Source organism: Bowmanella pacifica (assembly GCF_014645355.1).
Taxonomy (GTDB): Bacteria; Pseudomonadota; Gammaproteobacteria; order Enterobacterales; family Alteromonadaceae; genus Bowmanella; species Bowmanella pacifica.
The window spans coordinates 286,948-336,337 of the sequence record NZ_BMLS01000004.1; the positions used below are offsets into that span (position 1 = coordinate 286,948).

General features: G+C 49.9%; 49 protein-coding genes (1 of these 49 cut by a window edge). 19 read left to right on the forward strand and 30 right to left on the reverse strand.

Features of this window, described 5'->3' with window-relative positions; all coding sequences use genetic code 11:
* Positions 1–395 carry the start of a M14 metallopeptidase family protein gene (locus IEX02_RS14155; RefSeq protein WP_188696477.1) on the reverse strand. It extends 2,158 nt beyond the left edge of the window, so 395 of the gene's 2,553 nt are visible here — the first part of the coding sequence; its start codon is at positions 393–395; its stop codon lies off the left edge, out of view.
* Between the two features lie 206 nt (positions 396–601).
* On the opposite strand from IEX02_RS14155, the gene nfuA reads away from it, so the two are divergent.
* Positions 602–1,177, forward strand: coding sequence for a Fe-S biogenesis protein NfuA (gene nfuA / locus IEX02_RS14160; protein ID WP_188696480.1), 576 nt, complete (start codon positions 602–604; stop codon positions 1,175–1,177).
* A 54-nt stretch (positions 1,178–1,231) separates the two neighbouring features.
* Here nfuA and IEX02_RS14165 read toward each other — a convergent pair whose 3' ends face one another.
* Positions 1,232–2,566, reverse strand: a complete 1,335-nt coding sequence (locus IEX02_RS14165) for an MATE family efflux transporter (RefSeq protein WP_229702229.1) — start codon at positions 2,564–2,566, stop codon at positions 1,232–1,234.
* 42 nt (positions 2,567–2,608) lie between these two features.
* Here IEX02_RS14165 and IEX02_RS14170 point away from each other — a divergent pair, with 42 nt between their 5' ends.
* On the forward strand, positions 2,609–3,670 hold the full coding sequence (locus IEX02_RS14170) for a polysaccharide deacetylase family protein (protein ID WP_229702230.1): 1,062 nt from the start codon (positions 2,609–2,611) through the stop codon (positions 3,668–3,670).
* 73 nt (positions 3,671–3,743) lie between these two features.
* On the opposite strand, the gene IEX02_RS14175 is transcribed toward IEX02_RS14170, so the two are convergent.
* From IEX02_RS14175 to IEX02_RS14195, 5 genes are read right to left on the reverse strand one after another with little or no spacing between them, the layout of a single operon-like run.
* Positions 3,744–4,376, reverse strand: a complete 633-nt coding sequence (locus tag IEX02_RS14175; RefSeq protein WP_188696484.1) for an SCO family protein — start codon at positions 4,374–4,376, stop codon at positions 3,744–3,746.
* Positions 4,373–5,284 (reverse strand): heme o synthase, encoded by a 912-nt coding sequence (gene cyoE / locus IEX02_RS14180; RefSeq protein ID WP_188696487.1) that lies wholly within the window; start codon positions 5,282–5,284, stop codon positions 4,373–4,375. The genes IEX02_RS14175 and cyoE overlap by 4 nt, the downstream gene beginning before the upstream one ends.
* 9 nt (positions 5,285–5,293) lie before the next feature.
* Positions 5,294–6,271, reverse strand: coding sequence for a COX15/CtaA family protein (locus IEX02_RS14185; protein WP_188696490.1), 978 nt, complete (start codon positions 6,269–6,271; stop codon positions 5,294–5,296).
* Positions 6,272–6,283: 12 nt separating this feature from the next.
* The gene (locus IEX02_RS14190; RefSeq protein WP_188696493.1) at positions 6,284–6,835 is read right to left on the reverse strand and encodes a redox-active disulfide-containing membrane protein; all 552 of its coding nucleotides are present in this window, start codon (positions 6,833–6,835) and stop codon (positions 6,284–6,286) included.
* Entirely contained in the window at positions 6,813–7,538 is a 726-nt protein-coding gene (locus IEX02_RS14195) for an SURF1 family protein (RefSeq protein WP_188696496.1), read from the reverse strand. The genes IEX02_RS14190 and IEX02_RS14195 overlap by 23 nt, the downstream gene beginning before the upstream one ends.
* A gap of 12 nt (positions 7,539–7,550) precedes the next feature.
* On the opposite strand from IEX02_RS14195, the gene IEX02_RS14200 reads away from it, so the two are divergent.
* Entirely contained in the window at positions 7,551–7,760 is a 210-nt protein-coding gene (locus IEX02_RS14200; protein WP_188696499.1) for a DUF2909 domain-containing protein, read from the forward strand.
* 35 nt (positions 7,761–7,795) lie between these two features.
* Here IEX02_RS14200 and IEX02_RS14205 read toward each other — a convergent pair whose 3' ends face one another.
* The 5 genes from IEX02_RS14205 to lexA all read right to left on the reverse strand — a co-directional run bounded on the left by IEX02_RS14205 (position 7,796) and on the right by lexA (position 13,389).
* Entirely contained in the window at positions 7,796–8,677 is an 882-nt protein-coding gene (locus IEX02_RS14205) for a cytochrome c oxidase subunit 3 (RefSeq protein ID WP_188696502.1), read from the reverse strand.
* A gap of 12 nt (positions 8,678–8,689) precedes the next feature.
* Positions 8,690–9,247, reverse strand: coding sequence for a cytochrome c oxidase assembly protein (locus tag IEX02_RS14210; RefSeq protein ID WP_188696505.1), 558 nt, complete (start codon positions 9,245–9,247; stop codon positions 8,690–8,692).
* A 3-nt stretch (positions 9,248–9,250) separates the two neighbouring features.
* Complete coding sequence (gene ctaD, locus IEX02_RS14215; protein ID WP_188696624.1) at positions 9,251–10,840, reverse strand: cytochrome c oxidase subunit I; 1,590 nt, start codon at positions 10,838–10,840, stop codon at positions 9,251–9,253.
* Between the two features lie 10 nt (positions 10,841–10,850).
* Positions 10,851–11,957: a cytochrome c oxidase subunit II gene (coxB, locus tag IEX02_RS14220; RefSeq protein WP_188696508.1), complete on the reverse strand. Its 1,107-nt coding sequence runs from the start codon at positions 11,955–11,957 to the stop codon at positions 10,851–10,853.
* 805 nt (positions 11,958–12,762) lie between these two features.
* Positions 12,763–13,389, reverse strand: a complete 627-nt coding sequence (lexA, locus tag IEX02_RS14225; protein ID WP_188696511.1) for a transcriptional repressor LexA — start codon at positions 13,387–13,389, stop codon at positions 12,763–12,765.
* Between the two features lie 175 nt (positions 13,390–13,564).
* On the opposite strand from lexA, the gene plsB reads away from it, so the two are divergent.
* Entirely contained in the window at positions 13,565–16,015 is a 2,451-nt protein-coding gene (plsB, locus tag IEX02_RS14230) for a glycerol-3-phosphate 1-O-acyltransferase PlsB (protein ID WP_188696514.1), read from the forward strand.
* On the opposite strand, the gene ubiA is transcribed toward plsB, so the two are convergent.
* Complete coding sequence (gene ubiA / locus IEX02_RS14235) at positions 16,004–16,819, reverse strand: 4-hydroxybenzoate octaprenyltransferase (protein ID WP_229702235.1); 816 nt, start codon at positions 16,817–16,819, stop codon at positions 16,004–16,006. The two genes, plsB and ubiA, sit on opposite strands and share 12 nt — an antisense overlap.
* Positions 16,820–16,856: 37 nt before the next feature.
* Entirely contained in the window at positions 16,857–17,498 is a 642-nt protein-coding gene (locus tag IEX02_RS14240) for a chorismate--pyruvate lyase family protein (protein ID WP_229702231.1), read from the reverse strand.
* A gap of 83 nt (positions 17,499–17,581) precedes the next feature.
* Between IEX02_RS14240 and IEX02_RS14245 the strand changes: the two genes are divergently transcribed.
* Entirely contained in the window at positions 17,582–17,977 is a 396-nt protein-coding gene (locus IEX02_RS14245; RefSeq protein WP_188696519.1) for a flagellar basal body-associated protein FliL, read from the forward strand.
* A gap of 27 nt (positions 17,978–18,004) precedes the next feature.
* On the opposite strand, the gene glpG is transcribed toward IEX02_RS14245, so the two are convergent.
* From glpG to IEX02_RS14280, 7 genes are all read right to left on the reverse strand, one after another.
* Positions 18,005–18,838, reverse strand: coding sequence for a rhomboid family intramembrane serine protease GlpG (gene glpG / locus IEX02_RS14250; RefSeq protein WP_188696520.1), 834 nt, complete (start codon positions 18,836–18,838; stop codon positions 18,005–18,007).
* A 4-nt stretch (positions 18,839–18,842) separates the two neighbouring features.
* On the reverse strand, positions 18,843–19,163 hold the full coding sequence (gene glpE, locus IEX02_RS14255; RefSeq protein ID WP_188696522.1) for a thiosulfate sulfurtransferase GlpE: 321 nt from the start codon (positions 19,161–19,163) through the stop codon (positions 18,843–18,845).
* Positions 19,164–19,167: 4 nt separating this feature from the next.
* Positions 19,168–20,190, reverse strand: a complete 1,023-nt coding sequence (gene tdh / locus IEX02_RS14260) for an L-threonine 3-dehydrogenase (RefSeq protein ID WP_188696524.1) — start codon at positions 20,188–20,190, stop codon at positions 19,168–19,170.
* Entirely contained in the window at positions 20,187–21,383 is a 1,197-nt protein-coding gene (locus tag IEX02_RS14265) for a glycine C-acetyltransferase (RefSeq protein ID WP_188696526.1), read from the reverse strand. Before IEX02_RS14265 ends, tdh begins: the two co-directional genes overlap by 4 nt.
* Before the next feature lie 115 nt (positions 21,384–21,498).
* Complete coding sequence (locus IEX02_RS14270; RefSeq protein ID WP_188696528.1) at positions 21,499–23,937, reverse strand: putative bifunctional diguanylate cyclase/phosphodiesterase; 2,439 nt, start codon at positions 23,935–23,937, stop codon at positions 21,499–21,501.
* 1 nt (position 23,938) lies between these two features.
* On the reverse strand, positions 23,939–25,129 hold the full coding sequence (locus IEX02_RS14275; protein ID WP_188696530.1) for a TonB-dependent receptor: 1,191 nt from the start codon (positions 25,127–25,129) through the stop codon (positions 23,939–23,941).
* On the reverse strand, positions 25,122–25,562 hold the full coding sequence (locus IEX02_RS14280) for a type 2 periplasmic-binding domain-containing protein (protein ID WP_188696532.1): 441 nt from the start codon (positions 25,560–25,562) through the stop codon (positions 25,122–25,124). Before IEX02_RS14280 ends, IEX02_RS14275 begins: the two co-directional genes overlap by 8 nt.
* Positions 25,563–25,937: 375 nt before the next feature.
* On the opposite strand from IEX02_RS14280, the gene waaA reads away from it, so the two are divergent.
* Complete coding sequence (gene waaA, locus IEX02_RS14285) at positions 25,938–27,209, forward strand: lipid IV(A) 3-deoxy-D-manno-octulosonic acid transferase (RefSeq protein ID WP_308422503.1); 1,272 nt, start codon at positions 25,938–25,940, stop codon at positions 27,207–27,209.
* On the opposite strand, the gene IEX02_RS14290 is transcribed toward waaA, so the two are convergent.
* Entirely contained in the window at positions 27,206–28,177 is a 972-nt protein-coding gene (locus IEX02_RS14290; RefSeq protein WP_188696630.1) for a glycosyltransferase family 9 protein, read from the reverse strand. The genes waaA and IEX02_RS14290 overlap by 4 nt on opposite strands.
* Before the next feature lie 117 nt (positions 28,178–28,294).
* Here IEX02_RS14290 and IEX02_RS14295 point away from each other — a divergent pair, with 117 nt between their 5' ends.
* The 3 genes from IEX02_RS14295 to IEX02_RS14305 are packed head-to-tail and all read left to right on the forward strand — an operon-like array spanning position 28,295 to position 31,185.
* A complete protein-coding gene (locus IEX02_RS14295) occupies positions 28,295–29,044 on the forward strand; it encodes a 3-deoxy-D-manno-octulosonic acid kinase (RefSeq protein ID WP_188696538.1) in 750 nt (249 codons plus the stop codon).
* Positions 29,025–30,101 (forward strand): hypothetical protein, encoded by a 1,077-nt coding sequence (locus tag IEX02_RS14300; RefSeq protein ID WP_188696541.1) that lies wholly within the window; start codon positions 29,025–29,027, stop codon positions 30,099–30,101. The genes IEX02_RS14295 and IEX02_RS14300 overlap by 20 nt, the downstream gene beginning before the upstream one ends.
* The gene (locus tag IEX02_RS14305; protein ID WP_188696544.1) at positions 30,094–31,185 is read left to right on the forward strand and encodes a glycosyltransferase; all 1,092 of its coding nucleotides are present in this window, start codon (positions 30,094–30,096) and stop codon (positions 31,183–31,185) included. Before IEX02_RS14300 ends, IEX02_RS14305 begins: the two co-directional genes overlap by 8 nt.
* On the opposite strand, the gene IEX02_RS14310 is transcribed toward IEX02_RS14305, so the two are convergent.
* Complete coding sequence (locus tag IEX02_RS14310) at positions 31,186–32,643, reverse strand: capsule assembly Wzi family protein (RefSeq protein ID WP_229702232.1); 1,458 nt, start codon at positions 32,641–32,643, stop codon at positions 31,186–31,188.
* Between the two features lie 142 nt (positions 32,644–32,785).
* Here IEX02_RS14310 and coaD point away from each other — a divergent pair, with 142 nt between their 5' ends.
* Entirely contained in the window at positions 32,786–33,271 is a 486-nt protein-coding gene (coaD, locus tag IEX02_RS14315) for a pantetheine-phosphate adenylyltransferase (protein WP_188696547.1), read from the forward strand.
* A gap of 9 nt (positions 33,272–33,280) precedes the next feature.
* On the opposite strand, the gene mutM is transcribed toward coaD, so the two are convergent.
* From mutM to radC, 5 genes are all read right to left on the reverse strand, one after another.
* Positions 33,281–34,093, reverse strand: a complete 813-nt coding sequence (mutM, locus tag IEX02_RS14320; RefSeq protein WP_188696549.1) for a bifunctional DNA-formamidopyrimidine glycosylase/DNA-(apurinic or apyrimidinic site) lyase — start codon at positions 34,091–34,093, stop codon at positions 33,281–33,283.
* Complete coding sequence (locus IEX02_RS14325; RefSeq protein WP_188696550.1) at positions 34,093–34,551, reverse strand: hypothetical protein; 459 nt, start codon at positions 34,549–34,551, stop codon at positions 34,093–34,095. The genes mutM and IEX02_RS14325 overlap by 1 nt, the downstream gene beginning before the upstream one ends.
* Positions 34,552–35,226: 675 nt before the next feature.
* Entirely contained in the window at positions 35,227–35,382 is a 156-nt protein-coding gene (rpmG, locus tag IEX02_RS14330; protein WP_102798540.1) for a 50S ribosomal protein L33, read from the reverse strand.
* Between the two features lie 10 nt (positions 35,383–35,392).
* Positions 35,393–35,629: a 50S ribosomal protein L28 gene (gene rpmB, locus IEX02_RS14335; protein WP_188696552.1), complete on the reverse strand. Its 237-nt coding sequence runs from the start codon at positions 35,627–35,629 to the stop codon at positions 35,393–35,395.
* A 145-nt stretch (positions 35,630–35,774) separates the two neighbouring features.
* Positions 35,775–36,449 carry a RadC family protein gene (radC, locus tag IEX02_RS14340; protein WP_188696554.1) on the reverse strand — a complete coding sequence of 225 codons (675 nt, stop codon included), beginning with the start codon at positions 36,447–36,449 and terminating at the stop codon, positions 35,775–35,777.
* 96 nt (positions 36,450–36,545) lie between these two features.
* On the opposite strand from radC, the gene coaBC reads away from it, so the two are divergent.
* Genes coaBC through slmA form a run of 3 tightly spaced genes read left to right on the forward strand, consistent with a single transcriptional unit; the run spans position 36,546 to position 38,805 of the window.
* Positions 36,546–37,790 carry a bifunctional phosphopantothenoylcysteine decarboxylase/phosphopantothenate--cysteine ligase CoaBC gene (gene coaBC, locus IEX02_RS14345; protein WP_188696556.1) on the forward strand — a complete coding sequence of 415 codons (1,245 nt, stop codon included), beginning with the start codon at positions 36,546–36,548 and terminating at the stop codon, positions 37,788–37,790.
* The gene (gene dut / locus IEX02_RS14350) at positions 37,747–38,202 is read left to right on the forward strand and encodes a dUTP diphosphatase (RefSeq protein WP_188696558.1); all 456 of its coding nucleotides are present in this window, start codon (positions 37,747–37,749) and stop codon (positions 38,200–38,202) included. The genes coaBC and dut overlap by 44 nt, the downstream gene beginning before the upstream one ends.
* Before the next feature lie 12 nt (positions 38,203–38,214).
* Complete coding sequence (gene slmA / locus IEX02_RS14355; RefSeq protein ID WP_188696560.1) at positions 38,215–38,805, forward strand: nucleoid occlusion factor SlmA; 591 nt, start codon at positions 38,215–38,217, stop codon at positions 38,803–38,805.
* A gap of 40 nt (positions 38,806–38,845) precedes the next feature.
* Here the strand turns inward: slmA and IEX02_RS14360 are convergent, their stop codons facing one another.
* The gene (locus IEX02_RS14360) at positions 38,846–40,471 is read right to left on the reverse strand and encodes a M28 family metallopeptidase (RefSeq protein WP_188696563.1); all 1,626 of its coding nucleotides are present in this window, start codon (positions 40,469–40,471) and stop codon (positions 38,846–38,848) included.
* 168 nt (positions 40,472–40,639) lie between these two features.
* On the opposite strand from IEX02_RS14360, the gene IEX02_RS14365 reads away from it, so the two are divergent.
* From IEX02_RS14365 to IEX02_RS14375, 3 genes are all read left to right on the forward strand, one after another.
* Entirely contained in the window at positions 40,640–41,209 is a 570-nt protein-coding gene (locus tag IEX02_RS14365; protein ID WP_188696566.1) for a TetR/AcrR family transcriptional regulator, read from the forward strand.
* Positions 41,210–41,283: 74 nt separating this feature from the next.
* On the forward strand, positions 41,284–41,607 hold the full coding sequence (locus IEX02_RS14370; RefSeq protein ID WP_188696569.1) for a DUF1820 family protein: 324 nt from the start codon (positions 41,284–41,286) through the stop codon (positions 41,605–41,607).
* A 183-nt stretch (positions 41,608–41,790) separates the two neighbouring features.
* Positions 41,791–43,473 (forward strand): DUF885 domain-containing protein, encoded by a 1,683-nt coding sequence (locus IEX02_RS14375; RefSeq protein ID WP_188696633.1) that lies wholly within the window; start codon positions 41,791–41,793, stop codon positions 43,471–43,473.
* A 49-nt stretch (positions 43,474–43,522) separates the two neighbouring features.
* Here the strand turns inward: IEX02_RS14375 and IEX02_RS14380 are convergent, their stop codons facing one another.
* A complete protein-coding gene (locus tag IEX02_RS14380) occupies positions 43,523–43,984 on the reverse strand; it encodes an EVE domain-containing protein (protein WP_188696572.1) in 462 nt (153 codons plus the stop codon).
* A gap of 94 nt (positions 43,985–44,078) precedes the next feature.
* Between IEX02_RS14380 and imuA the strand changes: the two genes are divergently transcribed.
* From imuA to IEX02_RS14395, 3 genes are read left to right on the forward strand one after another with little or no spacing between them, the layout of a single operon-like run.
* A complete protein-coding gene (gene imuA, locus IEX02_RS14385) occupies positions 44,079–44,762 on the forward strand; it encodes a translesion DNA synthesis-associated protein ImuA (protein WP_188696575.1) in 684 nt (227 codons plus the stop codon).
* A gap of 8 nt (positions 44,763–44,770) precedes the next feature.
* Positions 44,771–46,177, forward strand: coding sequence for a Y-family DNA polymerase (locus IEX02_RS14390; RefSeq protein WP_229702233.1), 1,407 nt, complete (start codon positions 44,771–44,773; stop codon positions 46,175–46,177).
* On the forward strand, positions 46,177–49,254 hold the full coding sequence (locus IEX02_RS14395; RefSeq protein ID WP_188696639.1) for an error-prone DNA polymerase: 3,078 nt from the start codon (positions 46,177–46,179) through the stop codon (positions 49,252–49,254). Before IEX02_RS14390 ends, IEX02_RS14395 begins: the two co-directional genes overlap by 1 nt.
* Positions 49,255–49,390 lie beyond the last annotated feature (136 nt).

The following is a 49,390-nucleotide window of genomic DNA, read 5'->3' on the forward strand; positions in this document are numbered from 1 at the left end:
CTATACCCCATCCAGAGCACCAAGGGTGAAGTAGCGTTTTTGTCACCGCCTAAAGATGCCAAATGCGTTTTACGCAGTGTCGACAAATCTTGCTGGTTCGCCGCCGAGCTAAAGGCCAAAAGCAAGATGGGGCGCTGCTCATGAGAGCGACCAATTTCTTCAATAGACACTCTGGGGGAGCTTTCGGCTAACTGATACAGGTAGTGAACAATCTGATCATGTCGAACGTGCCAAGTGCCAACCGGATAACCAAGTACAGACTCAGGAGTAGGTACATTAGCATCATATTGAATATCGTTTGGGAGATAGTCCAAATCGCTGGCTACCTGCGCCATAGATACAGGCGAAACCAGCAACCACAGTGCCCACAGGCTTATTCTTTTCAACACATTCATGTTTAGCCCCTTGATTTAGCTAACCTTTTCACACCAAGCTAACAGCTAAACAAGTGCGTTACCAGTTTCGTTAAAGCAAATACTAGGCGATTGGCCTCAGGCTGATTTTTTGCATTACACAGACGACAAAGAATTTCATTACCCGAGTGTTTTACTCAAGTAATTTTTGCTATCATAGCCCCCATATTGGCAGTCGAGAGAACCCGATGATTCACATTTCCGAATCCGCACAGGCCCATTTTCGTAAACTCCTGGATAAACAGGAACCTGATACCAATATCAGAGTGTTTGTGGTCAACCCCGGCACGCCCACAGCCGAATGCGGGGTGTCTTATTGTCCACCGGATGCCGTGGAAAACTCAGATATTTGCCTGGAGTTTGACGGTTTTGATGCGGTAGTAGATAAAGACAGCGCGCCTTTTCTCGAAGAAGCCGAAATTGATTTCGTTACCGATCAAATGGGCTCGCAACTCACGCTTAAAGCTCCCAATGCCAAGGTTCGTCGTGTGGCCGATGATGCACCTCTGATTGAACGTGTAAACTACATGATTGATTCAGAAATCAACCCACAGTTAGCCAACCATGGCGGCAAAGTCGTACTGATCGAGATTACGCCCGCCGGTAAGGCCGTACTTCAGTTTGGTGGCGGTTGTAACGGTTGCTCTATGGTTGATGTAACGCTTAAGGAAGGGATTGAAAAGCAGATGCTGGCGCAATTTCCAGAATTGACAGGGGTTATGGATGCCACCGAACACCAGGCCGGCGAACACTCTTACTACTAATAGTGTTGAGCCAAGCAAATATAGATTAAGCCCGTCACCTGACGGGCTTTTTGATCACGCCAACAAGGTCTGCGCTCGCCACAAACGCCAGTACGCCCAGCCTAGCGTAATACCTCGCCCGGCCAAGAATGCCAGAAACGCTATCCAGAGGGCATGATTGCCAGCATCATACATCAGCCACCAAACGGGCAGAAACACGGCCAATGCACACAACAACATGCTGTTTCGCATCTCCCGCCCACGAGTTAATCCAATAAATACCCCATCAAGTAAGAAGCACCAATGCCCCACTATGGGAAGTAACCAGATGTACAACAGATAGCCTTCGGCCAGCGCAATCAGTGACGGCAGGTCGGTCAACAACCTTAAGATGGCGTGATCAAATAGCACAAATCCGAGACAATACAGCAACGCCAATAACATGGACCATGCGAGACCCCGGCAAACTTGCAGATGCAACAGGTCTTGGCGCTGTTTACCTTTCGCTTCCCCCACCAGCGCCTCCACCGCATAAGCAATGCCGTCGAGACCCAAAGCCGTTATCACAAAGAACTGCATTAACAGCGCATTTAACGCGACACTTTGGGCATCCAGCCGCGCTGCCTGGAAAACCATAAATGCCATGGTTAGTTGCAAGGCTAAATTTCGTAGCAGGATATCAAAATTCAATGCCAATACATGTCGGTATCCCTGCGCAGTAAACCACCCTACTATTGGCCGCACGCCTTTTATTCGCGACAACACAACAAGTAAGCCACTAATAAAAATACCGTATTCGGCAATCACGGTCGCGGTCGCCACACCGGATACGCCCATGTCCAGGCCCATAGCTAAGGCATAACTGAGTAAGGCATTGAATAAATTGGCCAGGATCTGAATAGTCATCACGGTTCGGGTCGCTTGCTGTCCTATCAGCCACCCCATGAGCAGCAAATTTGCCAGGGCTGCAGGCGCTCCCCACACCCGCACTTGCAGGTAATGATGGATGACTTCCGTGGTGGGCGTATCGGCATCGGCAAATAGCACCGCCGCCCACGTCAATGCATCCGTGCAAAGGATTAGTAACATACCAAACAGTACTGCCGGCAGTAACAATTGGTAAAAGACCCTGGCCGCCTCTGCGGTATTGGCCGCGCCCAGAGCCTGGGCACTTAGTCCCGTCGCCGACATACGTAAAAAGCCACATAGCCAGTAGATCTGTGTGATAACCATGCCAGCGACGGCGGTACCCGCCAGGTAATGTGTGGCGCCTAAATGACCGACAATGGCAGTGTCTACCATTCCTAGCAGTGGATTGGTTACATTACTCAGGATCATTGGCAGGGATAAAACGACGATCCGACGGTTTTCAGCGGGGTTCAGCAATTGCTGAAAAAGTCCTGCAGACAAGTTAAGCTCAGCGCATTTAAGAAAGATGGAGCTTATGGTCTTATGCCGCGTATAAAATTGCCAGCTTTGCTATCCCTGATATTGATGAGCCAAATCCTGCCAGCCTCCGAACTTACCCTGCAACATCACGGGGTGATTCTGCAGTATCACCATGTCAGTACAGACACTCCGGCTTCCACCTCGGTCAGTCCCGAACAGTTCACCGAACATATGCAGTATCTGGCTGAGCACCATAATGTCATCTCCCTTCAGGATATGCTGTATAAGTTAAGCCGCCATCAGGCACTTCCCGACAACGCCGTAGCTATTACCTTTGACGACGGCTTTACCAACATACTGGAAAACGCTCATCCCATTTTGCAGCGCCACGGTTTCAACTATACGGTATTTATTAATCCGGCCCTTATCGGTAACGAAAGTCAGCAACTAAGCTGGCAACAAGTGAAGCAAATGCAAAAAGATGGGGTATGGTTTGCCAATCACACCAACCACCATCAGCATCTGCTAAGTCGCGGTAATATGAGCAAGGCGCAGTGGTTAGCCAACTTGAAGCAAGAAATCCTCAGCGCGGAGGAAAAGTTGCAAAAAGAATTGGGCTACAGCCTGCGCTACCTGGCCTACCCCTATGGCGAATACAACAGTGATCTGCAGGCGTTAGTAAAAGAGCTGGGCTTTATCGGCCTTGGTCAGCAATCCGGTGCCGTGGCCCCATATAGTGATATGACCGCCCTACCTCGCTTCCCTGCGGCCGGTGTCTACGCCAACCTTAAGACACTGAAAGTTAAACTCAGCAGCTTGGCTATGCCCAGTCTTTATGATCCGTTAAATCCGGAGTTGGCACTGGATAATCTGCAACCAACCTGGACCACAAAGATTGATACCAGTGACATCCGTCCTACGCAGCTGGCTTGCTATTTTCAGGGTAAGAAGTTGGAGCCGGTTTGGGAAATGCAGGACGTATTTAGTCTAACAGTCCCGACCCCTTTGTCAGCTGGGCGTGCCAGAGTAAACTGCACAGCCCCCAGCAAGCAGGATCCGTCACGCTACTACTGGCATTCTCAGCCGTTTTTTGTCCCGACCAATGATGGTCGCTGGTTAGATTAGTACGAAGTCTGACGAGAGGATGAGGCTATATGAATTGTGCAGATAGCCTCATTTGCTGAATCTCTGCCGTTGGCTAGTGACCACCTGCTAAGATCAACGGCATATCCTGCAGAATATGCTCGGGGTTCACCACCGCCATGGCGCCTGGTGCCAGAACCGGCTTAAAACGCCCTATCACCTGCGCCTTGGTATTAATCAAGGTAATAGACGCACTATGATCCACCAAATAGTCGGGAGTGTCTGTACTGCCAGCGATGGCGTACATCATACCCAGACTGCGTACGAAGGGAAAAAGCTCGGCATGTTCGGCGGTAGCAGCAATAAACTCCGGCTCAAAAAAATTCACATACTCGTTCAATCGTTCGGGGGTATCGCGGTTGGGATCCACAGATAAAAATAACACCTGAATATCCGGTGAGATTGCCTTTAATTGCGGATAAATGCGTTTAAGCTCTGCCAGTGTGGTTGGGCAAATATCGGGACAAAAGGTATAACCGGTAAAGGCCAATGTCCAATGCCCCATCAGTCTTTCCTTACCGAAACGCTGACCTTGTTGATCCAGTAATGAAAAATCTGGTACTTCCCGGGCCTGAGGATAAAGGCTGGCATGCTCTGGCATACCGGCAGGTTTAAGAGAAAGTGATAAATAAATGCCGCCAATCAGGGCCAGCAACAGCCCGAGTGCAATAATAACTTTCTGTTTCATAGGACAAATTTAAAGTAGTGATCCAACAACAACAGTAAGAATAACAGCATCAGATGCACAATAGAGAACTTAAATGTCTGCATGGCGGTGTTTTCCTGAGGGGCATACTTAAGCTTGAGCGCGTAATACAGGAAAACCGCATTAAGCACACTGGACCCCGCCAGATAGATTACCCCGGTCATGCCCACTAAATAGGGCAGCAAGCAGACGATACCCAGCAACACCGTATAAAGCAGCACCGACAGTTTGGTGTATTCAACCCCATGAGTCACCGGCAGCATAGGGATCTTCGCACGGGCATAATCCTTTTCCCGGTGAATGGCCAATGCCCAGAAGTGCGGTGGGGTCCAGGTATAGATGATCAACACCAATAGCAGCGCATGAGGGTGAACTTCGCCCGTCATGGCGGTCCATCCAAGTAAGGGTGGCGCAGCACCAGCCAGCCCCCCTATAACAATATTCTGTGGGGTGGCCCGTTTAAGATAAAGCGTATAAATAGCCGCATAGCCCACTAAACTCGCCAACGTTAGCAACGCTGTCAGGCGGTTCACCCATATCTCTAAAACAAGATAACCCACAAAGGCCAACGCAAAGGCAAAAATTAACGCTTGTTTGGGGCTGACTTTGCCTTTGGGAACCGGGCGGTTAAAGGTTCTGGCCATTTGCGCATCTATATGCCGGTCCATTACGTGATTGATTACCGCCGCAGACGCGGACAATGCACCTATGCCGAATAGCCCTGCCAACAGAGGCTGCCAGGCCAACCAGCCCGGTTGCGATAAACACATACCAACCAAAGCGGTCAGTAATAGCAGCAGTACCACATTAGGCTTGGTCATTTCATAGTAATCCCGCCACCCAGCCTTGGTGTGAATATCACGTTGGCTTACACCGACAGTCTTATCCATAGAGACCTCCTAAGTCTTTCGCAGCAAGGTATAGTTAATCATGACCAGGGTCAGCAGCAAACACGCCCCAACCGCATTGTGTGCGACCGCGATAGCGATAGGTAAGCTGAAAACAACGTTACCTACACCCAGTGCCACTTGTAGTCCCAACACTAACACCAATACCACCGCAAGTTTGCGGAACAGGCTGGATGAAGCCGCTTTATACAAGCGGCTGGCGAACCAGCACAAATAAACAAAGGTCAGCAAAGCACCAAACCTATGCATAATATGCATGGTCATGCGCTCATCATAATCATGGGTACCAAATTCATAATTATCTGCCGCCACTACAGAGTAGGCGCCCGGCAGATCCAATCGCTGTAGCCAGTTAGTCTCACAAACAGGTAACTCAGTGCAGGCCAGCGCCGCGTAGTTGGCAGACACCCAACCGCCTAAAGCAATTTGCCCAATCACAATCAATAAACCCAACAAGGCAAATCCGGCCAGGCGCCGCAAACCAGGATCACCGCCAGGGATACGGTAAGGTGTCAATCTCAGCAGCAGCAGAAACAAACAACTTAATACGGTAAAACCACCGAGCAGATGCCCCATCACCACCAGCGGCATCAGATTCATGGTGACGGTCCACATCCCAAGCATTGCCTGGAAGGTGACCAAGCCGACCAATAAAAATGGCAACTTAAGGGGGCGGTGATGTGCCCTTTTGATCAGACTGATAAGGAAAATGGCCAGAATAACCAGTCCCAACGCCCCAGCAAAATAGCGATGGATCATTTCGTTCCAGGCTTTATGTGCTTCGACAGGACGCTCAGGAAAGGCAGCTTCTGCGAGTTCGACATGCTCATCATGCATGGGGACATGCAGAAAACCGTAACACCCAGGCCAATCTGGACAGCCTAACCCGGCATCGGTAAGACGGGTATAAGCTCCCAATATAACGACGACGAAGGCCAGCAGTAAGGCTGCCAGCACTAACTTTCTCATTAGCGCATTCCCTTATCCGATTCTGGAAAGCTTCAGTAGTTTTCGCAGATCGGCCAGTATATCCCGGCTATGCAGCACGGCTTGTTGTTGTTCTATTTGCGGTGGATAACGCAAAACCACATTATCCAGCGTGTCGACTAAAAAAATACCATCAGTTGGCACATCTTTAAACACTTCATTAACATCCTGTTGGCTTGCCTGCATCATTCTGATGCCGGGAAATTCACTGAGATGCTGACGTGGCTTGGCGTCGCTATCAGCCATTACGATAACCAAAGGCTCGGCCCGATCTTGCTCACGACCCAGCGCAACCCATACCTGATTAATTGCCACCAGGGCATTTTCACACGCGGCATCACAGCGTGATGGCAACACATACAGCAAACGCCACTTATGCTGACTATCCAAATTTGCCAGGTTTGGAATCGGCTCAAGCAAGACCCCTTTATTGGTCGAAGCGCGACTAAACCAATCCATTTCTAATGCCAGTTTGGCCAGCGCCACTGGTAAAATGAAAACGGCAGCAACCAACAACATGGTTTTACGGTGAGATGGATTTGCCATGCTTTTTCCTTTGTTTTGTTATAGCTACTAAGGTAACAATCAAACAAGCCAGTGCCAGCCCAAACCACTGCACTGCATAGGCCAGATGCTTTTCTGCGGGCATCACCACTGGACGCCAGTTATTCTGAAAGCCAAATTGCGTGGTGTTACTTACCTGCACAACATAAGGCAATATATCGAGCTGCAAGATGTCCGCGACATAGCTCAGGTCTGGCTGCTGAATTCGCTTCGGCCAGCCACTTTCGAGCACCTCACGGCTGATAGGATTGTGGCCAGGAACCACTATCATGCCATCCAACGTAAGCCTGTGGGTAGGTAGCGCAATGGCAGGTAACTGCTCACGTAGCGCAGGCGCTTTGAGCCACCCCAGATTGATCAACACCTCGCCGTAATTGGTGGCCATCGGCACCAATACTTCGTAGCCAACCTGTCCCTTCACCACCCTGTTGTCCCACAACAAAATGCGGTTTGTATTAAAGGTTCCGGAAACCTGTACAGGAAAATCCGCGACATCCCCAACCTGTCTGTTAATATCTTGTAAAGACAAGGGTTGCAATGCCAGTCGTTGCTCCAGTTGTTGCTCACGAACTTGTTTTTGTTCAGCGCGCGCCAACTGCCAAAAGCCCAGTCTCAACATAATGATAATGGCCACTAACGCCAGTAACGCGGCGAGCAGTGGCAGAGCGCGCAGCCTCAAAAGCATAGGAGAAGCACTTTGCTATTGAAGATTCTGATAATTTGCCTGCTGATCTTTATGGTTTTCAACCTCTTTCGTGCCATGAAAATCATGTTGAAGGGGGAAAATGAGAGCGAGTCCATGACCAAGTTCATCGGCCGGCGGGTATTAACCTCTGTCATCATCATACTGCTGTTGATTATTGCTGTAGCAATGGGCTGGATAACGCCCAACCCTCGTCCTTACTAACGCAGCGACAACAGGTGTCGCTGCGAGCCTTAAGATTAAAGAATATAAACAAAGATAAATAACAGCACCCATACCACATCGACAAAGTGCCAATACCAATTCGCGGCCTGGAACGCAAACTGGTTGTCTTTACTGAAATGCCCTTTAAGTACCCGAAAAAACATAATAATCAGCAGTATGGTTCCGAGCGTCACATGCAGACCATGGAATCCCGTTAACATAAAGAAGGTGTTGCCATATACACCGGAGGTCAGCATTAACCCCATTTCTCGATAGGCATATACGTACTCCTCCACCTGCAATACCAGAAATCCCAGCCCTAGCAGAATAGTGATACCGAGAAACAAGGTGAGCTGCTTACGCTTCCCTTCTTCCAGCGCCACATGGGCAAAGTGGGCCGTCACCGATGATATTAGTAAGACGATAGTGTTGGCTAACGGCAGTCCAAACCACCCCATAGCTTCGGTAGTAGTGCCTCCTGGCGTTTGCACCAGCGGCCACATGGCTTCAAACCCAGGCCACAGCACTTCATTGGTCATGGCATTATTGGAAGCGCCGCCCAGCCAAGGCACAGCAATCATCCTGGCATAAAACAAGGCACCGAAAAACGCAGCAAAGAACATAATCTCAGAGAAAATAAACCAGCTCATGCCCTGTCGGTAGGAGCGTCCCAACTGGTTGGAATGCATGCCGCTCATGGATTCTTCAATCTGGTCACGAAACCATCCCACCAGCATAAACAGCAGCACCGCCATTCCTGCCAGCAAGATCCAGCCACCATAACCTTCCTTACCCTTAGTGGTCTCGATAACAAAGTTACCGGCCCCAACAGCAATTAAAAACAATGCTACAGCACCTACAAAGGGCCAAGGGCTCTGTGCCGGTACATAGTATTTTTCATAATGTTGCTCTGACATCTCGCTCTCCATTTAGCCGCGGTTCATTGCCACAGTCGATGAGGTTTCTGTCACATCGTAAAAAGTGTAAGACAGCGTAAATATTTCAATATCAGCAGGTAACTGAGGGTCAACATAGAACTGCATTGGCATAACCGCCGACTCACCCGCCAGCAGAGGTTGCTGATTGAAACAGAAACATTCCGTCTTATTCAGATACAGGGCCGCCGTACCTGGCGATACCGATGGTATGGCTTGCCCAACAATATTCTTAGCGGTGGGATTGTGCACTGTAAATTCCACCGTTTTTAGCTCCCCAGGATGCACTTGCACCTGACGGGTGCGGGCTGCAAACTCCCAGGGCATACCAGTATTAGTACGGGTAATAAACTCCACCGTGATGGTACGGCTGGTATCTATATCCTGCACTTCATAGGTAGCCGCAAAGGGATTGGTCTTGCCATTGATGCCGGTAACGTCGCAAAACACGTCGTACAGGGGTACCAGGGCAAAACCAAATCCAAACATGCCCAGCACAACAGCGACCAGCTTGATAACTAACCTACCGTTGTTTGGCGGATTTTGTGCCATAAGTTATTTCACCACGGGTGGTGTCTCGAAGGTGTGGTATGGCGCCGGTGAGGGAATTTCCCACTCCAGGCCTTCCGCCCCTTCCCATACTCTGTCAGTGGCCGCTTCGCCTTGTTTACGACAGGCTTTGATCAACAGCGCCAGAAAAATCAGCTGTGACAGACCAAAAGCGAAGCCACCAATGCTGATCCACTTATTAAAATCGGCAAACTGCAAGGCATAGTCAGGAATACGCCTTGGCATACCCGCCAGACCAACAAAATGCATAGGGAAGAACAGCACATTGACTGAGATAAGCGAACACCAGAAGTGCCACTTGGCAAGGCCCAGGTCATACATCTTGCCGCACCATTTGGGTAACCAATAATAGACCGCCGCCATGATGGAGAAGACTGCGCCGGTCACCAGTACGTAATGGAAGTGAGCCACCACAAAATAGGTATCATGATATTGGAAATCCACCGGCGTGATGGCCAGCATCAGTCCAGAAAAACCACCTATGGTAAACAGCACAATAAAAGCCAAAGAGAACAACATGGGGATCTCAAAGGTGATGGCTCCACGCCACATGGTGGCTACCCAGTTAAACACCTTTACCCCGGTCGGCACTGAGATCAGCATGGTGGCAAACATAAAGAACAGTTCAGCCGCAACTGGCATACCGGTGGTAAACATATGGTGAGCCCATACGATAAATGACAACAGGGCAATGGACGCCGTGGCGTAAACCATGGAGGCATAGCCAAACAGGGGCTTGCGCGAAAAAGTTGGCACAATCTGCGAGATAATCCCAAAGGCCGGCAGGATCATGATGTAAACCTCGGGATGGCCGAAGAACCAGAAAATATGTTGAAACAACACAGGGTCGCCGCCACCCGCCGCATCAAAGAAACTGGTGCCAAAGAATTTGTCCGTCAACACCATGGTCACGGCACCGGCCAACACCGGCATAACCGCAATCAGCAAAAACGCTGTAATCAACCAGGTCCATACAAACAACGGCATCTTCATCCAGGTCATACCTGGTGCACGCATGTTGAAGATAGTCACGATGACGTTGATAGCCCCCATGATGGAAGAGATCCCCATAATATGTACGGAGAAAACAAACAAAGCAGTGCTGTCATTACTGTATGTGGTAGAGAGTGGCGCATAAAAGGTCCAACCAAAGTTCGGGCCACCACCTTCTAAAAACAACGAAGACAATAGGATCAGAAAGGCAAAAGGCAGGATCCAGAAGCTCCAGTTATTCATGCGGGGCAGCGCCATATCCGGCGCGCCGATCATCAATGGCACCATCCAGTTTGCCAAACCGGTAAAGGCTGGCATTACCGCACCGAAAACCATGATCAAGCCATGCACTGTGGTCATCTGATTGAAGAAGTTAGGATCCACCAACTGTAAGCCTGGTTGGAACAACTCCGCGCGGATCACCATGGCCATGGCACCGCCAATCAAAAACATGATAAAGGCAAACCACAAGTACAAGGTGCCGATATCTTTATGGTTAGTGGTATACAGCCAACGTTTAATACCGGATGGCTTGTGGTCATGATGTTCGTCGTGGTGCAGGTGTTCTGCTGCAGTGCTCATCATAATTCTCCTATTTGCCGGTCAGGACAGCGTTGACGTCTTTGGCCTGCACGGTATCCCCCGTGTTATTACCCCAGGCATTACGCTCATAAGTGATAACAGCAGCCAATTCCTTAAGACTTAATTGTTTGCCAAAAGACTGCATAGCGGTGCCTGAAACCCCATGCACCACCACATCAATGTGTTTCGTCATGTCACCTATGGCAATTGCACTGCCTTTCAGGCCAGGAAACACACCGGGCAATCCTTCACCATTGGGCATATGGCAGGCTGCGCAGCTGCTTTGATATACTTTGCTGCCCAGCTCCATCAACTCCGTCATATCCATGTTCATGGCCAGAAGTTTTTGCTCTTCTTCCTTGGCCTTACGCTGAATAGTTTCCTGCTCAGCAATCCAGGCGTCATATTCGGCGGGTGCTTTGGCCACAACCACAACCGGCATAAAGCCGTGATCCTTACCGCACAATTCAGCGCATTGGCCACGGTAGATGCCAGGTTCATTCACCCGGGTCCAGGCCTCATTAATAAATCCAGGGTTGGCGTCTTTTTTCACCGCAAAGTCGGGTACCCACCAGGAGTGGATGACATCATCAGATGTCACCAAAAAACGTACTTTTTTATCGGTGGGGATAACCAGGGGTTTGTCCACCTCTAGCAGATAATTCTCCCCTTTATTGAATTTGTTACGAATTTGCTCGGGCTGTGTCGCCAACACAGAGTAAAACTCAACATCGTTCTCCATGTACTTGTAGTGCCACTTCCATTGCGAGCCCGTTACCAGAACCGTAACATCGGCTTTAGAGGTGTCTTCCATAGCGATTAGGGTATTGGCAGCCGGAATAGCGATAGCGATAAGGATCAGAAAGGGCACCACTGTCCACGCCACTTCCACTTTGACACTTTCATGGAAATTGGCGGGCTTCACCCCTCTGGACTTGCGATGAAAAATCAAGGCAATAAACATGGCACCAAACACCAGGATGCCGATCACAACGCAGATATAGAAAATGGTCATGTGCAGGTCATAAACCTGCGAGCTGATATCGGTAACCCCTTTGCGCAGATTTAGCTGGGAGGGCTGCGCCATAGCGCCGGCACTCAGCAAGGTTGCAAGCATTGCGGTCAACACACCTCTGGCCACGTGACGTCTCCTCTGTCAAAACTTAAAAATTCCGGCGCTAAAAGACCGGAACAAAAAGGTGTCACTGAGTAAATAAAGCGACACCTGTTGTTATATTTTTGTTAAGCACGGTACAAGAATTACCCAACTGATTACTTCTCGTCCAGCTATTTCTGACTAAATAACAACCGAGCGCTCATTTTTTAAGCAACCAGAGGGGTGGGCTAACTCGTTAATTTCCGGAAAATTTTATCCACAACCGCAGCAGCATGCTGATTTCAGCCATCCTGAAAAGGTATATAGGAAATACAAGGAGGATCTGAGTTCAGGCCATCACCTGAACCGTGGCAGAGGGTAAAATGTGTTCAACCGGCATAGACCAGTTTGCTATACGAAGAGCAGGAGCAACTTTTCCACCGATCACCATGGACGGCGACTCCACGATTGGAGGAGCACCATAGCGTAGGGAGCGCTATGGAACAGCTTTAGCAAGCCTGCTAGCAAGTAAGCGACAAGGAGATAGCTTAAATTTTTTGCCCATCCCTGGATGCCGCCGCTCCTTGGCATCCAAGCCACCGCTGCATACGACCATCAGGGAGGGGGGAAGTGCAGATTACGCACGACTCCATGGATGGAGGAGGTAGAGCGAATCAGGAGACCGAGCCGAGGAGCAGTTATCTGCCCGCCCATCCTTGGATATCGCCGCTCCATGGCATCCAAGCCACCGCTGCATACCATCCATCCTTGGATATAAAAAACCCGGCGATAGCCGGGTTGCGATAAAACCGTCTGGTTTTGTCCCTTACATCCAATCGCTATTGCGGATCACGCCAACAGCAATCCCCTCAATAGAAAAGGGCTGGGTAGCTAAATCCACTTTAATAGGAGCAAATTCTTCATTTTCTGCATGTAGCAGTATTTCACTGCGTCCACGCCGTTCTATGCGCTTAACTGTGACCTCTTCATCCACTCTGGCCACTACAACCTGACCATTGTGCACGTCTAGGGTGCGATGCACAGCGAGCAGGTCCCCATCGATAATACCGATATCTTTCATACTCATACCGTTAACCCTAAGCAGAAAATCGGCCTTAGGCTTAAATAAATCAGGGTCAACTTTGTAATGCGTTTCAATATGTTGCTGGGCAAGAATAGGCTCTCCTGCTGCCACACGCCCGATCAAGGGTAAACCTTCGTCCTCGTCCTGCTCATCCAACGGGATGTTGAGTTTAATGCCACGGGATGTACCGGGCAGGATATCAATGACACCTTTACGGGATAAGGCTTTTAAATGCTCTTCTGCTGCATTAGCGGAGCGAAAACCCAGCTGCTTGGCTATCTCCGCACGAGTCGGCGGCATACCGGTATGAGCCATGGTATCTTTGATCAGTTGCAGAACTTCTTCCTGCCTGGGGGTAAGTGGACGCATAAGCCTGTTTTTCCATACAGTTTTACTGTCAGTATATCCAGTTACGCGGGGATAGCAACTCCTGTGGTCTTTTTACCAACCTCTACGCTAACTTAACCCTGACACAGCGCGCTAAAAGGACAATCCAGTGCAAAAATGCTATGCTTCGCGCACTTTTAGCTTAGGATCCTGCACGATGTCCTGGTTGCACAAGTTGCTGCTGAGTCTGTTCAAATACCCGACCCGATTACTGGTTAAAACCAAAAGCATTCCGGCCGATATCCATCAAGAGTTGGGTATTAACAGCGACAAACCTATTATCTATCTGTTACATACGCACTCGGCCACTGACCTAATTGCGTTGCAAAAGGCAACAGAACAAGCCGGGCTACCCGATCCTCTGCAACCCATACTGCTGGATGGCAAACCCTACAGGGCCCATCTTTGCCTGGAAGAGCCGCAGGGCCTTATCAGCCGAAAAATACAAAGCACCAAGATTGCCGAGCACTTTGTCGACATACTGAAAATGCAACGACACAACCCCGCTCAAGATGTACAAATAGTGCCTGCGTCGGTTTTCTGGGGGCGGGCTCCGGAGAAGTCCAGACAAGGTTGGGCCGACTTGTTAGCCGATCGGGCATCCCCAAGCTGGTTGCGAAAATTTTTTATTGTGCTGTTTCTTGGCCGCGACAACTTTGTGTATTTTAGCCGCGCCGTATCCTCACAGCGTATGGCTCAGGAAAAAGGCACTGATGACATCGTCGCGCATAAGCTGATTCGTGTGGCACGCACCCACTTCTATCGTCGCATTCAGTCTATGACGGGCCCTCGCAGCATTGATCGCCAGCAGCTTAGCTACGCAATTTTAGGTGCCAGCGCCGTTAAAGAAGCCATTGCCGAAGAACAACAAGGCAAGAAAATCAGCGCCGAGCAGGCCAAGCTGCAAGCCGAGAAATATTTAAAGGAAATCGCCGCTGACTACCGTGAAGGCACCATACGTCTGGGCGATCGCCTGCTTACTAGAGTGTGGAACAAAATTTATAACGGGATTGAAGTGCACAATGCGGCGCGCATCCGAGAATTGGCGCAAAATGGCCATGAAATTATCTATGTGCCTTGCCATCGCAGTCATATGGACTATCTACTACTCACCTACGTTATCTACCACGAAGGCCTTGCCACTCCGCATATTGCAGCGGGCATCAATCTCAATTTCTGGCCAGTTGGAGGTATCTTCCGCCGCGCCGGCGCTTTTTTCCTACGCCGCAGCTTTGCCGGCAACAAGCTCTACACCGCGGTATTTCGCGAATACCTGGAGTTTTTGTTTAACCGAGGGTTTCCGGTCAAGTATTACCCGGAAGGTGGTCGCAGCCGCACCGGTCGCTTACTGACACCCAAAACTGGTATGCTGGCTATGACCCTGCAAGCTCTGCTTAAAGGTGTCAAACGACCGGTTAGCCTGGTTCCCGTCTATCTTGGTTATGAAAACGTCATGGAGCTGGGTAGTTATCTGAGTGAACTAAAAGGCAGTAGTAAACAAAAAGAATCCTTCGGTCAGGTATTTACCGCCATTAAGAAACTGAAAAACTATGGTCATGGCTTTCTCAGTTTTGGCGAACCTATCCAACTGAACAGCTACCTGGATAGCCAGGTTCCCGACTGGCGCCAGGATGCCCAGCTGGATCCTGAGCGAAAGCCCAACTGGCTTACCCCAACAGTAAACCAACTGGCCAACCAGGTAATGTGCCGTATCAACCAGGCGGCAGCACTAAATGGTATGGCACTCTGTTCTATGGCCTTACTGGCCGCTGACAACCACGCCATGGCAGAGCATGATCTGGCAGACAGCCTGGAGTTGTTGCTAGAAATGCTGAGAAAGGCGCCCTACAGCGAGCTGAGTAATATTCCCGATATGAGCGGCAACCAATTGCTGCAGCAAACCCTGGCACTGAAAAAATTCACCGTGCAGGAAGATGCCTTTGGTAAGGTGATCTCTCTGGACAGCTACCGCGCTATCACTCAAACCTATTATCGTAACAACATACTGCACTTATTTGCCCTGCCCGGCCTGATTGCCGCCGTCATACTGGCCGAGCATCATACTAATCAACAGCGTCTGGACCACTGTATTAAGGCCATTTATCCGCTGCTTAAGCGTGAGTTATTTATGTATATGTCCCTGACGGACGCCATAACTTATTCGCACCAATTATTGAATCAGATGCTATCGGTAGGTTTAGTGGTGGAACAGGACGGCAGCTACGTGCCCCCGACCAGAACTAGTGCCGCTTATGTGACCCTAAGCATCCTTAATCAAACCCTTCAGCAAACGCTGCAACGCTATGCTATTGTGCTAACGCTACTTGAAAAAGAGCAGTCCATAGCGCGGGCCGCTCTGGAAAAACAGAGTCGGGATTTGGCCGAGCACCTGAGCGCGGTTAACGGCATTCATGCTCCGGAATTTCACGATAAGAGCGTATTTGCCAGTTTTGTGAACGCTCTGAAAGATAATAATCTGGTGGAAGCAAGCGAAGAAGGCGGCCTGCAACACTCAGCCCAAAGCGCAGCGCTCAAGACGCTGGTGTTGTCGTTAGTCAGTTCGGGCATAGTGCAGACTCTGCACCAATTGCACCATTCAGAAACTTAAATCCAGAATCAGGCCAATAGTGACCGCCATGCCCAGATAGTGATTATTCAAAAAGGCGCGAAAGCATGGATCGCGCTCTCGTCCGGCTATCAGCCACTGTTGGTAGCCGGACAAAAATACCGCCACAACCCATCCAGCAAAGTACCACATACCCAGGGACAGATAGACACCCAGCCAAACCAGGATCGCCAGGGTGATTGCCTGCAATAACCCGATAATCAACTTATCATGACGGCCAAACAGAATCGCTGTGGATTTGACTCCGATACGCAGGTCATCATCCCTGTCCACCATGGCGTACATGGTATCGTACGCCACAGTCCATAACAGGTTCGCCACAAACAGCCACCAGCTCCACCAGGGTAAGGTTTCCAAACTGGCCATAAACGCCATGGGAATGGCCCAACTAAATGCTGCGCCCAGTACAAACTGCGGCAGGTTAGTAAAACGCTTCATAAACGGATAACAGGCCGCCAGCGCCAACGCCCCGAAAGACAATAAGATAGTTTGCCAGTTCAGCAGCAAAACTAATAAGAAAGACAACAAAACCAATAAGGCAAAAAAGCCCAGTGCTTCTTTTTCACTAAGCTGGCCACTGACCAGAGGGCGCTGTGCGGTGCGTTTTACTTCCCCGTCAACATGGCGGTCGGCGTAATCATTGATGACACAGCCAGCCGAACGCATAAAAAAAACGCCCAGGCTGAAAATAATCAATAATGACCAGTCTGGCGTGCCTTGCACCGACATCCATAGCGCCCACCACGTCGGCCATAACAACAGATAAGTGCCGATGGGCTTGTCCATGCGGGCCAACCTTGCATAGGCAGTAAGCTTATTGCGACTAAGCACCAGCTCCCCCAAATTGCTTATAGGCAGGACTACCAGGCAAGAAAATCTCAGCCACCATCATATGCCAATGGCGATAACTAAAACGCGAGCGCCTTCCCCATACATCATGGGTACTATCAATGCCAAGGGTTTGTAACAAGGCGTGGTCAGCCGGGATCCGGGTAATCTCAAAGGGCTCCCGTACACAATCGCTTCTGTTGAACAGCACCTTCCCCAGCGACTGCTCACCAAGCTGCGCTAATTCCTGCATACCTTGATGAATTAAGGTAACCGGCAGTAATGAACGAGCAAAGACCCAAGGCTGCGCTTCACCGCAGAGCAAAACTTCCCTGACTTCACAGGGCATATCAGTCATCTGGCACTGTTCATCTTCCGACAAAGGCGCCACGGCCTGCCCTAACAATTGCACCCTGAACTGTCGACAATGGCTTTGCAGTCGCTCAGTCAGCGAACCGGTATCCAGTAACCAATTTTTCAGGTGAAAGTCTGGTATCGACAGATCGTCGGGTTGCACCCAACGGGTATCGAGCATCAATGGGAAATGGATGGATAAATTCAAGATGCGTTGCAGATAAGACGATAAAGAAGTCATGATACCTTTGTGGTTAGACACCGGCAAATCTGCTGGTCTCATAAAATACCTATATCATGCTGTCGATTCACAAGGTTTTGCTGATAAAATACAATCCATTAGAGACTCGCGGGAAGCAACTACTTATGTTCAAGAGATGTTATGCATTGCTGGTCCTTGTGCCGCTTTTGATATTGGCACCGAGATCTCATGCCGCTTACGCCTATTTCGGCCTGGAACCTGACATCGTCACCAATTACGTCAGTAACAGCAGCCGTAATCTTGGCTATGTCAGGGTTACCGTTGAGTTAATGTTGGAAGATGCGTCTTTTCTCGAAGCCGCTGAGCACCATGCACCACTACTCAGGGCCACGGCTATTGATATATTTGGTCGTCAGCCAGAAGAAAAAGTGAAATCCTTGACCGGCAGGGAAGAAATTCGTCGGGATTGCCTACAGAAGCTGCGTCAGCTAATGAAGCAGGAAACCGGCTCAGAAATGATCAAGGATGTGATTTTCACTAAGTACCTTTATCAGGGCTAAATGGATAGATAGGCTTGCCTTGCAAGCCTATCGTCTGATTCTTGAATAGCCCAATGCCAGCAAACAGCCGCTAACCAACCCCACCGTATGGGCAGTATTCGCCACGCTTACCCACAGCAAATCTGCATAGCCCAACACCAACCAGAATAAAATAAATCCAACCAGCGGCTTAGACAGACTTAAGCCCCATTGCGGGCGCAGCCAACCGCACCACCAGACAAATCCCATTACGCCATAAACAACCCCAGATAAGCCACCGAAATTCGGCCCGGTATGCAGGTATTGCGCATAATTGGAAAACAACGCCGTCAGCACAAAAATCAGTAACAAATTCACACTACCGAATTTGTCCTCGATCTGACTGCCCAACATGGCCCACCAAAGCAGGTTAAAGACGATATGCAGCGCCGAGAAATGCAAAAAGGCCGGGCCAAGCAACCGCCACCATTGATGATTTTCACTGAGTAACGAGGGCGATTGGAATGACAACCAATATTGCAGCTGCGTAAACCACCCCATCAGGCTGCCTATATAAACCAGCCCACATGCCACCAGCACCAGCAAGGTTACCGGGCTTCGCAACAACATCTGCAATTGTGGCGATACCTGCCGTGCCACGGGTTGCAATTGCACCGCCTCCCCTTGTTGCCAGGCGGCCTGTTGGTACTTGGCCTGTCGTGGGTTGCGGATAAAATCCTGAGTGATCAGCCGGGCGGCTTCCCACTTGTCTTCATCAAGCAGTATAAGGCAATGGGGGTGCTCCCCATCCGAATGGTTGTAGCGCACCGCAATACCCTGTTGATTCAGGTAATTGGCCAGCAACTGGGCTGGCGCTTCCTGACTGAATGCAATTAACTGCAAAGCGTTATCCCTGACTCACGTAAGGAAAAGCACGGCGCCAGCCTTCAAAGCCCCCATCCAGGCTGTACACCTGTTCATAGCCTTGCTGCACCAAAAACTGGGCCGCCTGCTGGCTACTGATACCGTGGTAACAACAAACAATAATAGGGCGTGCTTTGTCCGTCGCCGCCATAAACTGGCTGAGCGACTCATTCGACAAGTGAGTGGCCCCTTCAATATGTGCAGCCTCAAAAGAGTTGGCGTCGCGGATATCTGCCAGCGTTGCCAGGTTATCTTTTAACATTTGCTGGGCCGCATCGGCCTGAATATGGGAGAAACTTTGCATTTTATTACCAACTCAATACGACTTTCCCAGACTGACCCGACGCCATGGCATCAAAGCCCTGCTGGAAATCATCAATGCCAAATCTATGCGTGATGATTGGACTCAAATCCAGCCCGCTTTGGATCAAACTGGCCATTTTGTACCAGGTTTCAAACATCTCACGACCATAAATACCTTTGATAATCAGCCCTTTGAATATGACCTGATTCCAGTCAATAGCGGTTTCACCGGAGGGAATCCCCAGCATCGCAATCTTGCCACCGTGATTCATTTTGGCCAACATATCTCTGAATGCAGCCGGGACACCAGACATTTCCAGCCCCACATCGAAGCCCTCTGTCATCCCCAGCTCTTTCATCACATCGGCCAGATTTTCTTTGCCGACATTGACCGCCCTGGTGGCACCCATTTTACGCGCCAGTTCCAGACGATAATCATTCAGATCGGTAATCACCACATGACGCGCCCCCACATGGCGGGCCACCGCTGCCGCCATAATACCAATAGGGCCTGCACCGGTAATCAGCACATCCTCGCCAACTAAATCGAAGGACAACGCGGTGTGCACAGCATTACCAAAGGGGTCGAAAATAGATGCCAGGTCGTCAGAAATGTTGTCTGGGATCTTAAAGGCGTTGAAAGCCGGGATCACCAAATACTCGGCAAAGGCTCCTGGGCGGTTAACCCCAACACCTGTGGTGTTGCGGCACAAATGGCGGCGACCGGCGCGGCAGTTACGGCAATATCCACAGGTGATATGCCCCTCGCCAGACACCCTATCGCCCACTTTAAAACCAGCGACTTCCTGGCCCATATCCACCACTTCGCCCACATATTCATGACCAACCACCATAGGTACAGGAATGGTCTTCTGCGACCATTCGTCCCAATGGTAAATATGCATGTCGGTGCCACAAATGGCGGTCTTGCGGATCTTAATCAGCAAGTCGTTGTGGCCCATCTCGGGCTTCTCTGTGTCGGTTAGCCAAATACCCGGCTTGGCATGGAGCTTTGATAAGGATTTCATGCAATCACTCCCAATTCCTTGCCAACCGCAATAAATGCATCGATGGCATGGTCAAGTTGTTCACGACTATGTGCCGCTGACATCTGGGTACGAATTCTGGCCTGGCCTTGCGGTACCACGGGGAAAGAGAAGCCCACCACATACACGCCTCGTGCCAGCATTTTTTCAGCCATTTGGGCGGCCAGCTTGGCATCGCCTAACATCACCGGAATAATGGCGTGATCGGCACCTGCCAGAGTAAAACCAGCCTCGCTCATACGCTGACGGAAGTACTGACTGTTCTCGCGTAAACGGTCACGCAATACACCACCTTCAGCCAGCATGTCTAACACTTTAATGGAAGCAGACACAATGGCAGGCGCCAACGAATTGGAGAACAAATAGGGGCGAGAGCGCTGGCGCAACCAATCAACAACCTCTTTTTTAGCCGCAGTATAACCACCTGACGCTCCACCTAAGGCCTTGCCCAGAGTCCCAGTGATAATGTCCACACGGCCCATGACATCACAATATTCATGGCTGCCACGGCCCTGTTCGCCAACAAATCCTACCGCATGAGAGTCATCCACCATTACCAGCGCACCGTATTTATCCGCCAGATCACAGACAGCCTTGAGGTTGGCAATCACGCCATCCATCGAAAACACACCATCGGTGGCAATAAGTTTGAATCTTGCGCCGTCCGCCTGCGCCTGCTGCAATTGCTTCTCAAGCTCTGCCATATCATTATTGGCATAGCGATAACGTTTAGCCTTGCACAAGCGCACACCGTCAATGATGCTGGCATGATTTAATGCATCCGAAATAATCGCATCTTCTGCGCTCAAAAGCGTTTCGAATAAACCAGCATTAGCGTCAAAACAAGAAGAGTACAGTATGGTATCTTCCATCCCCAGAAACTCACTGATGCGCTTTTCAAGCTGCTTGTGAATATCCTGAGTACCACAGATAAAGCGAACCGATGCCATACCAAAACCATGACTGTCCAGGCCGTGTTTGGCGGCGTCAATTAAGTCTGGGTGATTGGCCAGTCCGAGATAGTTGTTGGCACAGAAATTAAGCACCTGCTCACCGCTATTGATACGGATATCAGCCTGTTGTTGGGATGTGATAACGCGTTCGCCTTTGTATAGGCCTTGCTCGCGCACGTCATCCAGTTGCTGTTGCAAGTGTGCAATAAAACCACTATTCATTTTTTGTGCTCCATCAGAACATATTGTGCCAAAGTCTTATTGTAAAAGACTCCGGCATGGCAGGTACATAGGTGTGAGAGAATTGTCCGGTCAGACCATTAAGGCAACATCTGGGTTATAGGTGCCCAAGCCCCTTCCAGATGCCATCCTGTACTTTGCTGGACAACATCTGAAATAAATCGGATTCCATAATAGGACGAGAGATGTGGTAGCCCTGACCGATTTCGCAGTCCAGTTCATTCAGGCATCTCAGTTGCTCTTTGTTTTCCACGCCTTCCGCCACAACCTGCATACCCAGGTTATGTACCATCGCGATGGTGGAGGAAACAATTTGATAATCAGCATGATTATCCAGCATACCGGCCACAAAACTGCGATCAATCTTAATCACCTCAACGGGCATTTTTTTCAGATAACTCAAAGATGAATAACCGGTACCAAAATCATCAATGGAAAAGCTGAAACCCAATTTACGCAAACTGTGCATAACACGAAGGCAATGGTCGATATCCATGACCAAGGTACGCTCGGTGAGTTCGAATTCGATCCATTGTGCGTAAGGGCCGAATTCTTCCAGCAATTCTTGCAAATAGGGGGCAAGACGAGAATCCAGCATTTGCTCGGCAGACAGGTTAACGGCAATTTTACAGTCCACCAGGCCGTTCTCACGCAGTCGCTGCAAGATCAAAAAAGCCCGGCGCAGTCCCCAGTAACCAATACGCAACATGCTTTCGGTGTGTTCCAGCAAGGGAATAAATTCATCAGGGGGGACAAAGCCCTTTTTCGGATGGATCCAACGCAATAAGGCCTCAAAACCCACCAGCCGGCCGCTGAGAATTTCAATCTGAGGTTGTAAAGCAAAACTAAACTCGTCGTAGTTCAGTGCATCCCGCACTTCTTCTTCCAGTTGTGTGCGACGCGTCAGGGCCCGGTACATTTGCTCGTTGTACAAGCAAGGGCGATTCCCCCCCTGATCCTTCGCATGGTACATAGCCATATCGGCCTGACGTATTAACTCCTCAGGCACGGCATCCGGTTCGTGTGCCACGGAGATACCAATGCTGACAGACACATGAAAACTCAGGTTTCTTACTCGCACCGGGTGACAAAAACGCCGTTGTATTGCCTCTGCCACTTTCAGTATTTGTCGCTCATCTTTTCTTGGTGCCAACACCAAAATAAACTCGTCGCCACCAAAACGACATAAAAAATCCCCTTGCTCCAAACACAGCGACAACTCCTGCGCAACACAGACCAGGAAATCATCTCCCAGTGAATGACCATGGCTGTCGTTGATCTTGCGGAAATTATCAAAGTCGAGGAACAACACTGACAATATGCCGTGCTGCCCGGCCAGCTTGGGCACGGCCTCGGCGAGATAAAATGCGAGTTTATTGCGATTTGGCAAGCCAGTCAGCTTGTCATACATCGCAATGTTCTCTAATTCCTTGGTGTAAGACTCAACTTGCTTGTCGAGGCGCTCCAATTCGGCTCCGAGCGACAATGCAGATTCCTGCAATACTTCTAACTCATCAGATACCATTCTTGGCTGACGGCTCTGTGCAGCATGAAAATCACCATAACGCTTTTGTGCCAACAACGGCAGACTGCCCGCCAAGGACACCAAACGCCGCCGGAAGCTGCGGGTCAGGGCAAAGGACAAACCAAGCAACAATACAAAGACTAAGGCTGCAATCCACAACGCCCGCTTCTGATAGGTCTTGTGGGCCCGGCTGAACTCGGTAATGTCATGCATTAGCAATAAATAGGCATCTTGCTGCTCTTGTTGCAAAGGCAACAAGTTAAGCAACAACATACTGTCCTCAAGTGTCAGTCTGGCACCATCAGTTAGCATGTCATCCAACGGCAAGGTTTCTGGCACCTGGCTTAAAATATACGCTAACTTACTTCTTTTGCTGGACGCCAATGGCTCTTGTAAACGCAAATTCCGAAACACCCGTTCAGCACTGCCACTATCCTTTAGGAGGGCCAAATCGGCCCCGGTTGCCTGATTCAAATACGCCAGGGTTTCCAACAATGAGCCGCTGGATGACAACACCGCCCAGGATTGTTGTTCTAGTAAAATAGGGACACTGACGTACAACTCACACAACTGATCACAGCGGATGCTGGCAACCGACATTTGTGTATCCACCACTTTCTGCCTGTCACGAAGAATATGGCCAGGAACTTTGGGGGTGGTGCTATAGAGTAATTGCCCGGATTGCCTGAACAGCCAAAGATCGCCCACCTGCCAGTTCATCTGCAAATGCTCAATCTCTTCCTCAACTAATTTGGCAACCTCTTGCTTACTTTGCCCGTCAAGACTGCGAAAACGCACCAACGATTCCAAACGGGTTTCCATTCGGTTCAGTAACATGTCGGTAATGAGTTGATATTGCTGCCCGTCCTTGTTGAGCAGGTATTCCTGTTGCTTAGCAAAATCCTCATCCAGCTTTTCCAACCAACTGTATGTCAGCAGCGTGCTACCAAAGACCAACCCAATAGCCAGTAAGCCGAGTATCTTCCAGGGCAGGCTAATAAACACCCGCATTTTAGAACCAGTACATCAATTGCACGGCCCACATATTCCAGTATTCACTGTCATTGATCTCGGTATCGGGTAGCACGGCCGGCGACAACCGCCCAGTTCCTTTAATACGGTGCACTTCTGCCTGCAACGACCAGTTGTCGGCCAAACGGTAGGTAGTGCCGAGGGTTAGAGTATCTGAATAGCCAAAGTAATGCGGTATCTGACCGTTACTTTGCAGCTCCAGCCACTCACCACCCCGGCCATTTTTATTCATATCAAATAAATCAAGTCTGGCCAGTAAGGTAAGATTACTAGTGGCAAACCAGCGGCCCTGGAAATACACCCCCTGTGAGTACAGTTCCTGCTGGTAGCCAGGAAAGAGCATGTTCTGGTAATTCACATTTTCATGAATAGCTTCGGTGGAAAAGTCCCAAAATTCAGCACTGTACTTGTAATTTACAATAATGCGACGGGTATTGGCCCGGCCATCAACAAATGCATCTTGCTCACTCTTGAGGTATTCAAAATCAGAATTGACGAAGGCCACACCGAACTGGCTGAACGAGTCGCGAGGTTGAAAATAGAAACTCAGTTGATGGTCAAAAATCTGCTCCAGCCGCCCTCCGGCCGCATCACCGAGTAGCGTCTTGGTCAACGCACGCTCAATAGGGGTGTCGCCATAGCTCCAATTCAACTCCCAGCTACCCAACGTGCCGTCACCTTGCACCAACAGGGCAGCACCATCATTGCCCTTCGCAAAATCTCTGAAGGCATCGTAATAAAGTGACTGAGGTAAAATAATCGAAGGACGGGTATGAGGTATATCGCGGGTTGATGAGTATAACCAGTGGTAGTTCTTAAACCGTCCTACATTCAAATTGACCTGCCAGTTCTCTGCACTGTATAGATTCCAGTCCAGAAACAGATAATCCAGTCTCACTCCTTCTGGATAGCGATTTCCACCATTCAGGTAAACAGCTTGCGACGCCAAACGCAAAGTCGGAGAGATTTGATAAGAAAGATTGAGCCCTACCTCTGTGAGCTTGAAGGACACATCACCGGAGTCATTCACAAAGTTGCTCTTGCTAGCTTGCATCACGCCCTGAGACACAAAGCCATGCCAGGCAACATCGCTTTCAGCGCTGACCGATGACGACATCACGAAACCCAGCCACAGACCTGCCACTATCCTTATGCCTTTACGCTTACTCATCATCGCCTTCCTCACTAATGGCTAGTTTGATCACCCCAACTCCAGAGGTATTTTCTGCTACAGAGATATAACCAATTGCACCGGGCGTTTGTGCCACCACCTGCAACATCTGCTGTTCGTCATAGACTTCGATAGGGCGCTCGCTGAGCCCGGAATACACCAGCTTGTTCCAAAGGCGTTCCAACTGGTACGGAAACATATTTAGTTGTGATTTACTGAAGTGCTGGTGAAGGGCATTCTGGTTGGGTAAAACGAAGACTTTGATCAGTAAGCCGTTTGGCCACTGCCGTTGACGCATAGTAAAGATTCGCCGCAACTGGGCTTGAGACAAGCTTTCAATCTGAGTATCGGCATTGACAATGATTTGCGCATCACTGGCCATGGCTTGGGCAGGCCATAGCAATATCAGCAGAAGTCCAACAATTAATCTCACGAAATGAATATTCCTCACGTCCCTGCCCTATGTCAGTACTTCTGCAACGTCAGTTACCACACAAGCATAGCCCAACTCTCCCAATTCAAAAGTATTTATTATCGAAAATCAAACTCTTACTCGATTTTTTTACACTCATATAGGTTACTGCTTAAGCAAACAATCACACTCAATCGGTTATGTGGATATCACCCTATCATCATGGCGATATGTACACGGACCCTTGCCACAGGTATGGACAAAGGAGGAGCCTATACCCTGCATCAGGCGGTTGATTCAGTTTATGGCGATTTCTGGTAAAGTGCGCGTATCAAAAGGCCAATTAAAAAGATGCCAAGTATTACCTCTCACACTCAACCAACACTATTGCAAGAAATGATACGCTGGGGTTATACACTGCTGCTGGCGGTATTATCTCCCGTGGTATTTATCAGCCAAACAATCCAGTCAATACGGGGTGGCTCAACATATCCTCGACGCGGTTTGCAGGGTTTAGGGCGAGTGCCGACACCTCCCAAGACCGGGGGACTGCTGATCCACTGTGTTTCTGTGGGTGAAGTGGTCGCGGCAAGTGGACTGATTCGCCGTATTCAAACCTTAGATCCCACCCTGCAGATTTGTATCAGCACAACAACCCCAACCGGGGCTGAGCGCGTGCAACAAAGCTTCGGAACAACTGTTCATCACTGCTATCTGCCATTTGATCTGCCCTTTGCGATGCAAAGCATGCTCAACCGGATCGCCCCCAGCCGGGTAGTGATAATGGAAGTGGAACTATGGCCAAACCTTATTCATGCCTGCTGGAGAAAAGGCATACCGGTTAGCGTGATTAATGCCAGAATGACTGACCGATCGCGTAACAGCTATTGGAAATTGCGGGGCCTGTTTACCCCCATGCTACATAAGCTACAGCAGGTGTGCTGCCAAGGGCAGCGTGACTATGACAACTACCTCAAGCTTGGTATTGAACAGCAAAAGCTCTGCCTGACCAACAATATTAAGTTTGACCTGGATATCCCGGATAAGGCGGACTTATCGGCTAAGAATATCGCCAAGTACGGTCTGCAAGGACGACAAATATTGCTGGCTGGCAGCACCCATGAGCCCGAAGAGGAAGTCCTGCTGGATGCCTATTCACAACTGAAAAAACAGCATAGGGGCTTGTTGTTGGTACTCGTGCCACGCCATCCACAACGCTTCGACAAAGTTGCCGAACTATGCGAGAAACGCGGGCTGCAAACCAGTCGTACAAGCAAAGGACACCACTGTCATCAGGCAACCGACGTATTGCTGGCAGATGAAATGGGTCTGTTAACCGGCTTGTATGCTATTGCAGACATCGCCTTTGTCGGAGGTAGCCTCGCCTCACGAGGAGGACACAACGCACTCGAACCGGCAGCCATGGCGGTCCCTATTTTGATGGGTCCATCACAGCATAATAATCCGCAGATTTGTCAGGTTCTTCATGATGCGGGCGCCCTGAGGCAAGTTGAAAACGGCCAGCAAATCGCTCACTACACAAACTATTGGCTAACTCACCCAGCAGACAGGATGGCATCTGGCACAGCAGGGTTAGAGGTGGTAAAGGCTAACAGAGGAGCTGTGGATGCAACCCTTGCCCAGCTTTTCAAGACCTCTGACCGTTAAGGCTTTTCTGCCAGCCAGGCATCCACCTTATTTTTTACCGCTTGCACTGAAATTCTGGCCATAAGCTGCGAGCCTTTCACCCGCGTTCCCCAAGGCAGTTCCTGCCAGCTTTTGCCTTTTTGTTCCAACACCAGCTCGTCGTAAACGGATACCACCAGATGCTGATCCAAATAAGGACCAGTGCGACGAGGATTACTATGCGCATACAAACCTATCACCGGTGTGCCAACCGTGGTTGCCATATGGGCAGGCCCTGTATCAGGTGCGATCACCAGCTTTGCGCCAGCGATTAATGCCAACATCTGCTTTAGACTGGTTTTACCCACAAAATCAGCGCAAATCGTTTTGGTATGGGCAAGAATGGCATCGGCCAGTTTTCTGTCCAGCCCCCCAGGACCGCCGCACAACACCACGTTTTTCCCCTGTTGGTGCAAGTACTCAGCAATCTGAGCATATCGTTCAGGCAGCCAATTACGCTCAGCCTTGCTCGCCGCCGGACTAATGATCACATAGTCACCCAAGGGTTGAGTTTGCTCTGCAGCCCACTGTCGGTCTTGCTCACTCAGGGGCATATCCCAATGGACTGTGTTTTCGGCCGGCACACCTAAGGCATCGGCAAAAGCCATAAACCCATCCAGCACATGTGCATGACGCTGCGGGGCAATACGCTTACCGGTAAACAACCAGTGGAACTCCTTGCTACGCTGCCAGTCAAAACCAAGCTTTTGTTTTGCCTTAATTTGCATCGCCGCGAAGTTAGCCCGCAATGCCACTTGCATCACCAGCAAGGCATCAAAGACCTGTCCGGCTAACTGTTGCTTCAGATGTGAATAGGCCTGACGCCCCTGACGTTTATCAAAGATAACAAAATCAACATCAGGTAAATCACCAATGAGTTGGTGTTCAACCTTACCTATTACCCAGGTAAGGCGCGCATCTGGCCATTGGCGCCGGATTCGCTGCACCATAGCAACAGCATGACAAACATCGCCGATGGCGGATAAACGCAGGATACACAGGTTTTTCACTCAAGTTTCCATAACGGATCGTGTAAAATGGCGAATTTACCACAAAGCGGGAACAAGATGTCGTCTGTTAAGCAGGGCCATCAAGGGGCGCATAGCTGGCTGGTTGATGCTGAAGTGATACCGGATCTTGCCCCCCAGCATTTCGACATCAGGTTTTGGCAGTCGGCCAACTTGATCACTGGACACTCTACCGGCCGCGGCACAACCTATTTTGTTCACCACAACCATACCCCGCTGGTGCTTCGTCATTACCGCCGCGGCGGATTGATTGGAAAACTGCTGTCAGACCAATACCTTTTTACCGGCCTTAGCCGCTGCCGGTCATTTCAGGAGTTCCATTTGCTAAACTGGATGCATGCACAAGGTTTACCAGTGCCTCGCCCAGTTGCTGCCCATGTGCATCGCTCAGGCCCTATTTATCGGGCCGACCTGATATTGCAACAAATCAACAAGGCCAACGATCTGCACCATATTTTGTGCGCGTCACCACTAGAGGCCTCACAATGGCAAAATGTGGGAAAAACCATTGCCAGAATGCATCAGGCACAGATCTATCATCATGATTTGAATATCCACAATCTGATGCAGGATGAGGAAGGAAAAATCTGGTTAATTGACTTTGACCGCTGTTACAAGCGCCATGGTACGGACTGGCAGCCTCAAAACCTTGCCCGCTTGAAACGCTCTTTGGAAAAAGAGTCTGCGCGCACATCCCCTTACTATTATCAGCCAGACGACTTCACCTGTTTACTACAGGGATATCACCAACAGCTTAACGGGAATCCGCATGACAAAGCCGCAAATTAAAGTGCTGTTTATTCCGGTATCCTCGCCTGAGGGGATCGGGGAATATATGCGCAGCGTTATTCTCGCCGACGCCATTCGTGATACGTGGCCGCAAGCAGAAATTGGATTCATATTGAATCGTCATGCTCCCTATGCATCCGCTTGCCCCTACCCAGCCTTGCTTTTAGACGCCTCACCAACAAAATGCGAAGCCCAGGTCAACGCCCATATGCGGGAGTTTTGTCCTGGCTTAGTCATTTTTGATGCTTCTGGACGTCAATCACAATTGGCCCAAGCCAAAGCATTGGGCGCCAAAGTGATCTTTATCAGCCAACACAAAAGTAAGCGTCGGCGGGGGATGAAAATTGGCCGCGCCAGATTGACCGATAAACATTGGGTAGTACAACCAGAATTTGTTATCGGCAAGCCCTCCTGGCTATCTCAACATAAGCTCAAATGGCTGGGACTCACCAAACCGCAGTGCATCGGCCCTGTCTTTACCAATCCGCAGCCAGAAATCCAAGCAAGCCTGCTGGCGATGCACTCGCTTGAGCGGCACGAGTTTGTCTTACTTAATGCCGGCTCTGGCGGTCATAAAATCGACAATGAGTTGGCCGCAGACCGTTTCGCTGAAGTGGCAAAAGCCACCGCAGCCACGGGGCGCCGGGCTGTATTAGTACTTGGCCCTAACTATCCAAAGGCACAACCTCAAATACCCGGCGTATTGTGCTTAAGCCAAGTGGACAACCGAGACTTCATCACCCTGCTAGATGCTTGCAGGTATGCGGTTATTAGTGGCGGAGACACGCTCCTTCAAGCTATCGCCCTGTCGGTCCCGACGCTGGCTGTGCCCGTATCCAAAGATCAGCCTAAACGTATCGCTACATGTGCAAAACTACACTTGATTCAGGATTGCCCATGTGAGGTCAACAACATGGTAGCAGCCTGCAAGGTACTAGATAACCAAGCAGAATTAACCAAACTCAAGCAAAACATGGCAACCCTCCCCCAACTCAATGGCTTGAATACAGCCATGGCGGATATTCACCAACTCCTGGAAGCAGCAAAGAATGACTAAACAAATTGCCATTGTAATAGATAGCCTGGCAGGCGGAGGCGCAGAAAAGGTCATGTTGACCCTGGCGCAGACTATGCTTCAACGTGGACATAATGTGCATCTATTGGTCTTACAAAACTTTGGCTTATATGACGTACCGGATAACTTGCCAGTGCATTACTGGAAAGCCAGTAAGACAGAACGCTGCGATGCACTTTGGGGAATGGGCAAGTTGAGCCGGGAGTTCCTAATCTGGATTCGTGATGTGCAGTTGCAAGTAGGCCAGTTTGACTTATTCATATCCAATCTGGACAAAAGTAACCTGTTAATGAGCCGCGCCAATCTGGAGCCCACCTACTTTGTTGTCCACAATGCTGTTGCCGAAGAGCTGAAGAAAGAAAGAAGGCTTGGTCCCATTAAGTATTTCAAAATGTGGCGAGCCAAGAAGGCGTTGGAAGGCAAAAAACTGATCACCGTCTCCCATGGTATAGAGAAAGAAATTCGGGCCAGTGGGTTCATCCATCCCCAATCTGTGCAGACCATTTACAACCCCTTCAATGTAGAAGAGATTCAACGACTAGCCCAAGCTCCTACAAACGGCATTCCACAGGGTGACTATATGGTGCACGTAGGCCGTTTTGCTAAACAGAAAAGGCACGACATCTTATTCCAGGCTATGCGCGAGATGGATAATAAACTGCCTATGGTATTGCTCTGCAACAATACCAGCAAAGCCAAGAAAATGGCCAAGCACTATGGTGTTGAAGACCGCATTATTTTACCCGGCTTTCAGGCCAATCCTTACCCGTGGATAAAACAAGCCAAACTCCTGGCACTGAGTTCGGACTGCGAAGGCTTACCAACAGTATTAATCGAATCATTAATATGCGGAACACCTATAGTAAGCACTAACTGCCCACATGGGCCAGAAGAAATAATGACCGGGCCACTGGCAGAGTTCCTAGTCCCTTGCCGGAACCCAGAGAGTCTAGCACTGGCTATGGACAAGGCACTCCAGGTTTATCCAGATCTACAAGAAGCCGAGATTCTAAATCAGGTCAGTGCAGAAAACGTTACCCAGTCATACTTAGCATTAGCTGGCTAGTTAGAACTTGTAACTAGCAGTAAGGTTAATATCGGCATCCCAATCAGAGTCTTGCTCATCAATACGGCTGTGCTCAATGTACAGCCCCATTTTCAAAGACCAATTATCAATGGGCCATTGATACTGTCCCTTAAGATAAACAACTTCTTCCGATTTACCTTGAGTAACAGGTGACGGCCTTGATTGATCAGGGTTTAGTTTCAGGTGCGCAAGCTCAACAGACAGAGTATCTCCGTCTTTAAAATGTTGGCGCATCCCCAACGTCACAGTCTTCGCATCGGAATCAAAAGTGCTGCCAATAGCCCGTTGGTGATAGCGATAGCCACTTTTGTACTGACTATGCTCGTAATAGCAGTCGTAAAAATACACGCCTTTAGCACCACAGGAGACTTGAGTATTAGTAGTTTCTGCAAACCACTTAGCGCCAAAGGCATATACAGAAAAGCCGTAAAGATGACCTTTATCAGTCACCTTGTAATAATCAACAGCGTCTTCACCTATCTGCTGCCCATAAAGACTCATATCTAGATCAAATAGGTTAAAGCTATAGCGAATATCATAGCCAGCCAATTGGTTTCCAGCCTGAGTCTTAAGTGCAGGATCGCACTCTTCTTCGCCGTTGGCACACTCGTTTTTGAAAGTTAGTATATTCAGAAAATCTGACAGACTATTTCCTCGTCCTTCTCCCCCCCACATAGCAGCCCAGGAAAAACCAATTTCCAGCCCGTTCAGTGGTTGAAAGTTGAGCCGACTTTGCCATAAGCGAGTGTCTGGTACCTCGCGGTCACTTTCGAGCTTGCCCATTTGTGCAGTAAAGTACCAAGGACCAAGAAAGCTCAGCAGTCCGTCAGATGCTGTTGCCATAGAACGTGACACTGCGACACCGGGAACAGGTCTGGCATTGTTGCTAAGAATAAGGCTGCTAGCTTGACCAGGACCCCACCATTGATCTAAGGCTCCCACTCTGAGGTTCCAATCACCAAACTGGTAAGCGAGAAAGCTTTGATCCCAATAGCGTTCGCCCCCGGGAGCAAAGTTCGTTGAGATCTGATAAGCAAGCGGCCCCCAGTCCCCACTTACCGACATTCTGGCAAATCCCTTTTCGGCGGACACCTCATCAAAGCTCTTGAAACGCTTTTCTTCACTGCTAGCCTGAAGTGTAAGCACTTTCAGGGACTTGGCACTTTTTTGTTGCTGTAAATAATGGCGTAAGCGCGAATAGGCAATCCAAGCTTCCTCATCCAGAAGTGTGGGATCAAGGTTTTCAAGCTCATGATCAACTCCTTTCCACGGAACCGGAAAACTGGTTACAGCTACCTTGAGCAAACCTTTTTCAGCTAGCAATGTTAAATCGGAATGTAAAGCTGGCTCTATCGTTCCAATCCAGGGGGACGCCACAGCAGATGAAGACAGGCCTAAGATGGTTAGTACAGACGAGTAAAGTAACGTTTTACGCAAAATTTTCCCTTCCCCAGGCACCAGTAACGTCCTGCCCCCGAAAATAAGGCGGCATTCTAGCATTAAAAATAAAAGCGAAAGGGTTAAATTCTGTAAACAGCTAGGCTAAGCTTGGCGCTGGTTTTTTGTTAGTGGCACTTTTATGCATACCAAGGCCATTTATCCTGGCACTTTTGACCCGATCACCAACGGCCATGCTGACCTGATTGAGCGGGCCTCGAATATGTTTACCCATGTAACCGTTGGCGTTGCTTCCAACCCGAGTAAAAAGCCGCTTTTCAGCCTCGAGGAACGGGTTGAATTGGCCAAACGCGTTACCGCTCATTTAGATAACGTTGAGGTAATGGGATTTACAGGTCTGCTGGTCGACTTCGCTGCCAAACATAACGCCACCATTTTGATTCGTGGTTTGCGCGCAGTATCAGACTTTGAATACGAGTTTCAGTTGGCCAATATGAATCGACGACTCAACCCTAATCTGGAAAGCGTATTTCTCACTCCTTCCGAAGAGAACTCATTTATTTCCTCAACACTGGTTAAGGAAGTCGCCTTGCACCGCGGCGATGTCAGCGGTTTCTGCCACAGCGTGGTGCAAGAAGCATTGCGGGTAAAGTTTAAGGACAGATAAGCTTAGCGGCTAGCGTTGACATTTTTTGCAATAAAAACTGTTACGCTGGCCTATAGTTAGCGATTGCACCGGGGATTCACAGACCCGGCAAGGTTCACCCGCCCGACCATAAACTTGCAGTTCCTGGGCAAAATATCCCGGATTCCCATCTGCCTGAGTAAAGTCTTTCAGGGTCGTACCGCCCTGCTGAATAGCCTGAGCCAAGACTTGCTTTATCGCCTCAGCCAGCTTTTCATAGGCTCCCCTGTTCAATCTACCTGCTGCCTTAACTGGGTCAATACCTGCCATAAACAGGGATTCACTGGCGTAGATATTTCCCACCCCCACCACGATATGGTTGTCCATGATGAAATTCTTCACAGCCACTTTTTTGTTTCGAGAAAGCTCATACAGTCGACGCCCATCGAAAGCATCGGTTAGCGGCTCGGGCCCCAAACGCTCCAGTAGTTCAATGGGACTGTCACCAGCGGCTTGCCACAAGCAGGCACCAAAGCGCCTGGGATCGTTAAATCTCAAGCACTTACCATTGTTCAGTTGAATGTCCACATGATCATGCTTTTGCACTGGTGTATTAATATCCACTACCCGCAGGCTACCGGACATGCCCAGATGCAAAATCAGGCTGCCAACCTCGGTATCGAGCAACAAGTATTTAGCCCGGCGTCTGACATCCCGGATTTCCCGACCCACAGCGTATTGGACTTCGCCCGGTATCGCCCAACGCAGTTTAGCTTGTCGTACAATAATGCCTTGTACTCGCTGGCCAATCAGATGCGGACTGATACCCAAGCGACTGACTTCTACCTCAGGTAATTCAGGCATTAATAGCTTCCTTCTGGCAAGTAACTCGTCAAACTCTCTCCGGGGAGTTGATAGAGCTGGCCCTGATGCGCCACCAGCACGCCATCATCACGCTGCTGCAAACTGAATACCCTGCCTTGCTCCTCGCCGGCCAACCAGAACACAACCACCAAGCCGGATGCCAGACTTCCCTCACCCAGCAACAAGGGTTCTGCGGTTTGCCAACGCTGTACAATCTGAGCCAATTCAGCCTCACTCAACGCCGAAGAAGGACGTAATCGCCACCCCTGTCCCACGCGTTCCAACAGATGGCTACCAAACTCAATTTTCATTACGGGTATATCGGTTGGTAGTAAGTGAGCCGCATCAGGTGCGGTGGGGTCGGATAAAAACTTACCACTTTGATTAAATAGAAGGATCAACAGCAGGGTGGCGAAGATCAGGACATTGTTCCAGCCCCGGCGTGACAGGCGAATCATAATAGGTAGCTCGGTATCGGATTTGCAGCCATTCTACCCGGCAGTCAGACACAGACAAAGCCCTAAGGCAGCAGGAAAAAGAAAGGGACAGGTGAATAACCATACACCCAGGATAAACAAATGACCTAATACCGCTGTAGCTCAAGCCGAGGAATGCTCTCCCCCATGGCCGGACATCGCCGATCTCTAGCATCCTACCACACGGTATACGACCACCAAGGATGGTGGAAGTGCAGATTACGCAGGAGCAGTTATCTGCCGACCACCAAGGAGGGTGGAAGTGCAGATTGCGCAGGAGCAGTTATCTGCCGACCACCAAGGATGGTGGAAGTGCAGGTTACGCAGGAGCAGTTATCTGCCCGCCCATCCTTGGACATCGCCGCTCTATGACGTCCTGCCACCGCGGCATACGACCACCAGGGAGGGGGGAAGTGCAGATTACGCACGACTCCACGGATGGAGAAGGTAGAGCGAATCAGGAGACCGAGCCGAGGAGCAGTTATCTGCCCGTCCATCCTTGGACATCGCCGCTCTATGGCGTCCTGCCACCGCGGCATACGACCACCAGGGAGGGGGGAAGTGCAGATTACGCAGGAGCAGTTATCTGCCCGCCCATCCCTGGACATAAAAAAACCCGGACGAGCCGGGTTTTCTTGGAGACAAAAGCAAGCAAAATTACTTGATTTTGGCTTCCTTGAACAGCACGTGCTTACGCACAACGGGATCAAACTTTTTGATCTCCATTTTGCCAGGCATGTTGCGCTTGTTCTTGTCAGTGGTATAGAAATACCCAGTATTAGCAGTAGAAACCAACTTGATCTTATCGCGCATGGTTTATTCCTTAGATTTTTTCGCCACGGGCACGGATATCAGCCAATACTGAATCGATGCCTTTCTTATCGATGATGCGCATAGCTTTAGGAGTCAGGCGCAATTTAACGAAACGGTTTTCGCTCTCAACCCAGAAACGGTGGGTTTGCAGGTTTGGCAGAAAACGACGACGAGTCGCGTTCTTTGCGTGTGAACGGTTGTTACCTACCGCTGGACGCTTGCCAGTTACTTGACATACTCTGGACATGTTTGTCTCCAAATTACTTTAAATCATTCCTGGCTGGCCAATTTACAACCTAAACCAGTTCACGCTAGTGACAAGAGGGCGCATTTTATACAGCAAAGCCCCCCTAAGATCAACCCTTTTCCGCTCAAGAAAGAGGCACGAGCGCTTATAGCAAGCCTCTTTCAGCAAAAGAAACAGCCTCACCATCACCAATAACAAAATGATCTAACACGCGAATATCCAGAAGGGCCATGGCATCAACGATCCGGCGGGTGATCATACGGTCAGCTTGACTGGGCTCCGCAATGCCGGAAGGATGATTATGCGCCAGGATCACCGCGGCGGCTTTTGCATCTAACGCGTTCTTTACCAACACACGAGGATATACAGATGCTGCATCCAAAGTGCCATAAAACATAGGCTTAAATGCAATCAACCTATGCTGAGCATCCAGCAATAGCATGGCAAACACTTCATTGGGTTCATCCCTAAGTTGACTGATCAGAAAGGCTCTGGTTTCAGAGGCGCTGCTAAACACGTCGTTGCGACACAAACTTTCCTGAAAATGACGCCTAGCCATTTCCAATACGGCTTGCAACTGCACATATTTAGCATCTCCCAAGCCCTTTGCAGCACAAAAAGTTTCACGTTGCGCTGACAACAACCCTCTCAGGCTGCCAAATTGCTGTAATAAGCAACGGGAGAGATCGACGGCATTATAACCTTGTATCCCGGTGCGTAAGAAGATAGCAAGAAGTTCAGCATCCGACAGGCTCTGCGCCCCTTTAGCCAGCAGTTTCTCTCTTGGGCGTTCCTCTGAAGGCCAGTCCAGTAATTTCATTTTGCATCCTCCTTTGCCTGAATCGATGCAGTCCATTAGCTCAACTATGGATATTAATGATAGGCTACTCACCCTGTGCAAACCGGATTTGTATCTATGCAAAGGTTAAACGAAACCAATATTCTGCTTGGCGTCACCGGTGGCATTGCCGCCTACAAGACACCTGATCTGGTGCGCAAGTTGAAAGCCAAGGGGGCCAATGTCAGAGTAGTATTGACCCCATCTGCCAAAGAATTTGTCAGCCCCTTGGCACTGCAAGCTGTGTCCGGTGAGCCTGTGTCTATGGAGTTGTTAGATCCAGCCGCAGAAGCCGCCATGGGGCATATTGAACTGGCCAAATGGGCCGATCAGGTATTGATCGCACCAGCCAGTGCCAATTTTATTGCCCGGCTGGCTGTCGGTATGGCCGACGACCTCCTAAGCACACTTTGCCTAGCCACCAGCGCGCCCTTGCACGTGGCCCCCGCCATGAATCAACAAATGTACCGGGCAGTTGCAACCCAGCAGAATCTTGCGACGTTGCGCAGTCGCGGCGTCAACTTATTAGGACCGGCAGAAGGTGAGCAAGCATGCGGGGACGTTGGGCCAGGTCGCATGCTGGAACCGCAGGAACTGGCTGAAGCACTGGAACACCTCCTGTCGGACCGTCCTCTAACCGGCACCAAGATTCTTATCACAGCAGGCCCCACCCGCGAAGCCATTGATCCGGTGCGCTACCTATCAAACCACAGCTCAGGGAAAATGGGCTATGCCCTGGCCAGTGCAGCCAAACGCCTAGGCGCAGAGGTGACTATTGTTAGCGGGCCTGTGGCACTAAGTACGCCAGCCGGATGCCAATGTATTGCCGTACAAAGTGCACTGGATATGCGTAAAGCAGTAATGAGTGAAGTGGCTAAAGCTGACATTTTCATCGGCTGTGCCGCCGTGGCCGATTACCGTCCGGCCCAGCAAGTAGAGCAAAAGATTAAGAAAAGCCGTGACGAAATGCAGCTGACGCTGATAAAAAATCCAGACATTCTCAGCGAGGTCGCAGCACTGCCAAACCGGCCATTTGTCGTGGGTTTTGCGGCAGAAACGCAGGATTTAGAACACTACGCCCGCGACAAACTCAGCAGAAAAAGACTGGATATGATTGCAGCCAACGATGTATCCAAGCAGAATATCGGCTTTAACAGCGAACAGAATGCCTTATCTGTTTTCTGGCCTTCAGGTGAAACCAAGCTGCCGGAATGTGATAAACACAGCCTGGCGCTGCAATTACTCGATGTAATTGCAGAGCAATATAAAGAAAAACAAGATGCACAAGATAGACGTAAAGATACTGGATCCACGAATCGGTAATGAGTTCCCACTCCCCGAATACGCCACCCCCGGCTCTGCCGGCATGGACTTGCGGGCCTGTATGGACGCGCCATTATTGCTGGCTCCAGGGCAAACCGAGTTATTACCCACAGGGATTGCTATTCACATCGCCGACCCTGGCATCTGTGCCACCATTTTACCCCGTTCTGGTTTAGGCCATAAGCACGGTATCGTGCTGGGAAATCTGGTCGGTTTGATCGATTCTGACTACCAAGGCCAGTTGATGGTCTCTGTGTGGAATCGCAGCGATGAAGAATTCATTATCCAGCCAGGAGACAGAATCGCCCAGATGGTGATTCTGCCCGTTATCCAGGCCAAATTCAGCATAGTGGACGAATTCGATAGCAGTGACCGTGGTCAGGGTGGCTTTGGCTCCTCAGGCCGTAACTAAGCGGGGAGCATCATGCCAGCAAGCAAACGCACCAATCGTCGCGCGCAAATTCTCCAGTGTCTGGCCAGCATGCTGGAAACCAGCCCAGGTCAGCGTATCACCACGGCCAAACTCGCTGCGGAAGTGGGCGTATCGGAAGCGGCCCTCTATCGACACTTCCCCAGCAAGGCCCGAATGTTTGAAGGCCTTATCGAGTTTATTGAGGAAACCCTGTTTTCCCGCATTAACAAGATTCTGGAAGAGGAAAAAGACACGGCATTACGCTGTCAGCATATTCTGCATCTGATTCTTGGTTTCGCCGAGCGCAACCCAGGCATTACCCGTATCTTAAATGGTGACGCATTAATGGGTGAGCAGGACAGACTACGCACCCGTATTGCCCAGTTATTTGAACGGCTGGAAACACAATTAAGGCAAGTATTGCGAGAGCGCAAGCTACGCGAAGGCAAGCCGATGATTGCCGACGAAGGACTGATCGCCAATATTCTGATTTGCTTTGCCGATGGCCGCATCAATCAGTTTATCCGCAGTGAGTTTACCCGTCGCCCTACCGAGGGCTTTGCCGAGCAATGGCAATTGCTGAAAGGACGCTTCTTCGTCTAGTCATTGTATTTGAATTGAAAAAGGGGCGATGCCCCTTTTTTTATTGCCCGAAGGTGTTACCGAAAAAGTCCCCTTCATTCCAACTAGGTCGCAGCGGGTCATTGGCAATGGTCAGGCCAATTTGCAGATTCGCTTCCGTAAAGCGCTGCGCGGCACGCCAATTGAAGTTGTCATTCAGCTCGTCAGAAGGCTTGTGATAATCCGTATGCAAGAATTCACCAAACTTCTTAGCGCCGTCCACATTTGGATCCATAGAGGTCAAGCCCGGCACCAAAAACACCGCCGGAATGCCCTTTTTCACAAACATATAGTGATCAGAGCGGGTAAAAAGTGCCTGCTCCGGCCAAGGATCAGGGCTCAGACTCATACCGAGTTTAGCCAAGGCATCCGCCACTGTACCTTGCAACGAGCTGTGATTAGCGCCGAAGGCAATCACATCCGCGGCCTCATAAGTCAGAATCGGCATATCTAGGTTCACATTCGCCACCATGGACTTCAGCGGCACGGTGGGATGATTGGCAAAATAGTCGGCGCCAAGTAAACCCTTTTCTTCACCGGTCAAAGACAAGAACAGGATAGAACGTTTAGGTGCCTGTGGCAGGCCACTTAGCAGCCTGGCGGTTTCTAACAATACCGAACTGCCACTGGCATTATCCATAGCGCCATTGTTGATTTTGTCTTGTTTAACGGTTTTGGCGAAACCAATGTGATCCAAGTGCGCGGTATATACTACGAATTCCTCTTTCAGCTTGGCATCCGAACCCGGCAGAATGGCTGCCACGTTGGGGCTGCTGATAGCTTTATGTTCGCTACGTTTGCTGAACTCAATCTCAGTGGGTAAAGCAAAGCCCGCCGGGGATTTGTCCTGTTCAAGGTCAGTGTAAATATCCTGTAAGCTACGCGGCGCGCCTTCGAATAACACAGCCGCCGCTTCTTGCGAGAAGTAGGCAGAATTCTGCAACTGCGGATATTGATTAGCAGGCTCGCCATCGGCTTTTAGCCAGCTGACGCTGGGCATGTGCAAATAATTGAGCAGATTCTGATATGGCCTGACTTTCTCGGCCAGTGGCGTGCTAATAGTGATCATGCCAATGGCGCCATGCGCAGCGGCGTGGCGGTTTTTCTCACTGCCCGAACCAAAGTGCGCCCCTTCCTCACTAGGAAAAGACTTTGGCTTACCCGATAACACCACTACCACTTTGCCTTTCACATCCAACTTGGCGTAGTCATCATGCTGTAATTCTGGAGCGACAATGCCGTATCCGGCAAACACCAGTTTCCCCTGCAACTGCGATACCTCACTAGTCAAGCTGGCAGAGGTCAGATACTGACGGGGATATTCCAGACTGGTTTCACCACCAGCCCCCTTCAGAACGAGTTTAGCCGAGTCTTGTACCAGATAAGCCTGGCGAAAAGGGATGGCTTGCAAATAACTGCCGTTGTCACCGGCAGGCCGCAAACCTAATTGGGTAAACTGACTAACCATATATTGCGCAGCAATATCATGCCCTCTGGAACCGGTATCCCGCCCTTCCAACAGGTCATGAGCCAAAAATTGTAAGTGCGCCTGTAAACGGTTGGCGTCGGCCTTTGGTAAGCTTGGCTCAGCCCAGGCATTTAAGCTGCTTGTCAGCAATAAACACAATGTAATCAGTGCTCTTTTCATTGTAATTCTCGGTGGTTACACCTCGCCAGTCTCGCATATTTCCCCTCATTCGTCCGCGTTATACTTTGTAAGTATTTATTCTGCCGCCTCTTGCCAGGGGATTAGGTTGACTTGATTGCATATTGCACTACTCTGCAAAGAACATTCATTCTTTGGTTTCTTTAAGCCATGCCAAGAAAAGCACAATATGATGTCAACGAGGTCTTAGATCAGGCTATGGAGGTACTGCTGGAGCATGGTTTTCATGGCTCCATCATGGATGAAATTATTGCCAGAACCGATTTTAATCGCCGTGGTTTTTATCTGGAGTTTGGTAGCAAACAAAACTTTCTTTATCTGGTGCTGGAACGCTACCAACAGCACAAACTGGCACCGGTTACCCATCACTTGACGGAAAATCAGGGGCTGGCTTCCATCCAACGATTCTTTGATGACTATATTGCTTTGATCAAAGGTCGCGGCTGTCTGTTGATTAACTGTATTACCGAGCTGGGTTTTGACGACGCCAGAATTCGTGAGATGGGCCGCCATTATCTGGATAATCTGCAACAGGGCTTTATTGGTTGCCTGGAAAGGGCGCTGATGCACGGCGAAATACGTAAAGACATTCAGTTGGAAGCCACCGCCTTACAACTCACTTGCTATGTACAAGGGTTTGCCGTAAATGCGATTTTGGCTTCACAGACAGATGAACTCAAACTGGCTACCCGCGCTTTACTTGGCCCCTTATCCGTATAAACAGAGGTCCTCTTGGCACTGGCATCTGCAACCGCTAAAATCGCCACCCGGATGGTCTGAATACAAACACTGAAATGAGCAAAACCAAACCACTTTATAAAGTCCAGTTTATCAGTAACGCCGAACGTTATGAGGTGTATGTGCGGGAAGTCAGCCAGGGCGCCATGTTTGGTTTTGTTGAAATTGGCGACTTTGTTTGGGATAACCACAGCAGCCTATTAGTGGACCCCAGTCAGGAAAAACTGAAAACCGAATTTGACAACGTTATGCGTACATATATTCCTATGCATAACGTACTGCGTATTGATGAAGTAAAAAAACAGGGCAATGCCAAGGTCACCGAGTTATCTGACAAGGTAACACCCTTTCCCAAACCCATCTACACGCCCAAGAACTAAGGCGAACGTTCAGTGCTACACCGACAAACGCGTATCCAACCGATTCTAACGCGCCGGCCTTTCTTGCCAATACACTTTCCAGCCAGGATGCCTTAAGCTCAAAGTTTCAGAATAAGAAATAAGGTAATCACTGTGTTAAAGCATTGGATAACCGGAGCCCTGCTACTGACCAGCAGTGCATCCATGGCCAGCGACAAATTAGACAAGCTGTTAGACGAGATTTGGCAATTTGAATTACGTGTTTCCCCGACTATGGCTACGTCTCAAGGGGTACATGATTATGATCATTTGCTGGCAGACCTGTCTGCCGAGGCGTTAAAACGTGAAAACGACCAAGCTCAGGCTTATATCAAGCAACTCGACGCGCTGGCCGACAGCAAGCTGAGTAAAGACGGTCGCATCAATCTGCTAATGCAGCGCCGCCGCCTGCAGGACATTGTCGATGGCTATCAGTTTCATGCCCACTACATGCCTATTACCTCTGAGTATGGCTTTCATAGCGCCTTGTCATTCCTGCCACGCAGCAGCAAGTTTGCCACCCACCAGGATTATGAAAACTACCTGGCCAGGCTTGCTGCCATTAACACCTATTTCCAGCAAAACATGCATTGGATGCGCGAAGGGCTAAAAACCGGCTTTACTCAGCCACAAGTTGTATTGAAAGGGTTTGAGCAGACCGCCTTGGCATTTATTCATGACCGCCCGGAAGACAGCCTGTTTTATGGCCCGTTTAAGAACATGCCAGCCCATATGGACGCCAAACTACAAGGCGAACTGCAGGCCAAAGCCAGGCAGATTATCAGCCAGCAAGTATTCCCGGCTTACCAGATGGTCTATGACTTCTTCGTCAAAGAATATATTCCCGGTGCCAAGCAGGACATTGCCGCTAAAAGCTGGCCAGACGGCGCGGCCTATTATGAAAACCGCGCCCGCTATTACACAACCCTGGATATGAGTGCAGAAGCCATTCACCAACTCGGGCTGGCAGAAGTCAAACGCATCCGTGAAGAGATGCAAACTGTGATGCAAGCCTCAGGATTTAAAGGTGAGCATAGTGAATTTATTCAGTTTTTACGCACCGATCCGCAGTTCTATGCCACCAGTGCCGAGGAACTGTTAAAGCAGGCTTCGTATTTATCCAAACAAATTGACGCCAAGCTACCGCAGCTTTTCTATAAATTGCCCCGTACCCCTTATGGCGTGGCACCAGTACCAGACAGCATTGCGCCCAAATACACCACCGGGCGTTATGTGGGCCCAACCCGGGACGACCAACCCGGCTACTACTGGGTAAATACCTATGCCCTGGACAAGCGCCCCTTGTATGAATTGCCAGCTTTGACCTTGCATGAAGCCGTACCTGGTCATCACCTGCAAAACTCACTGGCCAGAGAAATGACTGACCTGCCCCCGGTCAGACGTTACACCTACATCTCTGCCTTTGGTGAAGGCTGGGGCTTGTATTCTGAATATCTGGGTAAGGAAATCGGTTTTTATCAAACCCCTTATGAACAATTTGGTGCCCTGAGCTACGAGATGTGGCGAGCCTGCCGCCTGGTGGTAGACACAGGTATGCATATGAAGGGCTGGACACGCCAGCAAGCCATTGACTACATGCTGGAAAATACCGCGTTATCCGCCCACAACGTCACCACCGAAATTGATCGCTATATTTCCTGGCCTGGTCAGGCGCTGTCTTACAAGCTGGGAGAAATCACTATTAAGCGCTTGCGCAAAGAAGCTGAGCAAGCCCTGGGCGCCCGTTTTGACCTGCGCGCTTTCCACGATATGTTGTTGGAAAACGGCTCAGTGCCCCTGGACGTGCTTGAGCAACTGGTCAGAGATTACATTAAGCAACAAAGTTAACCGTTAGCGGCCCGGCCAGTCCGGGCCCTTCAGGTTTTAGGCCCCAGAATCAGCCCGCCATTTTTAGCAAGATACCCCATTCGTCGGCCTCAACCGGCATCACTGACAACCTGTTGCCCTTTTGTACTAGTTGCATATCTGCCAGCGCTGGATTGGCTTTGATACTTTGCAAACTCAACACCCGGTTAAACTTACGCACAAACTTCACATCCACCATATACCAGCGCGGCTTATCCTGGCTGCTTTTGGGATCATAGTATTTGGATTCAGGATCAAATTGGGTATGATCCACATAGCCCGCCTTGACCACTTCGGCCACCCCGGCAATGCCCACTTCATCGCAACTGGAATGATAAATAAATACCTGGTCGCCAAGCGCAATCTGATCACGCAGAAAGTTTCGGGCCTGATAATTTCGCACCCCATCCCAATGCTCGGTTTGCTCTGGACGGCTGATTAAGTCATTGATCCCAAAAGCATCGGGTTCTGTTTTAAATAACCAATAACGCATTTATCTTGCTCCTTTTTCAGCCCCTGAACGGACAGAGGCTTGCACAATGGCCAATCATCAATATACTGTATTTATATACAGTTAAATTTATCCTATGAACAATCTTCTCGATCATTTAAAAAACAAAGGTTGGATCTGGCAAGCGGATTTTACCCGACCTTTGCCCATCGCCAAGCAAGCTGTACCGGACGATCTGGATGAATATGTTCGTGGCGGGCTGAAAGAACATGCCCTGGTGGAAATTCACAGCCAGATTGGTATAGGTGAAATTCGTCTGTTACTCCCGCGTCTGGCAGCGAATGGGCAAGACCACAGACTGTTGGTATGGATTGCACCACCACACCAGCTCAATGGCGAATGTCTGCATCGGGCAGGGGTAGATTTGTCCCAAGTGCTTATTCTACACCCTCGTGATGGCAAAGATGCCCTATGGGCTGCAGAGCAGTGTCTGAAAAGCGGAACCTGCCACTCGGTTTTACTCTGGCACGGTGATATGGAAGTTGCTCAGGTGAAACGCCTGCAGCAGGCTTGCCAGCAAGGACAAGCCCAGCTCTTTTTGCTGCGTACGGCGCAAACTATAGCCCAATCACTACCAGTATCTCTGAGCTTGCAGCTTGAAGCCCATGCAGAAGGCCTTCAGATCAAAGTCAACAAATGCCGCGGGAGTTGGCCACCTGCACCTTTTATTTTAAATATGCGCCAGCGCTGGCCGAAACTGTGTCTGCCTCAGCCAGCACAGCCCTCAGCCAATGTGATCCCTCTGCATCGTGCAAGCTGAGCCCTCCTATGATGCCCCTTTGGCTGTATCTGGACTTTCCCAGTCTGCAACTCGACACCTTATACCAGGAGCAAGCCTCCCATCCTGTCATCATCCTGAATAAAGAACACAACCAGGTCATCCAGCTAAATGCTCTGGCATATCACCATGGCATCAGAGTGGGCATGGGGCTTGGTAGTGCTGCCGCTTTGCATAAAGATCTACAAGTGATTGAATATCGACAGGAACTGGAAGCTGCCAAGTTAGCCGAGATCGCACAGTGGTTGTACTTTGTCACCTCAGATATTGCTTTTTGGTCACCTAACGGCCTGTTGCTGCGTATCCAGCACATGCTATCTATGTATGGTGGCTTGCCGTCTTACTGGCAGGCACTCAAGGACAGGCTCAGTCCCTTAAAACTAAGCATAGGCTACGCTTGCGGTACCAGCCCTTTGGGCGCAAGACTCCTGGCCAGAAGCGGGCACAATCTCATCAGTCAGGATCCTGAGCTACTGCGAGAGAAAGTGAGCTTATGCGCACTGGAACAAACCGACCTTCCCCAGAGTATGTGTCAGAAGCTGGCCAGAGTGGGCATCCGTCATTTGAAGGAACTGATAAATGTGCCCCCCGGCGAGCTGGCTAAACGCTTTGACAGTCAACTGGTGACCTATATAGGCAAGCTGCAGGGCACATTCCATCACCCCGTGGACTTTTATCACCCCCCTGCCACCTTCAATCAGTATCTTGAGTTGATGTATGAAATAGACAGCAGCCCAATACTATTGCACCCCATCAAGCGCTTGCTGAGCGATTTAGAGCGTTTTTTACGTTTGCGGGATAAGCTGGCCACTGTACTCGAGTTTCGCTTCTCACAGCGAGATAGCGACGCCCTTTCACTCACGGTATCTTCAGCACAAGGAGAATATCAGGCCCAGCAATGGCAAGCCCTGGTCAGCCTTAAACTGGAAACCCTGGTGCTTGATCAGCCAGTGTATGGCATCCAGTTGGCCGTTACTCATATGCAGGCCAAAGAAGCGCAAGCAAATGATCTATTCGCCGGTAAGCAAGGGCAAATGAATCATCGCCAGTTGCTGTCGCTGCTACAAGCTCGCTTAGGCACAAACGCGGTCTCGGGATTACAACTACGAGATGACTTTCGCCCTGAATACAGCAGTAGCTACTGCCGCCCTTTTGAGCGCCTTGAGAAGCAAAACTGGCCGGTTCCCACCCTCAGACCCAGCCTGCTATTGGCCCCTCATCGCCCCTTAAATGAAAAAGTCAGCCTGTTACAGGGTCCGGAGCGTATCCAAACGGGTTGGTGGGATCATCAGGCCATTGACCGGGACTATTTTATTGCCCGCAATATCCAGGGCCAGTGGCTGTGGGTCTATCGTACCCGCGATAACCAGTGGTACGTACAAGGGTTATTTAGTTGATGTCTTACGCTGAGTTATTCTGCCAGAGCAACTTCTCCTTCCTGACCGGGGCATCCCATCCACAAGAACTGATCAGGCAAGCCAACTATCTTGGCTATCAAGCCTTAGCCATCACCGATGAGTGTTCCCTGGCCGGTATTGTTAAAGCCTATATGGAAGTCAGAGACCGGCAACTGGATATCAAACTCATTGTCGGTAGCCTGATTAAGCTCGCACCGGGTCTCGAACTGGTATTGCTTTGCCCGGATAAATCCGCCTATTCCGAGCTTTGCCGGCTGATCACTAATGCCAGACGCCGTTCAGAAAAAGGGAGCTACCAGATACATGAATGGGATCTAAAAAGCCTACGCCACTGCCTACTGCTATGGCTGCCCAGCGGGGAGAAGCAACAAGATAACTATTGGGCTGACTGGTTAACTAAACATCAGAGAGAACGTCTCTGGCTGGGCTGCCGACGTTTACTCAAGGCCGATGAACAGGAATACCTGACACATTGTCAGCAGTTAAGTGAACAGTACAAGCTGCCGGTTTGTTGTTGCACCGGGGTGTTAATGCACCATGAAGCCCGCCACAAACTGCTACACACCTTGGCGGCCATTCGCCAGGGTAAGCCAGTGGAAAAGCTAGGTCATCAACTCCAGGCCAACGCGGAAGCCTGCCTGCGGCCACTGGAAAAGCTAATGAAACTTTATCCCCAAGAGTGGATACAGACGGCCCTGAGTATCGCTGAGCGTTGTAGCTTTACACTGGATGAAGTCAAATATCAGTATCCCCAGGAAGTCGTACCTCAGGGTAAAACGGCCAGTGAGCATCTACGGACATTAGTTGAAGCAGGTACAGCATGGCGCTATCCCGAGGGCGTATCGGCCAAGGTACAAGCATTACTTGATAAAGAACTCTGTCTGATCTCAGAGCTTGGATACGAATATTTCTTTTTGACTATTCATGACATTGTTGAGTTTGCCCATCGTCAGCACATCCTCTATCAGGGGCGGGGTTCGGCCGCCAACTCGGCGGTATGCTATTGCCTGGGCATTACCGCGGTAAACCCGCAAAAAAGCGAGGTACTGTTCGAGCGTTTTATCTCCAGAGAACGGGATGAGCCACCGGATATTGATGTGGACTTTGAGCATGAACGTCGCGAAGAAGTGATTCAATATATCTATCAGAAGTATGGCCGTGAGCGCACAGCCCTGGCCGCTACAGTAATTACTTACAGGCGCAAAAGCGCCATACGTGAGGTAGGCAAGGCCCTGGGTATTAATGAGACCCAGCTGGACTTTTTCATTAAGAACATCAATCACCGCGACAGTGGCCTGAACTGGCAGGCCCAGCTCAGCGAGTTAGGCCTGGATCCATCCTCCCACCTTGGCCAGCACTTTATTGAACTGGTCAACGAGCTGATTGGCTTTCCGCGCCATTTATCCCAGCATGTCGGCGGCTTTGTGATTGCCTCCGGCCCCTTGTATCACGTAGTGCCAGTAGAGAATGCCGCCATGGCAGAGCGTACAGTTATTCAATGGGATAAAGATGACCTGGAAGCCATGGGCCTGATCAAAGTCGATGTACTGGCCTTGGGTATGCTTACGGCGATTCGCAAGTGCTTTAGCCTTATTCAGCAACATTATGGCCAAGCTCTGTCGATTGCTGAAATCAGTAACAGAGGCGATGACCCGGCGGTTTACGCCATGATCCAAAAGGCAGATACCGTAGGGGTCTTCCAGATAGAATCCCGCGCCCAAATGAGTATGTTACCCAGGCTGAAACCCAGGGACTATTACGACCTTGTGATTGAGATTGCCATAGTCCGTCCCGGCCCTATTCAGGGCGATATGGTGCATCCCTATCTGCGTCGACGCCATGGTCAGGAGCCAGTCGAGTATCCCTCACCAGAAGTGGAAAAAGTTCTGGTTCGCACCCTGGGTGTGCCTATTTTTCAAGAGCAGGTTATCCAGCTGGCGATGGTCGCAGCCGGCTTTAGCGGTGGAGAAGCAGACCAACTGCGTCGCGCCATGGGCAGTTGGAAGAAAACCGGCGAGCTGCAAAGGTTTGGCGAGAAACTGGTTAACGGCATGCTGGTCAGAGGTTACGAGCGGGAATTCGCTGAACGCATCTTCCAGCAAATTTGTGGCTTTGGTGAGTACGGTTTCCCCGAAGCACACTCCGCCTCTTTTGCGGTGCTGGCATATGCTTCGTCGTGGCTAAAGTATTATTACCCAGCCGTATTTTATACCGCCTTACTGAATAGTTGGCCGATGGGCTTCTATACCCCTTCCCAGCTGATTCAGGACGCCAGACGTCACCACATCAAGGTGCTTCCTGTCTGTATAAATCACTCAGATTACGACTATAGATTGGAGAAACAGGATGATGAACTGGCCATTCGGGTAGGTTTTCGCCAGATTAAAGGACTGGCCCAACAAGCGGCACTTAGCCTTCTCGCAGCTCGTCCAGAGCAGGGATTTAAGCATATTAAGCAGTTACGTGAAATCAATGTCTCTCAGGAGGCATTGGAACAGCTAGCCAGTGCCGACGCCCTTGCCTGTATTCAGGGCAATCGCTATCAGGCCAGATGGGCACTTATGGACAGCAGCCATACACTGTCCGTATTTAACCACTCAGAACCTTCAAACCAGGGTTGGTTATTTCAGCCAGATGAGCTGGCGACCCTCTCCGAAGATTACGCAGCGACGGGCTTCAGCCTTGCCAAACATCCTATTCAATTGCTGGATGAAGCTGCTCTGCTAGGCAAATATACCCCGGCCGTTCAATTAGCCATGAAGGAGCACAGAAAACCCGTTACTGTCATAGGCATGGTCACAGGGCGGCAACGCCCAGGTACATCCAAGGGGGTAACCTTTATCACCCTAGAAGATCACACTGGCAATATTAATGTGATTGTCTGGCTGGCCACGGCCAGGGCGCAAAAGCAAGCCTATCTGAAGTCCAGCATTCTTAAAGTCACAGGTTTACTGGAAAAAGGCGACGGTGGGGTTATCCATGTAATTGCCGGCAAGCTAGAAGACCTAAGCCGCTTATTGGATAAGCTCAGGGTTAAGTCGAGGGACTTTCATTAAGGATTTGGAGAGTGAGCAGTCAAGGTGAGCCGCTGATTAATGGTAAATCATAGGCAATAAAAAAGGGCTATCCACTTGGATAGCCCTTCTTCGTATTGGGAGCCTGGCGGTGTGCTACTCTCACATGGGGAGACCC

Coding starts and splice junctions, on each gene's coding strand:
- rpmB (WP_188696552.1), bottom strand. CDS start 35,629: ATGTCCAGAGTATGTCAAGTAACTGGCAAGCGTCCAGCGGTAGGTAAC.
- IEX02_RS14265 (WP_188696526.1), bottom strand. CDS start 21,383: ATGAATAGTGGTTTTATTGCACACTTGCAACAGCAACTGGATGACGTG.
- IEX02_RS14210 (WP_188696505.1), bottom strand. CDS start 9,247: ATGGCACAAAATCCGCCAAACAACGGTAGGTTAGTTATCAAGCTGGTC.
- waaA (WP_308422503.1), top strand. CDS start 25,938: ATGATACGCTGGGGTTATACACTGCTGCTGGCGGTATTATCTCCCGTG.
- lexA (WP_188696511.1), bottom strand. CDS start 13,389: ATGCGTCCACTTACCCCCAGGCAGGAAGAAGTTCTGCAACTGATCAAA.
- IEX02_RS14195 (WP_188696496.1), bottom strand. CDS start 7,538: ATGCTTTTGAGGCTGCGCGCTCTGCCACTGCTCGCCGCGTTACTGGCG.
- rpmG (WP_102798540.1), bottom strand. CDS start 35,382: ATGCGCGATAAGATCAAGTTGGTTTCTACTGCTAATACTGGGTATTTC.
- coaBC (WP_188696556.1), top strand. CDS start 36,546: ATGCAAAGGTTAAACGAAACCAATATTCTGCTTGGCGTCACCGGTGGC.
- IEX02_RS14275 (WP_188696530.1), bottom strand. CDS start 25,129: ATGAGTAAGCGTAAAGGCATAAGGATAGTGGCAGGTCTGTGGCTGGGT.
- plsB (WP_188696514.1), top strand. CDS start 13,565: ATGTCCTGGTTGCACAAGTTGCTGCTGAGTCTGTTCAAATACCCGACC.
- IEX02_RS14390 (WP_229702233.1), top strand. CDS start 44,771: ATGATGCCCCTTTGGCTGTATCTGGACTTTCCCAGTCTGCAACTCGAC.
- slmA (WP_188696560.1), top strand. CDS start 38,215: ATGCCAGCAAGCAAACGCACCAATCGTCGCGCGCAAATTCTCCAGTGT.
- IEX02_RS14290 (WP_188696630.1), bottom strand. CDS start 28,177: ATGGTGCAGCGAATCCGGCGCCAATGGCCAGATGCGCGCCTTACCTGG.
- IEX02_RS14240 (WP_229702231.1), bottom strand. CDS start 17,498: ATGAGACCAGCAGATTTGCCGGTGTCTAACCACAAAGGTATCATGACT.
- mutM (WP_188696549.1), bottom strand. CDS start 34,093: ATGCCTGAATTACCTGAGGTAGAAGTCAGTCGCTTGGGTATCAGTCCG.
- coaD (WP_188696547.1), top strand. CDS start 32,786: ATGCATACCAAGGCCATTTATCCTGGCACTTTTGACCCGATCACCAAC.
- IEX02_RS14375 (WP_188696633.1), top strand. CDS start 41,791: ATGGCCAGCGACAAATTAGACAAGCTGTTAGACGAGATTTGGCAATTT.
- IEX02_RS14190 (WP_188696493.1), bottom strand. CDS start 6,835: ATGGCAAATCCATCTCACCGTAAAACCATGTTGTTGGTTGCTGCCGTT.
- IEX02_RS14380 (WP_188696572.1), bottom strand. CDS start 43,984: ATGCGTTATTGGTTATTTAAAACAGAACCCGATGCTTTTGGGATCAAT.
- dut (WP_188696558.1), top strand. CDS start 37,747: ATGCACAAGATAGACGTAAAGATACTGGATCCACGAATCGGTAATGAG.
- IEX02_RS14185 (WP_188696490.1), bottom strand. CDS start 6,271: ATGAGAAAGTTAGTGCTGGCAGCCTTACTGCTGGCCTTCGTCGTCGTT.
- IEX02_RS14205 (WP_188696502.1), bottom strand. CDS start 8,677: ATGTCAGAGCAACATTATGAAAAATACTATGTACCGGCACAGAGCCCT.
- IEX02_RS14305 (WP_188696544.1), top strand. CDS start 30,094: ATGACTAAACAAATTGCCATTGTAATAGATAGCCTGGCAGGCGGAGGC.
- nfuA (WP_188696480.1), top strand. CDS start 602: ATGATTCACATTTCCGAATCCGCACAGGCCCATTTTCGTAAACTCCTG.
- IEX02_RS14270 (WP_188696528.1), bottom strand. CDS start 23,937: ATGCGGGTGTTTATTAGCCTGCCCTGGAAGATACTCGGCTTACTGGCT.
- IEX02_RS14170 (WP_229702230.1), top strand. CDS start 2,609: ATGCCGCGTATAAAATTGCCAGCTTTGCTATCCCTGATATTGATGAGC.
- IEX02_RS14175 (WP_188696484.1), bottom strand. CDS start 4,376: ATGAAACAGAAAGTTATTATTGCACTCGGGCTGTTGCTGGCCCTGATT.
- IEX02_RS14295 (WP_188696538.1), top strand. CDS start 28,295: ATGTCGTCTGTTAAGCAGGGCCATCAAGGGGCGCATAGCTGGCTGGTT.
- ubiA (WP_229702235.1), bottom strand. CDS start 16,819: ATGGACAAGCCCATCGGCACTTATCTGTTGTTATGGCCGACGTGGTGG.
- ctaD (WP_188696624.1), bottom strand. CDS start 10,840: ATGAGCACTGCAGCAGAACACCTGCACCACGACGAACATCATGACCAC.
- IEX02_RS14360 (WP_188696563.1), bottom strand. CDS start 40,471: ATGAAAAGAGCACTGATTACATTGTGTTTATTGCTGACAAGCAGCTTA.
- cyoE (WP_188696487.1), bottom strand. CDS start 5,284: ATGGATAAGACTGTCGGTGTAAGCCAACGTGATATTCACACCAAGGCT.
- IEX02_RS14300 (WP_188696541.1), top strand. CDS start 29,025: ATGACAAAGCCGCAAATTAAAGTGCTGTTTATTCCGGTATCCTCGCCT.
- IEX02_RS14325 (WP_188696550.1), bottom strand. CDS start 34,551: ATGATTCGCCTGTCACGCCGGGGCTGGAACAATGTCCTGATCTTCGCC.
- tdh (WP_188696524.1), bottom strand. CDS start 20,190: ATGAAATCCTTATCAAAGCTCCATGCCAAGCCGGGTATTTGGCTAACC.
- radC (WP_188696554.1), bottom strand. CDS start 36,449: ATGAAATTACTGGACTGGCCTTCAGAGGAACGCCCAAGAGAGAAACTG.
- IEX02_RS14245 (WP_188696519.1), top strand. CDS start 17,582: ATGTTCAAGAGATGTTATGCATTGCTGGTCCTTGTGCCGCTTTTGATA.
- IEX02_RS14370 (WP_188696569.1), top strand. CDS start 41,284: ATGAGCAAAACCAAACCACTTTATAAAGTCCAGTTTATCAGTAACGCC.
- imuA (WP_188696575.1), top strand. CDS start 44,079: ATGAACAATCTTCTCGATCATTTAAAAAACAAAGGTTGGATCTGGCAA.
- coxB (WP_188696508.1), bottom strand. CDS start 11,957: ATGCTTGCAACCTTGCTGAGTGCCGGCGCTATGGCGCAGCCCTCCCAG.
- IEX02_RS14365 (WP_188696566.1), top strand. CDS start 40,640: ATGCCAAGAAAAGCACAATATGATGTCAACGAGGTCTTAGATCAGGCT.
- IEX02_RS14395 (WP_188696639.1), top strand. CDS start 46,177: ATGTCTTACGCTGAGTTATTCTGCCAGAGCAACTTCTCCTTCCTGACC.
- glpE (WP_188696522.1), bottom strand. CDS start 19,163: ATGCAAAGTTTCTCCCATATTCAGGCCGATGCGGCCCAGCAAATGTTA.